The organism is Carboxylicivirga longa, assembly GCF_050589825.1.
In the GTDB taxonomy this organism is placed as follows: Bacteria; Bacteroidota; Bacteroidia; order Bacteroidales; family Marinilabiliaceae; genus Carboxylicivirga; species Carboxylicivirga longa.
The window spans coordinates 57,672-115,342 of record NZ_JBNGOZ010000003.1; the positions used below are offsets into that span (position 1 = coordinate 57,672).

44 protein-coding genes (2 of these 44 cut by a window edge) are annotated in these 57,671 nt (G+C 44.7%); 31 read left to right on the forward strand and 13 right to left on the reverse strand.

From position 1 onward, the window contains the following. The 4 genes from ACRD7A_RS03410 to ACRD7A_RS03425 all read left to right on the forward strand — a co-directional run. On the forward strand, positions 1-603 hold the 3' portion of the coding sequence (locus ACRD7A_RS03410; protein ID WP_430810891.1) for an efflux RND transporter periplasmic adaptor subunit. The gene continues 474 nt to the left of window position 1, outside the view; 603 of the gene's 1,077 nt are visible here — the last part of the coding sequence; its start codon lies off the left edge, out of view; it ends in the stop codon at positions 601-603. 77 nt (positions 604-680) lie between these two features. Beyond that, positions 681-3,767 (forward strand): efflux RND transporter permease subunit, encoded by a 3,087-nt coding sequence (locus ACRD7A_RS03415; protein ID WP_430810892.1) that lies wholly within the window; start codon positions 681-683, stop codon positions 3,765-3,767. Between the two features lie 9 nt (positions 3,768-3,776). Next, positions 3,777-8,492 (forward strand): efflux RND transporter permease subunit, encoded by a 4,716-nt coding sequence (locus ACRD7A_RS03420; protein ID WP_430810893.1) that lies wholly within the window; start codon positions 3,777-3,779, stop codon positions 8,490-8,492. A 32-nt stretch (positions 8,493-8,524) separates the two neighbouring features. Continuing rightward, entirely contained in the window at positions 8,525-9,226 is a 702-nt protein-coding gene (locus tag ACRD7A_RS03425; RefSeq protein ID WP_430817926.1) for a hypothetical protein, read from the forward strand. Between the two features lie 43 nt (positions 9,227-9,269). Here ACRD7A_RS03425 and ACRD7A_RS03430 read toward each other — a convergent pair whose 3' ends face one another. Next, on the reverse strand, positions 9,270-9,539 hold the full coding sequence (locus ACRD7A_RS03430) for a DNA-binding protein (protein ID WP_430810895.1): 270 nt from the start codon (positions 9,537-9,539) through the stop codon (positions 9,270-9,272). Between the two features lie 190 nt (positions 9,540-9,729). Here ACRD7A_RS03430 and ACRD7A_RS03435 point away from each other — a divergent pair, with 190 nt between their 5' ends. Both ACRD7A_RS03435 and ACRD7A_RS03440 read left to right on the forward strand, forming a co-directional pair. After that, on the forward strand, positions 9,730-11,061 hold the full coding sequence (locus tag ACRD7A_RS03435; protein WP_430810896.1) for a DEAD/DEAH box helicase: 1,332 nt from the start codon (positions 9,730-9,732) through the stop codon (positions 11,059-11,061). Between the two features lie 28 nt (positions 11,062-11,089). Next, positions 11,090-12,094: a diacylglycerol/lipid kinase family protein gene (locus ACRD7A_RS03440; RefSeq protein ID WP_430810897.1), complete on the forward strand. Its 1,005-nt coding sequence runs from the start codon at positions 11,090-11,092 to the stop codon at positions 12,092-12,094. A 143-nt stretch (positions 12,095-12,237) separates the two neighbouring features. Here ACRD7A_RS03440 and yidC read toward each other — a convergent pair whose 3' ends face one another. Both yidC and pyrG read right to left on the reverse strand, forming a co-directional pair. Then, positions 12,238-14,082, reverse strand: a complete 1,845-nt coding sequence (gene yidC, locus ACRD7A_RS03445) for a membrane protein insertase YidC (RefSeq protein ID WP_430810898.1) — start codon at positions 14,080-14,082, stop codon at positions 12,238-12,240. 21 nt (positions 14,083-14,103) lie between these two features. After that, a complete protein-coding gene (pyrG, locus tag ACRD7A_RS03450) occupies positions 14,104-15,705 on the reverse strand; it encodes a CTP synthase (protein WP_430810899.1) in 1,602 nt (533 codons plus the stop codon). A gap of 311 nt (positions 15,706-16,016) precedes the next feature. Between pyrG and ACRD7A_RS03455 the strand changes: the two genes are divergently transcribed. Then, positions 16,017-18,584 carry a phosphoenolpyruvate carboxylase gene (locus tag ACRD7A_RS03455; protein WP_430810900.1) on the forward strand — a complete coding sequence of 856 codons (2,568 nt, stop codon included), beginning with the start codon at positions 16,017-16,019 and terminating at the stop codon, positions 18,582-18,584. Positions 18,585-18,681: 97 nt separating this feature from the next. On the opposite strand, the gene ACRD7A_RS03460 is transcribed toward ACRD7A_RS03455, so the two are convergent. From ACRD7A_RS03460 to ACRD7A_RS03480, 5 genes are all read right to left on the reverse strand, one after another. Then, positions 18,682-19,935 (reverse strand): alginate export family protein, encoded by a 1,254-nt coding sequence (locus ACRD7A_RS03460; protein WP_430810901.1) that lies wholly within the window; start codon positions 19,933-19,935, stop codon positions 18,682-18,684. A 10-nt stretch (positions 19,936-19,945) separates the two neighbouring features. Next, positions 19,946-21,460: an ammonia-forming cytochrome c nitrite reductase gene (gene nrfA / locus ACRD7A_RS03465; protein ID WP_430810902.1), complete on the reverse strand. Its 1,515-nt coding sequence runs from the start codon at positions 21,458-21,460 to the stop codon at positions 19,946-19,948. Positions 21,461-21,477: 17 nt separating this feature from the next. Continuing rightward, the gene (nrfH, locus tag ACRD7A_RS03470) at positions 21,478-22,062 is read right to left on the reverse strand and encodes a cytochrome c nitrite reductase small subunit (protein ID WP_430810903.1); all 585 of its coding nucleotides are present in this window, start codon (positions 22,060-22,062) and stop codon (positions 21,478-21,480) included. A 192-nt stretch (positions 22,063-22,254) separates the two neighbouring features. Then, positions 22,255-23,886: a hydroxylamine reductase gene (gene hcp / locus ACRD7A_RS03475; protein ID WP_430810904.1), complete on the reverse strand. Its 1,632-nt coding sequence runs from the start codon at positions 23,884-23,886 to the stop codon at positions 22,255-22,257. A gap of 120 nt (positions 23,887-24,006) precedes the next feature. Beyond that, a complete protein-coding gene (locus tag ACRD7A_RS03480; protein WP_430810905.1) occupies positions 24,007-24,888 on the reverse strand; it encodes an ATP-binding protein in 882 nt (293 codons plus the stop codon). 120 nt (positions 24,889-25,008) lie between these two features. Between ACRD7A_RS03480 and ACRD7A_RS03485 the strand changes: the two genes are divergently transcribed. The 16 genes from ACRD7A_RS03485 to ACRD7A_RS03560 all read left to right on the forward strand — a co-directional run bounded on the left by ACRD7A_RS03485 (position 25,009) and on the right by ACRD7A_RS03560 (position 43,256). Further along, the gene (locus ACRD7A_RS03485) at positions 25,009-25,674 is read left to right on the forward strand and encodes a Crp/Fnr family transcriptional regulator (RefSeq protein ID WP_430810906.1); all 666 of its coding nucleotides are present in this window, start codon (positions 25,009-25,011) and stop codon (positions 25,672-25,674) included. A 1-nt stretch (position 25,675) separates the two neighbouring features. Next, positions 25,676-26,377, forward strand: coding sequence for an N-formylglutamate amidohydrolase (locus ACRD7A_RS03490; RefSeq protein ID WP_430810907.1), 702 nt, complete (start codon positions 25,676-25,678; stop codon positions 26,375-26,377). Between the two features lie 368 nt (positions 26,378-26,745). Then, complete coding sequence (locus ACRD7A_RS03495; RefSeq protein ID WP_430810908.1) at positions 26,746-28,416, forward strand: hypothetical protein; 1,671 nt, start codon at positions 26,746-26,748, stop codon at positions 28,414-28,416. Between the two features lie 149 nt (positions 28,417-28,565). Next, positions 28,566-30,236 carry a sensor histidine kinase gene (locus ACRD7A_RS03500; protein WP_430810909.1) on the forward strand — a complete coding sequence of 557 codons (1,671 nt, stop codon included), beginning with the start codon at positions 28,566-28,568 and terminating at the stop codon, positions 30,234-30,236. A gap of 12 nt (positions 30,237-30,248) precedes the next feature. Next, positions 30,249-31,589, forward strand: coding sequence for a sigma-54-dependent transcriptional regulator (locus ACRD7A_RS03505; protein WP_430810910.1), 1,341 nt, complete (start codon positions 30,249-30,251; stop codon positions 31,587-31,589). A 73-nt stretch (positions 31,590-31,662) separates the two neighbouring features. Next, positions 31,663-32,211, forward strand: a complete 549-nt coding sequence (locus ACRD7A_RS03510) for an archaemetzincin family Zn-dependent metalloprotease (protein WP_430810911.1) — start codon at positions 31,663-31,665, stop codon at positions 32,209-32,211. Between the two features lie 433 nt (positions 32,212-32,644). Next, the gene (locus ACRD7A_RS03515; RefSeq protein WP_430810912.1) at positions 32,645-33,892 is read left to right on the forward strand and encodes a M48 family metallopeptidase; all 1,248 of its coding nucleotides are present in this window, start codon (positions 32,645-32,647) and stop codon (positions 33,890-33,892) included. Positions 33,893-34,054: 162 nt separating this feature from the next. Then, positions 34,055-35,293, forward strand: coding sequence for a competence/damage-inducible protein A (locus ACRD7A_RS03520; RefSeq protein ID WP_430810913.1), 1,239 nt, complete (start codon positions 34,055-34,057; stop codon positions 35,291-35,293). Between the two features lie 247 nt (positions 35,294-35,540). Beyond that, positions 35,541-35,783, forward strand: coding sequence for a 50S ribosomal protein L28 (rpmB, locus tag ACRD7A_RS03525; RefSeq protein ID WP_430810914.1), 243 nt, complete (start codon positions 35,541-35,543; stop codon positions 35,781-35,783). 12 nt (positions 35,784-35,795) lie between these two features. Then, positions 35,796-35,984, forward strand: coding sequence for a 50S ribosomal protein L33 (gene rpmG / locus ACRD7A_RS03530; protein WP_200465062.1), 189 nt, complete (start codon positions 35,796-35,798; stop codon positions 35,982-35,984). Between the two features lie 12 nt (positions 35,985-35,996). Further along, complete coding sequence (locus tag ACRD7A_RS03535; RefSeq protein WP_430810915.1) at positions 35,997-36,149, forward strand: DUF4295 domain-containing protein; 153 nt, start codon at positions 35,997-35,999, stop codon at positions 36,147-36,149. 98 nt (positions 36,150-36,247) lie between these two features. Further along, positions 36,248-37,198 (forward strand): signal recognition particle-docking protein FtsY, encoded by a 951-nt coding sequence (ftsY, locus tag ACRD7A_RS03540; RefSeq protein WP_430810916.1) that lies wholly within the window; start codon positions 36,248-36,250, stop codon positions 37,196-37,198. 155 nt (positions 37,199-37,353) lie between these two features. Continuing rightward, the gene (gene rimO, locus ACRD7A_RS03545; protein ID WP_430810917.1) at positions 37,354-38,667 is read left to right on the forward strand and encodes a 30S ribosomal protein S12 methylthiotransferase RimO; all 1,314 of its coding nucleotides are present in this window, start codon (positions 37,354-37,356) and stop codon (positions 38,665-38,667) included. Positions 38,668-38,897: 230 nt separating this feature from the next. Then, a complete protein-coding gene (locus ACRD7A_RS03550) occupies positions 38,898-39,308 on the forward strand; it encodes a PAS domain-containing protein (RefSeq protein ID WP_430810918.1) in 411 nt (136 codons plus the stop codon). 215 nt (positions 39,309-39,523) lie between these two features. Beyond that, positions 39,524-41,023 (forward strand): methyl-accepting chemotaxis protein, encoded by a 1,500-nt coding sequence (locus ACRD7A_RS03555; protein ID WP_430810919.1) that lies wholly within the window; start codon positions 39,524-39,526, stop codon positions 41,021-41,023. A gap of 316 nt (positions 41,024-41,339) precedes the next feature. Beyond that, positions 41,340-43,256 carry a S9 family peptidase gene (locus ACRD7A_RS03560; RefSeq protein WP_430810920.1) on the forward strand — a complete coding sequence of 639 codons (1,917 nt, stop codon included), beginning with the start codon at positions 41,340-41,342 and terminating at the stop codon, positions 43,254-43,256. Between the two features lie 74 nt (positions 43,257-43,330). Here ACRD7A_RS03560 and ACRD7A_RS03565 read toward each other — a convergent pair whose 3' ends face one another. Beyond that, positions 43,331-43,870, reverse strand: a complete 540-nt coding sequence (locus ACRD7A_RS03565) for a 5-formyltetrahydrofolate cyclo-ligase (protein WP_430810921.1) — start codon at positions 43,868-43,870, stop codon at positions 43,331-43,333. Positions 43,871-43,905: 35 nt separating this feature from the next. Further along, the gene (gene gldB, locus ACRD7A_RS03570) at positions 43,906-44,910 is read right to left on the reverse strand and encodes a gliding motility lipoprotein GldB (protein WP_430810922.1); all 1,005 of its coding nucleotides are present in this window, start codon (positions 44,908-44,910) and stop codon (positions 43,906-43,908) included. A 127-nt stretch (positions 44,911-45,037) separates the two neighbouring features. On the opposite strand from gldB, the gene ACRD7A_RS03575 reads away from it, so the two are divergent. From ACRD7A_RS03575 to ACRD7A_RS03585, 3 genes are all read left to right on the forward strand, one after another. Continuing rightward, a complete protein-coding gene (locus ACRD7A_RS03575) occupies positions 45,038-45,661 on the forward strand; it encodes a porin family protein (protein WP_430810923.1) in 624 nt (207 codons plus the stop codon). 36 nt (positions 45,662-45,697) lie between these two features. Further along, positions 45,698-47,347 carry an NAD+ synthase gene (locus ACRD7A_RS03580; protein WP_430810924.1) on the forward strand — a complete coding sequence of 550 codons (1,650 nt, stop codon included), beginning with the start codon at positions 45,698-45,700 and terminating at the stop codon, positions 47,345-47,347. A gap of 94 nt (positions 47,348-47,441) precedes the next feature. After that, positions 47,442-48,149, forward strand: a complete 708-nt coding sequence (locus ACRD7A_RS03585; RefSeq protein ID WP_430810925.1) for a Crp/Fnr family transcriptional regulator — start codon at positions 47,442-47,444, stop codon at positions 48,147-48,149. A gap of 262 nt (positions 48,150-48,411) precedes the next feature. Here the strand turns inward: ACRD7A_RS03585 and fdxA are convergent, their stop codons facing one another. After that, entirely contained in the window at positions 48,412-48,579 is a 168-nt protein-coding gene (gene fdxA / locus ACRD7A_RS03590) for a 4Fe-4S ferredoxin (RefSeq protein ID WP_430810926.1), read from the reverse strand. A gap of 162 nt (positions 48,580-48,741) precedes the next feature. After that, positions 48,742-49,941 (reverse strand): M20 metallopeptidase family protein, encoded by a 1,200-nt coding sequence (locus tag ACRD7A_RS03595; RefSeq protein WP_430810927.1) that lies wholly within the window; start codon positions 49,939-49,941, stop codon positions 48,742-48,744. Positions 49,942-50,184: 243 nt separating this feature from the next. Here ACRD7A_RS03595 and ACRD7A_RS03600 point away from each other — a divergent pair, with 243 nt between their 5' ends. The 5 genes from ACRD7A_RS03600 to lpdA all read left to right on the forward strand — a co-directional run bounded on the left by ACRD7A_RS03600 (position 50,185) and on the right by lpdA (position 56,451). Next, positions 50,185-51,270: a DUF1573 domain-containing protein gene (locus tag ACRD7A_RS03600; protein WP_430810928.1), complete on the forward strand. Its 1,086-nt coding sequence runs from the start codon at positions 50,185-50,187 to the stop codon at positions 51,268-51,270. 77 nt (positions 51,271-51,347) lie between these two features. Further along, a complete protein-coding gene (meaB, locus tag ACRD7A_RS03605) occupies positions 51,348-52,460 on the forward strand; it encodes a methylmalonyl Co-A mutase-associated GTPase MeaB (protein WP_430810929.1) in 1,113 nt (370 codons plus the stop codon). A gap of 40 nt (positions 52,461-52,500) precedes the next feature. Further along, on the forward strand, positions 52,501-53,601 hold the full coding sequence (locus ACRD7A_RS03610; protein ID WP_430810930.1) for a redoxin domain-containing protein: 1,101 nt from the start codon (positions 52,501-52,503) through the stop codon (positions 53,599-53,601). Between the two features lie 160 nt (positions 53,602-53,761). Further along, positions 53,762-54,859 (forward strand): redoxin domain-containing protein, encoded by a 1,098-nt coding sequence (locus ACRD7A_RS03615; protein WP_430810931.1) that lies wholly within the window; start codon positions 53,762-53,764, stop codon positions 54,857-54,859. A 200-nt stretch (positions 54,860-55,059) separates the two neighbouring features. Next, positions 55,060-56,451: a dihydrolipoyl dehydrogenase gene (gene lpdA / locus ACRD7A_RS03620; protein ID WP_430810932.1), complete on the forward strand. Its 1,392-nt coding sequence runs from the start codon at positions 55,060-55,062 to the stop codon at positions 56,449-56,451. 145 nt (positions 56,452-56,596) lie between these two features. Here the strand turns inward: lpdA and ACRD7A_RS03625 are convergent, their stop codons facing one another. Continuing rightward, positions 56,597-57,671: the 3' portion of an ATP-binding protein gene (locus tag ACRD7A_RS03625; RefSeq protein ID WP_430810933.1), read on the reverse strand. The gene runs 365 nt beyond the window's last position; only the last 1,075 of its 1,440 coding nucleotides appear in the window; its start codon lies off the right edge, out of view — the gene reads right to left on this strand; the stop codon is at positions 56,597-56,599.

The window sequence follows — 57,671 nt, forward strand, 5'->3', positions numbered from 1 at the left end:
GCCTATGAAAATGCAGCCCTTAGTATTGAAAAACTTAGCATTCGTGCACCTTTTAGCGGTGTCATCACCGATTTACCCTATTTCTCGCCGGGTATCAGGGTGGATAATGGACAAGCAGTACTTAGCCTGATGAATTATACGAGTATGATGATGGATTTGAGTATGCCGGAAAATCTGCTGGGGCAAGTAGAAATTAATCAGGAGGCCAATATCATGAATTATGCCTTGCCCAACGATACGTTGAAGGGGCGCATCACCGAGCTGTCACCGGCTATTGATATCGAAGCACGTACATTCAAAGGACGTCTGAGAGTAGATAACGACCAAGAGTTACTGAAGCCCGGTATGTTTGTTAAGGCTGAGATTGTGGTAGACCAGCGCGATAGTGCTCTGGTGATTCCCAAGGAGGTAATTATTACAGAAGGGAATCGCAAAGTGGTGTTTGTGGCAAAGAATTCGGCTGCCCAAAAGCGTTATATCCGCACCGGTATCGAAACAATGAGTGAGGTGGAAGTGCTGGAAGGGATAGAGGTGAATGAACGCCTCATAATAAAAGGTTTTGAAACCCTGAAGGACCGTTCCAAGGTGAAGGTGGTAAAATAATTTTGATGATTTGCCACTGTGATAAAATCTCACATACCAATATCATTCATTATCCTTAATAACTCATAACTCAAAATATGAAAGCAATCTCACGCTTTTCAGTTAATTATCCGGTTACGGTACTCATGTTGGTGCTGGGTATTATCCTGCTGGGTATCATTTCCTTGTCACGCCTAGGAACCGATCTATTCCCCGACCTTCAGAACCCACGTATCTATGCCGAGATTGTATCGGGTGAGCGCTCGCCGGAGGAGATAGAAAAACGTTTTGTGGAGCAGGTGGAAGCACTGGCAGTGCGTCAGAGTGGTGTGCTCAACGTGTCGTCGGTGAGCCGTATTGGCTCGGCTGTTGTTACGGTGGAATACGACTGGGGAAAAGACATTGACGAGGCCTTTCTGGATTTGCAAAAGGCACTAACGCCGGTCAGCCAGGACGAGGATGTGGAGGAGTTAAACGTTACTCGCTTCGACCCCAATGCAACTGCGGTAATTAAGGCGGCATTCAGCAATGATGAGATAAGCGATATGAACAGCCTGCGCAAGGTGGCTGAAAACTATATCCGTAACGAATTAATTCGCATCGAAGGGGTGGCCGATATACGCATTTCGGGGGAAGAAAAAGCCGAAGTAATGGTGGTGGCCGACCCGCAGCTGCTAAGGGCTAACGGCTTAAGTACATCATCCTTATTAAATACCATCACTAACTTTAATCAAAATGTGTCGGGTGGTTCCATCGAAGAAATGGGACAGCGTTACATTATTAAAGGGCTGAGTGCCTTAAGTGCCTTGCACGATGTTGAAAATCTGGTGGTAAAACTGAATCAGACCCGTGTTTCCGAAAGTGCTTCATCAGCTAATACTCAGGAGTCATCGCCGGTATTACTTAAAGATGTGGCCAAAGTTGAATTAGCCAACCGCGAGCCCGAAAGCATTGTTCGACTCAATGGTCAACGTTGTCTGGGGATTTCCATCTACAAAGAGACCCGCTATAATACGGTGGCCGCTGTTGAAAAGCTGGAAGAAGCCTTTGTGGAAATTCAGCAGCGTTTGCCAGGTTATAAGTTGCAGGTGGTGAATAACCAGGGCGCTTTTATACAAAGTGCCATTGGCGAAGTGGAGGAGAGTGCTTTGTATGGTATTATCCTGGCTGTTTTTGTCCTCTTTATTTTCTTGCGACGCTTTGGGGTTACTCTGGTTGTGAGCCTGGCCATTCCGGTATCTATTATTGCCACTTTTAATCTGATGTATTTCAATGGGCTGACCTTGAATATCATGACGTTGGGTGGTCTGGCCCTGGGGGCAGGTATGTTAGTGGACAATGCCATTGTGGTGGTCGAAAATATCGTGCGCAAGATAGAAGAAGGTATTCCGGTAAAGCAAGCGGCCATTGAAGGAACCGCTGAAGTGGGCGGGGCTTTAACGGCTTCCACCCTGACTACCATTGTGGTGTTTTTACCCATCGTTTATTTACACGGCGCATCGGGCGAGCTGTTTAAAGATCAGGCTTGGACGGTGGCGTTTTCATTACTGTCATCTTTGCTGGTTGCCTTGTTGGTGATACCGGTGATGAGTAAGTATGTATTTAAAAATGCTAAAAAACAAAGCGCTCAACCCAAAGAAACAGGATTTAAAACATACCATATTTTCTTGAATTATGTACTTGAGAAAAGAACCTGGGTGTTGATGAGTGCTGCACTTGTAATTGCTCTAACGGCTTTAATTATTCCCCGCGTGGGCAGTGAATTTATGCCCGAAGTGCAGTCTAACGAAGTAACCATTGAAACGGTGTTTCCGGCAGGCACCTCTCTGCGCCGCACAGATGCTACCTTAAGACAAATGGAGCAGATGGTGATGGATGCCTGGGGCGATAAACTAAAATGGATTTATACCCATGCAGGCCCCGAATCATCGGGCGAGACCGTATCTACTGCAGAACAAGGTGAAAATACCGGGTACATCAAGTTGGTGTTGAATGATGAGGTGAATGCTTCTTTTACCCAAATGGTGGAGGCACTGAACATTTTATATGGAGGTGTGAAAGGCCTGGAGATGCGTTTTGTGCAGGAGCAATCGGCCATACAAACACTTTTGGGAACCAACGAAGCCCCTTTGGTAATTGAAATTGAGGATAACAACGTTCAAAAGCTGGAAGAGTCGGCGCTTGTATTAACGGAAGCCATCCGTCGTAATAAGGAGATATATAATGTGAAAAGCTCCTTTGAAGATGGAGCACCGGAAGTTAATGTGGTTATTGACCGTGTCAGAGCGGGTATCTTCAACCTTGATGTATCCACTATCATGAATAACTTGTCGGCTTACTTGTTGGAAAAAGAGGGGGGCAGCATGGAGCTGAATGGCGAGCTAACTGACATTAAACTGGAAACACCTGATGTACAACTGGAAGAGCTGGCCTATTTAAAAATATCGCAAGGCGAGAAGGATGTACTCTTATCGGAGGTAGCCAGCATTGAGATAGGTCGGGCACCACGTGAGGTGTTACGCAACAATCAAAAACGAGTGATTCGTCTTAGTGCCATGGTGGCCGATGAGCGACCCTTTGATCATTTTGTGGCCGACCTGGAGCAAAGTATTGCTCAATTGGATATTCACCCGACATCGAAGGTGACTATTTTAGGGGAAGAGGAAAAGCGTAAAGATGCCTTTGGCAACCTGCAATTTGCCTTGCTGTTGTCCATTATCCTGGTTTACATGGTAATGGCTTCGCAATTTGAATCTTTGCTACATCCCTTCACCATATTGCTAACCATCCCATTGGCAGGGGTGGGTGCCGTGTGGGCATTTTTTGTGCTGGGACATACCTTTAACATCATGGCTTACATCGGTGTTGTGATGCTGGCGGGTATAGCGGTTAACGATTCCATCATTTTAGTGGATGCCATTAACCAATACAAAAAGGCCGGTTTAAAACTCAGAGAAGCCATTGTAGCAGCCGGTCAACAGCGTGTTCGTCCTATCTTAATGACGAGCCTGACAACTATTCTGGCGCTGCTGCCGCTCACCTTTGGCTTTGGCGATAGCGCCTCCTTGCGTGCGCCCATGGCCATTGCAGTTATCGGTGGTTTAATAACCTCCACTCTGTTAACCCTGGTCGTGATTCCTTGTGTGTATTACGTGTTCGACCGTCTGTTTCAATCAACCCAATAGCATAGGTATATGAAAGAATTAATCAACCGAAAGGTGCTTGTCAGTATGCTGTTTCTAGCCTTAACCATGTTAGGGGTGATTTCGTACAGGCAGTTGTCCTTTGAGCTTATTCCCAATACTGAATATCCGCTCCTTTTTGTGAGTGTGCAGGCCAATACCGAGTTAGACCCAAGGCACATGGAGCAGGAGGGAGCCATACCGGTGGAAGGCCTGGTGAGTACATTGGAAGGTATTGAAAAGATAGAAACGCGTGTGGGACCTGGTCGTGCCATGATTTTTGTGTACCTCAGCCGCAGTGTGGATGTCAAATACAGTTACCTGAAGCTGGTGGAGAAGGTAGAAGGAGCCTCCAATGTGCTGCCGGATAATATGATGGCACAGGTTTTTAAAGCCGATGTGGAGCAGATGACCAGCCAGTTTATGACCTTGCAAATGCGGGGTGAAGGAGGCGTTGACCGCGTTCGTAATATTTTTGAGCAGGAGATTAAGTCTAAATTGGAAAGTGTGGATGGAGTATCCTCCATTCAGGTGTCAGGAGGGCGTCAGAAGTCCGTGGAAATCATTCTCCGACAAGATGTGTTGGATAGCTACGGCCTTACATCTGGTAGTATTCGTCAGCTGATAGCATCGGGCCAAAATGAGAAGATGTTTGCTGGTAGCGTTATTAAGGGACAAAAGGAGTATTATGTAACAGCGGAGGCCGATTATAAACGCATCAGCGATATAGAAAATATTGTGGTGAAGGCTGAGGGTCCTGTTCTGTTGAAGGATGTGGCACAGGTTAACTTTAGTGTTAAGGAAGAAGATTCCTACAGCCGGGTGAATGGTATGGAGTCGGTTGCTATTACCGTAGCCAAAGATGCGCAGGTTAACATGATTGAGTTATCGGATAATATCATCGATCTAATCAACGAGATAAACGACGAATACAAAGCCAAGGCGATAGAATTGACGGTGATCACCAATCAGGCTGAAACCATGGAAAGCAACCTTGATTCGATTATTGAGCTGGCTTTTATCGGCGGTATCCTGGCGCTCTTTGTTTTGTGGATATTCCTCAACAATATTCCGCTGGTGGGCATGGTCATGCTGTCGGTGCCCCTTTCGGTATATGGTGCTTTTAATTTCTTTTTTGCCACAGATATCTCCATTAATATGCTTACGCTGGTGGGCTTGGCCCTGGCCATAGGAATGTTGCTCGATAACAGTGTTGTGGTGATGGAGAACATTTATCGGGTGGCCTCAATACAGCGCCATGCCGGTGAAGAAAGTGTAGTGCGGGGAACCAAAGAAGTGTGGCGTTCGGTAATTGCGGCTACATTAACCACCATCTCGGTCTTTTTGCCCTTTGTTTTTTCCGAAGAGCTCTTGCTGCGCGAAGTAGCCAAGCACATCAGTGTGTCCATTGTGTCTACCCTGGTGGTCTCTCTGCTGGTGGCCTTGATTCTGATCCCCATGTTATCGCATTTGTTTCTTTCAGGCATTGTGCGTCATCGCATACAAGCGCTGGAAAAACTGGATTTGCATAACCGGATGGTACAATATTATATGTTGCTGCTGAAAGCGACTTTGCGGCGCCCGGCGACAACCGTAATAGGTATTTTGCTGGTCTTTTTTGTGGTGCTAATCCTTAGCCTGGGAGTGAGCCTATCCTCACAGGAAGAAGTGGAGACAAGTGAGTTTAATATTGGTGTTGAGATGTCGTCGGGTTCCATGCTGACCAATACCGATAAGGTAGTTCGGGAGATTGAGAGCCGCCTGGAAAGCCTGGAGGAGAAGAAAGATGTGGTGGTGCATGTGTTTGACGATGAAGCATCGGTATCGGTTATTTTAAAAGAGAACTATAAAACAATTGCCAGTCGCACTATTCCAGAGATACGTGCCGATATACAGGAGCGCATCAGCGAAGTGGAAGGTGGCGAGATAAGCCTTACGCAGAGCTCTACAAGGGTAATGGGCGGTGGTGGCGGTTTTGGCTCCAACCCGGGACTGGGTATGATGGCCATGCTGGGGCTGGGCGACCAGGAAGAAAAGGTGGTGATTAAGGGCGAGGACTATGATCAGATGCTGATGGTGGCCAATGATATTAAATACTACCTGGAAAATAACATTGAAAATCTGGAGCGGGCACGTATTTCAGTGGCCGGTAAGCGTCCTGAAATCCATTTGGGGATGGATGCCTACCTCATGGGCCTGTTGAATATTTCACCGTCTAATGTGGTGTCTGAGTTATTTACCTTTCGCTCGGAGGTGAGTTCGGGCGGTCAGCTTAAAATAGATAACGAAACCTACGACATCATTATGAAAACGGTAGATGACAACCAAGCCGATGAGATACCTCCCAAGACTATGGAGGACTTACAAGAGCTGAATGTCACCAACAGTAGTGGCGCCATTGTACCCTTGCGGGATTTCTCGGAAATCAGCTACGCCTCGGGACGAACCGAGATTAACCGCGTTGACCAGGAGAAGCAGATAGAGGTAAGCTATCGTTTTTCAGATGAGGTGAATAATTCAAAGAGGCTGCTGGAAGATGCACGCACGCAAGTGGATGAGTTGGTGGCATCGGTGCCCGTATCGTCCCGGGTATCTATGAAGGTAGTACATGAGGAAAATAATTTTCTGGATGAGTTTAAATTTTTGGGCTTGATCGGCTTATTGCTGGTGTTTATGATTCTGGCCGCTGTATTTGAATCACTAACGGCTCCCGTGGTAATGCTCTTCTCGGTGCCCTTGGCCGCTATCGGTTCTTTATTGGCACTGGTGCTTACGGGTAATTCTCTGTTGAGCTTCAATACATTTATCGGATTTCTTATCCTGCTGGGCGTGGTGGTGAATAATGGTATTCTATTGATTGATTATTCACGTCAGCTGCAACGCGAGGGATATCGGCCGGCAAGAGCGCTTATTTATGCCGGTATTTCGCGTATTCGACCTATCACCATTACGGCTATTACTACCATTATTGCTATGTTGCCGCTGGCCATGGGCAAATCGGAATATGTGGGTGCCCTGGGCGCTCCCTTTGCCATTACCGTTGTGGGTGGTTTAAGCTTTAGCACTTTGCTGACACTGGTGTTTATGCCAACCTTTGCCTTTGGTATGAACAGCTCACTCAACTGGATACGAGAATTGAATATTGCACTGAAACTATTGATCTATGCCCTGTGGGCAGGCGGACTGGCTTTGGTGTATTTTTACAGCGATACGTCCTTTGCCTGGCAATTATTGTACGGTGTGCTCATTATCAGTGGAGTGCCCGCCGTAATCTATTTTATAAAGTCATCGCTTCGAACGGCGAAAACAAGCCTGGTAGCACAGGATGAAGAAGTGAATATTACCATTCGTAACCTGGTGAAAGTATATGACCGGGATAACCGTTTTGTGCGCGAATATAAGGCACGTGTAAATAAGCAAAAAACGATAGAACGCAAGCGGCAGTTCTCGCAAAAAGCATTTATCAAACACTTGGTGTGGCAATTGCCATTGCTGGCTTTCGCAGTGTATTTTACCTGGTGGTATTTAGATGCTGAGTTGTGGGGCATGTTGTTTACTATTTTCAACTATTTCTTACTCTTGCGCCTTTATGATGACTGGTTTTTACTCAGAGCCAAGAATGATGATGCTAAAAACAGACGCGTCCTTCAGTTACGGCGAATCATCCGCTTGACTTATCCGATGCTGAGTATGGTGGTATTTGTTTTTCGCTGGGAGGAGTTGCCGCTGGCCATCATAGTGGGTGTTTTATGGTACTTGTTTTTGGTGCTCAGTCAATCTGGCAAAAAGCTAAAAGAAGAAGCGTTGAATATTGAACGTATAAGCGGTCGCTTTGCCACTTGGCGACGTTCTTACTATCGTTTGCTGCGCAGTATTCCGGTCATCGGCAAGCAAAAAACACCTTTTAAAGCACTCAAGGGTGTCTCGTTGGAGTTTAAAACAGGTATGATTGGACTCCTGGGACCCAATGGTGCCGGAAAGACCACACTGATGCGCATCATCTGCGGCATTTTGGAGCAGAGTTACGGCAAGGTTTATATCAATGGTTTTGATACCCAGCAAAAGCGCGAAGAGCTGCAGGGCATTATTGGTTATCTGCCCCAGGAGTTTGGTACCTATGAAAATATGACGGCCTATGAGTTCCTCGATTATCAGGCTATCGTGCGGGGCATCAGTGAGGATTCCACCCGAAAGGAACGATTGGAATATGTGCTGAAATCGGTGCATATGTGGGAGCGGAAAGATAGTAAAATTGCTTCCTTCTCAGGGGGTATGAAGCAACGCATCGGTATTGCCATGATATTGCTTCACCTGCCTAAGATTTTGGTGGTTGATGAACCTACAGCAGGCCTTGACCCGCGTGAGCGCATCCGCTTCAGAAATCTGCTGGTAGAACTGAGTCGTGAGCGAATCGTATTATTTTCAACGCATATTATTGAGGATATTTCCAGTTCGTGCAACCAGGTGGCAGTGATGCAAAAAGGAGAGTTGAAGTATTGGGGTACACCAAGTAATATGGTGGGCATTGCCAATAACCGTGTGTGGCAATTTGAGATTAGGGCTGAAGAGTTTGAGAAAGTTAATAAAGAGCGCCTGATTGTGCACCATATGAGCGAAGGAGACCGAATTAGGGTGCGCTGCATAGCTGATGAGAAGCCCGATGCAAGAGCGGAGAGTGTAGGAGCCGTGCTGGAAGATGCTTATATCTGCCTACTGAAAACTAAATAAGAAGCAAGATGCAAAAACAAAGTAATAGATTGATGGCAAAATCACGCCTGACCCTTCAGTTTATCCGTTATAATCTTAAAATCGTATTCGGAAATAGGTTTGTGTACTTCTTAGGTGCTTCACTTATTTTCTATTTGTTAGTTACATCCATTAATTTTTTTACTTCCGACACGGTAAGTATCGAAGGGGTATATTTTCATTTAATGTTCCCCGCTTTTCTGCTTATCTTTTTCCCCACAAGTTATGGTATTCAGAATGATGAAGATGCACGAATCCTTGAAATACTGTTTGGCATACCTAACTATCGTTACAAAATATGGTTGGTGCGTCTGGTAATGGCTTTTTTCATGGTGTTCTGGTTTATCTTTTTAATGGCTAACCTGAGTAGTATTTTATTGATCAAGGTGCCGGTTTGGGAAATAACGCTCCGCTTAATGGTGCCTGTATTGCTCTTCGGAATGCTGGGTTTCTTTTTTAGTACTGTTGTAAAAAATGGTAATGGTACCGCTGTTATTGTGGTTATCATTGGCTTATTGGTTTGGATGTTCTCGGGATTTTTAGAAACAAGTGCCTGGAATATCTTTTTAAATCCTTTTGTATTACCCTCGGGTATGAGCGAAAGTGTTTGGGCAAACGTTATTGCCAAACATGTGCGCACGTGGCTGATTGTAGCTGCTGTGGCAGCTCTATGGGGCTTACTCAACTTGCAGAGCCGCGAGAAGTTTATTAAATAAAAAAAGCGCCATCAGGCGCTTTTTTTTATACTGGTTGTAAACATTAACTTTGTGCAAGCGGCTTTTCGCCTTCAATAATTTTGCGGGCCATTTCCAGGATCGTTGTGTCATCTAATTCTACAATACCGCCGTCGGGTCCTTGTTCAAGATGTATCCCTACACTCTTACCTCGATCATAGTTGGCACCGCCAAAGTAATTTCTTACCGTTTCTACGTCGAGGTTTAACTCTTCAGCAATTGTGTGAATGCTTCCATCAGGCAGACTATCTTTAATCTTCCTGAGCTGATTAAATGTGATTGTTGTTGTACTCATATTAAAAAGGTTTAATAGTAAATATAAGTCTGTACTAAAATTAGAAAATTTATTTGAATTTAAAAACTAAGCCGCACTTAATTATTTGTTTAGCTGCGTCTTTATTACTTAATTCACGAAGCTTTTATACACCGGATAATAGTTTTACCAATAAAGCCATTATTTTTGCAGTACTAAAACGCATGATATTTTGAAATTTTCTGAGTTAAATATTAATACAGTGCTGCTGAATGCACTTGATGATCTGGGTTTTGAAACGGCAACACCCATACAAAAGGAAGCCTTTCCGGTAATTATGTCGGGCCGCGATGTGGTGGGCATTGCTCAAACCGGAACAGGTAAGACCTTTGCCTACATATTGCCCATTCTTCGGCAGCTGAAATTCTCACAACAGCGTCATCCGCGTATATTGGTGTTGGTGCCTACGCGCGAGTTGGTCGAACAGGTGGTGGGTGAGTTTCGAAAGCTAACAGAATACATGAGTGTGCGCATTGGCGGTGTTTATGGTGGTACCAATATCAACACGCAAAAAGAACTGGTTTATGCCGGTTTAGATGTGTTAGTGGCCACTCCGGGGCGCCTTATCGATTTAAGTCTGACCGGTGTATTGCGCCTTAAAAATATTCAGAAACTCGTGATTGATGAGGTGGATGAGATGCTGAATCTGGGTTTCCGGACTCAGTTAGAGCAGATACAAGAATTATTGCCCGATCGGCGTCAGAACCTGATGTTTTCAGCCACCGTAACACCGGATGTGGAAATGCTGATCAAGCAATGGTTTTACGACCCGCTAAGGGTAGAAGTGGCTGCCACGGGCACTCCTCTCGATAAGATCTTTCAGAGCGCTTACCTGGTGCCTAACTTCTATACAAAGCGTAATTTTCTACTTCATCTCCTGAATAATAATGCTGACATGGATAAGGTGCTTGTGTTTGTGCAGAGCAAAAGCATGGCCGATCTATTGTGCGATGAGCTGGGCAAGGAGCTGGGGGATGCTGTGGGAGTTATCCATTCCAATAAATCACAGAATTATCGTTTTCGGATGGTGGAGGAGTTTCTTAATGGTCAGCGACGTGTGCTGATTGCCACCGATCTGATTGCACGGGGTATGGACATCAGCCATGTGAGCCATGTGATTAACTATGACATGCCCGAAACCGCTGAATCGTACATACACCGTATTGGACGTACCGGACGAGCCGATGCAGAGGGTATGGCACTGGCCTTTGTGGAGGAAAAGGACGAAGCCATCTGGTCGTCTATTCAGAAGCTGATGAAGAAAACGGTGCAGCTATCGCCTCTGCCCGATGAGGTGAAGGTAAGCGAGCGTTTGCTGGAGTCGGAGAAAGAGGTAATGGCCGGCATGTTGGTTGTGAAAACACCCAAGGTGGCAGCACAGCGCGGTGCCGCCTATCATGAGAAGAAGGATAAAAATAAAAAGACCAATCAGGGAGGTTCTTACCGTCGCAAATTAGCTGCGAAATATAAAAAACCCAAAACACGAGGTCAAAAGCGTAAGTAATTATCAGGTTATTTCATAATAATTGGCCATGAATAAGCATCGCGTACTCTTCATTATCAACCCCATATCGGGCATTGGGAAGCAACGCACGGTTGAGAAAGCGGTAGAAGGAGAGATCGACCATCAGCGCATTGATTTTGATATTGCCTACACCGATTATGCCGGTCATGCCCGTGAGCTGTCTAAGGCAGCCATTGGACAATATGATGTAGTGGTGGCTGTGGGGGGTGATGGTACAGTAAACGAAGTGGGTTCAGCGCTGGTGAATACCACTACGGCCATGGCCATTATACCCACCGGATCGGGTAATGGTTTGGCGCGTTACCTGGATATTCCCCTTCGTGTCAACAGGGCTTTACAGGTGATTAACCGCATGGAGATGAGGGATATTGACACCTTGCGCGTGAATAATCAGATATCTTTAAACGTAGCCGGTATTGGTTTTGATGGCCATATCAGCCATGAGTTTGCGAAGCAAAAACACCGCGGCCCCGCTACCTATGTCAAATTAATAACAAAGGAATACGCTAAGTATAAATCCGCTGTTTACCGGATTAGTATAGATGGCACCACCTACGAGTTACCGGCTTTTATGATTACCCTGGCTAACTCATCGCAGTGGGGTAATAATATTCATATAGCACCACAGGCCAAAATAGATGACGGCTTAATTGATGTTTGTATCATCAAGGAGTTTCCGATTTATGATGGTCCCTCCCTGCTGATTAGTATACTTGACCAGAGTGTTGATCAGCGACGCTACGATGTGGTCACCAAGGCACGTCAGATCATTATTGAAGGCGATCAAGCTCTTGTGGGTCATGTTGATGGGGAGCCTGCCGATTTGGGTAAGCGAGCCGTGGTGGAGATTCACCCTTTGTCTTTACGCGTGATTGTGCCCCCCAAAGATTTTCGCAAGAACCTCTTGGAACCGCTTAAAGAGCTCAAGGAGTTATTGCCCCCTATGCCCACACTTGGCGGACTACCCGTATTGCCCAAAGGCTTTTTGCCGGGTAGCAGCAAAAATGAATGATATCGTTGAAACAAGCAAGGCAGAGAAATCGGGCACAATATCTTTGACAAAATACTGTGACCATAAAATATTCAATAAAAAAACGGGCGACCTCCATGTGGTCGCCCGTTTCTATATCAATTAATCTAACAAGTTATAATGTATTATTTACGCTTGCCTTTCTTTGCTGCTAGTGCCTGCTGACGTTGCATATCTTCTAAACGCTGTTGAAACTTCGACTTCTTCGATGGCTTCTTTTTGTTGGCATTTAATTTGGCCAGCAAAGCATCCTCGTCCACAAAACGACGGATCAATAATGTTTGTCCGATGGTAATGAGGGTAGAGATAAAGTAGTAATAACTCAAACCGGATGCATAGTTGTTAAAGAAGAACAGGAACATCACCGGCATCATATACATCATACCTTTCATGCCCGGCATCTGTTGACTGCTTTGTGTCATCTCCTGGTTTATCTTGGTATAAACAATATTGGTGATGGCCATTAACAAACAGAAAAGACTTACGTGATCACCATAGAAAGGTATATCAAAAGGCAATTGGAAGATGGAGTCGTACGATGACAAGTCATCGGCCCATAAGAAGGCTTCGCCGCGCAACTCGATGGATGCGGGGAAGAACTGGAACATGGCAAAAAGAATAGGCATTTGCAATACCATGGGTAAACATCCGCCCATGGGATTAACACCCGCTTTGCGATACAGCGCCATGGTGGCTTGCTGACGTTCCATCGCCTTCTCTTTCGGTATCTTATTGTTAATCTCTTCAATCTGTGGCTTCAGCACTTTCATCTTGGCCGTTGAAACATACGATTTGTATGTCAGCGGGAACAGGATTAGTTTAATAAGTATGGTTAACAGCAGAATGATGATACCATAATTACTGATAAAGCCTTCGAAGAAGTGGAATACCTCAATCACACCCAGGTTGATGTAGCGCAGGAACCCCCATCCCAGATACACTAACTCGCGCAGCTGATAGTCTTCCTCATAGGGCTTAAGGGTTTTAAAATCGTTGGGTCCAAAATAGAATTGGAAGGCCAGGTTATCGCTGCCGGTAAAGGGCACATTCACCTGGGCACTGGCATTCATAATCAGTCGCTCGTTCTTATCGTCCGGCCCTTCGGTGGCTACCTCGCCACTCATGAAGTTATCTTTGGCTATAAATACCGAGGAGAAAAACTGATCTTTAAAGGCTACCCATTTTACTTTGGTGCTTAGCTTCTCTGAGTCGGAGCTGTGGGCATTGATATGATCCACATCTTCCTGGTCGAATTTAAAATACACACCGGCGCGCTGACGCTCAAAGTCAGGTGCTTTCTCCTGAGCATCCATGCGCATGTTCCACTCAATACCCAAGGAACCCGTTGGGGTGGACATGAGGCTGCTCATGTTGCGTGTGGTAATATTAAAGTCGGCCATGTAGCTGTTGTCGGGCAGGGTATAGGAGAACATCATTTCTCCCTCATCAGCTTTGATCAGCAGATCGGCTTTGGAGCTGTTGGCTTTCGCCACATCAAAGAATAAATCGTTGGTGTGGAAGTTACGGTTGTTGTGCGTAAAGTAAAAGCCAAAGCGGTTTTGGTCGCCATTCATCAGTACGAGGGGCTGGCCATCATGTGTTTTATACTCTTTTAACTCTACCGAATAGATGCGGGCACCTTTGGTGGAGATAATCATTTTCACCAGGTTGTTTTCCAGGGTAACAAAGGACTGCTCGCCCTGTGCTGCCCCGGCAAATAAGCCATAGCGATTGCTAAGTGCCTGTGCCACGGCTGCTGAGTCTTTTTCAACTTCCGCTTCTTTGCTTTCCTGTTCTTGGGCAATGGCAGCTTTGGCTTCTTCAGCCAGTCGCGCCTGCTCTACCATGGCTATGGAGTCGCGTCGGCGCTGTTGTTCAGCCAGCTGTTCTTCGGTGGGCTTGTTGAGCCACCAGAAAAAACCCAGGATAATGGTAATGAGTACAATTCCGGTTATCGAATTTCTATCCATTGTATTAGTTTGTGTGTTAAGTTACTCTTCTATAGCGGCCTTTATAAAGGCCATGAAAATAGGGTGGGGGTTTAGTACCGTACTGCTGTATTCGGGGTGATACTGCACACCGGTAAACCATTTGTGCTTAGGAATCTCCATGATTTCCACCAGTCCTGTATCAGGGTTGAATCCCGCAGGTACCATGCCGGCTTTTTCAAAGGCCTCCAGGTATTCGTTGTTAAATTCATAGCGGTGACGGTGGCGCTCTTTTATATCAGTTTTGCCGTAGGCCTTGTAGGCATTGCTTCCCTCGCTTAGCTCGCAGTCGTAGGCACCCAATCGCATGGTTCCACCCATATCGGTTACGTTCTTTTGATCTTCCATCAGGTCAATCACGGCATGGTTTGTGCGGTTGTCCATCTCGCGTGAGTTGGCATCGCTCAACTTCAGTACGTTACGCGCATATTCAATAACAGCACATTGCATACCCAAACAGATACCCAGAAAAGGAATATTATTTTCGCGCACATATTTAATGGCCGACAGCTTACCTTCAATGCCACGATGTCCGAAGCCCGGAGCCACCAGCACTCCATCGAGTCCTTTCAGCATCTCTGCTGCATTGGTGTCGTTCAGATCCTCCGAATGAATCAGTTCAACCTTGGCCTTACGGTTATTGTAAGTAGCGGCGTGATGCAGCGCTTCAATAATTGATTTATAGGCATCAGCCAGCTCAACGTATTTACCTACCAAACCGATTCTAACAGTTTGCTTTGCGTTGTACAATTTATTTAAGAAACCTTTCCAGTCCTTAAGAGCCGGTTTTTCAGTGATGGGCAGATTAAGTTTCTTAAGCACAATCTCGTCAAGACCCTCCTCCTGCATTTTTACAGGTACCTCGTAGATGGTTTTTACATCGATGGACTGAATAACGGCTTTGCTGTCCAAATTGCAGAACAGGGCTACCTTGCGACGTATGTCTTGCGATAATTCATGCTCGGTACGCAGCACCAACACATCGGGTTGAATTCCGTTTTCCAGGAGTTGCTTTACCGAGTGTTGTGTGGGTTTGGTCTTTAGCTCTCCCGATGCGTTAAGGAAAGGCACCAGCGTTAGGTGTACCACGGCGGCATGATCGCCCAGTTCCCATTTCAACTGACGCACTGCTTCTACATAGGGCAATGACTCAATGTCGCCCACGGTACCCCCTATCTCGGTAATTACAAAGTCATATTTGTGTTTGGTACCCAGTAGCTTAATGTTACGCTTTATTTCATCGGTAATATGAGGGATAATTTGAACCGTTTTGCCAAGGTAATCGCCCTTCCGCTCTTTATTAATCACATTTTGGTAGATGCGGCCGGTGGTTACGTTATTGGCCTGCGAGGTGGGAACGTTCAGAAAACGCTCGTAATGTCCCAGATCGAGGTCTGTTTCGGCACCGTCCTCAGTAACGTAACACTCACCGTGTTCATAAGGATTTAAAGTTCCGGGGTCAACGTTCAAATATGGATCAAGCTTTTGAATGGTTACTCGGTAACCTCTTGATTGTAATAATTTTGCTAAAGAAGCTGATATAATTCCTTTTCCCAACGAGGAGGCTACACCTCCGGTTACAAATACATATCTTGTTTCCGGCACAACTATAGTTTTATAAGTTCTTCAATTGCTCTTACGAGCGAAAATTTCAAGCTACAAAGGTAGAAAAATACCGATAATATCGCTTAACTTCTATTCAAATAATGGGTCGGCTTGTAACAAGGGAGTAGGTAAACATGCCTCATGCGTCTTTAAAGGTTTAAAAAAAGGAAATGCAGAGATGTTTGATAGTATTACTTTTATCAAAACATCGTATCTTTGCATTTATTATTTTTGACGGCTATTTTGCTTATTAATTATCAAAAATTGACCGTTGATTTAATTATATCAATATACTTTATTAAAATATTAGAATGGATCAAATTGAAAAGTCTTATCGGGAGTTGGTGGAGCTGAAGTATCAGCTCTTTAACAGCCTGTTCCTTACTTTGCCGCTGGATGCGGTGCAGCAAACAGGCTTGCTTCTGCCATTGCTGAACAAGGCTTGTGCCAAAGGCCTGGAGGATGGCGAGTCGCCCAATACGATTATCAATAACTTTTTTAAAGAACATAAGCCCGAACTGAGTGACAGGGAGCGTATTTCGTTTCTGTTTAAAATTATTCAGTACGTTGAGCGTCAGATCGTCTTGATTGATGCACTGGAGGAGGCCGCTTATAAAAAGATACACCGAATCAGTGATTCTGACAGCTGGGGACGCATTAAGCAAAAGGTGGAAAACCGTAAGCTGGAAGAGCAGATGGATGAGTTGTTGGATAGCTTTGGTATTCGTGCCGTTTTAACGGCACACCCCACACAGTTTTATCCCGGGCGTGTACTGGCCATATCAACCGACCTCACCCAGGCCATTGTTAACGATGAAGTGGGCTATGCACGTGATTTGTTGCAGCAACTGGGTAAAACCGCTTTTTATCGCAAGCAAAAGCCTACCGCTTATGATGAAGCGCTGGCTTTAACCTGGTATCTGGGTAATGTTTTTTACCCTGCCGTGGGAGAGCTGATGGATCGTATCGACGAATTTTTCCCCGGTAAGATAGATCATAACAAGGAGTTGATTACCATGGGTTTCTGGCCCGGAGGAGACCGCGATGGCAATCCTTTCGTAAATGTGGATACCACACTGAAAGTGGCACGTAAGCTGCGTTTTACACTTTCTACCTGTTATCATAAAGAGCTAAAAGCCATAAAACGTCGTTTAAGCTTCGATGGAGTGTATGACATCCTCGATGAGTTGGATAATATGTTTACGGCTGAGCTGACTAATGTTTCGGGTGAGAATAATATTGAGCTTAACTACCTAATGAGTCAGCTCGATAAAGTAGAGAAGTTACTGAAAGAAGAGCACCAAAGTTTGTTTATTGAAAGAGTGCAGTCCTTCAAGCGTAAGATTAAGCAGTTTGGCTTTTTCTTCGCCAGTATCGATGTGCGACAGGATAGTCGCATTATAGGTAAAGCCTTTGAGGAGGTGATGCGTGTAAACCCAGAGTTATTCCCGGCCGATTTGTGGCAACTATCGGAAGAGGAACAGCTTAATAAGCTCCTGAAAGTGAAAGGACGCATCGATACTTCTGTGTTTGAAGATGAGCTGGTGCGCGATACCCTAGAGTCGATGAAAGCCATCCGTAGCATTCAGAAGGAGAACGGAGAACGAGCCGCCCATCGATATATCATTAGTAACTGCCGGGGCACCATCGATATTGCCAAAGTAGTAGCATTGGCGCGCTTGTGCAGCTGGGGCGATGAGCCTTTAACGCTGGATATTGTGCCTTTATTTGAAACAGTGGACGATCTGAAGGGTGCCGGTAATGCCATGAAGGTGCTATATAACCACCCACGATATAAAACACACCTGGCCAATCGTAATAACCGTCAAACAGTGATGCTGGGATTCTCCGATGGCACCAAGGATGGAGGTTATCTTATGGCCAACTGGGGTATTTATCGTGCCAAGGAAGATATTTCGCTCATATCGCGTGAGAGCGATGTGGAAGTGGTCTTTTTTGATGGCCGCGGCGGACCGCCGGCTCGTGGAGGTGGTAATACACATCTATTTTACTCGGCATTGGGTAAAACCATTGATAGCCATCAGATTCAGCTTACGATACAGGGGCAGACCATCAGTTCACACTATGGTATTAAGGAAGCTGCGGCTCACAACCTGGGGCACTTGCTTACCGCTGGATTTGAGAATAATCTATTCAACCGCACTGCCTCTGATTTGAGCGCTGCCCAGCGTAATCTTATCGAGCAGATGTCGCAAAGTGGCTATGATAAATATGCCGCGCTGAAAGCACATCCTTTGTTTATGCCGTTCCTGGAGGAGCGCAGTACCCTAAAATATTATGGATTGGCTAACATTGGTAGTCGTCCATCTAAGCGGGGATCGAAAGATAAGCTGGTATTTGATGATTTGCGCGCCATTCCTTTTGTGGGTGCATGGAGCCAGTTGAAGCAGAATGTACCAGGTTTCTATGGTCTTGGCACGGCTCTGAAAGAGCAGGAAGAAGCCGGTAACCTGGCTGCCTGTAAGGAGTTGTACAACACTTCTATCTTCTTCAAGGCCTTGATCTCAAATAGCATGCAGAGTATGAGTAAGGCTAACTTTGCGCTTACCAAGTACATGGAAAACGATGCTAAGTTCGGTGAGTTCTGGTCTATTATACATAACGAATACCTACTGACGCGCGAAATGGTACTGAAAGTGTCGGGTGATAGTGAATTGCTGCAAGACAATGCACGGAGTCGTAACAGTATTCGCCTGCGCGAAAATGTGGTATTGCCTTTGCTGGCCATTCAGCAGCATGCATTAATAGAGATACAGAAGCTGCAGGACGAGCCTAATGATGAGCATCTGGCACTGTATGAGCGCATGGTAGTGCGTTCCTTGTTTGGCAATATCAATGCCAGCAGAAACTCTGTTTGATGTAATACAATTTTAAGACTGTTTTTTTAATACAATTACACCAATTCCAAAGCGCCGCCTTCAATTTGAAAGCGGCGCTTTAATATATTCAAAAAAGTTAGTCCTTTTTAGTTTCGAATAGGGTAGGTTTAAAGGTTAGCATCACCCAGGCCCAATTATTGGCAGCATCGTTATTCTCAACGCCTTTCACCTCGTACAGTCCGTCGCCGGCGAACATATGCGAGTAGCCAAAATCGAGTTGTACCCTCCCTTTGTGCGAGTAGCCACAGAAAATATCAAGCTCGGTGCCCAATCCCTGATTGCCTGAAACCATATCGCCATGCGCACTGAAGAAATGAAGAGCGGCATTGAATTTTACTTTCCCGGGCTTGGCATCGGCTTTCAAATAAATATCATGCAGCCCCACGTTATTGATGTGGTTTTTCACGAAGAAATAATCCATCAGGCCATTGAATTTGTGATTTGTTCCAAAAAACGGATTGAAGGAATTGTTCTTATCCGCCCCCTCCTGATCGGTTCCGGAAAGTAACTCATAGCCTCCACCCACATTAAAAATATCGTTAAGAGCCGTTGTGGCATCCACCGATACATTAAAGGCAGATATATCAGTTTCATTAATGGCGGGGTTTTTTCCAAACTGATAGTAGAAGTTACCGGCCAGCTGAACTTCCCCTAAGGAGGTTTTTAGGTGGGTACCAATGGTGGTTGTCTGGGTGGTCTCCTGATCCAGCTGCTCCGCATCGACCCAGTAGGGGCGTGCCAGGTTCATAAGCAGGAAGCTGGCGGCATAACTGTCGCCTATTCGATTCACCCACAGGTACTGCATAGCTTTGTAGGCATCGGGCCCCCGGTAGATATTACTGTTGAGCGACGAGTTGTTATAGGCAAGGCCCAGGTGAGCATTGAAGAGGCCGCTGTATTTGAATACGGCCACATCATGCGAGCGTCCCTGCTGTGCCCAGCCTACACTGCCCAGCATACGATGATCGTCGTACACCAGCTGCTGGCGACCGGCTTTTAAAGAAAACTGAGGGTCGATAAACCACTCGGCCCAAGCCTCATGGAGCCATAAGTCACGATTAGCATTGTCGGTGAGCTGTTGCTCCGCGCCCCAGTTACGCACATCCTGCATCACTATGCCAATGGCAAAATCTTCATTTTTAAAATCCAGGTTTAGGCGCGTGCGCTGGCTGGTGATGAAAGAACCCTTTGTGTCGTCTGTAGCCGGTGTTTTCAGGCCATGGCTGTATTCGCTACGCGGACGCAGTTCTGCCGATAGCTTAAACTGAGCATAGCCAGTACTATAGCTCAATAGTATAATTGTTACGCAAATTATATTCTTGATTTTCATACGCTATGGTTTATTTCATTGAGGTGATATAACCGGCTTCTCTATTTTTGGCTTCTTCCTTCCATTTCGGTACAATGGTATTGAGGAACTCCTTTTTCTCATCCTTCAGCTTCTTCATGGGTAACCCTATGTAGGCCTGTGCCTTGGCTTTGGTTGTGATATCGGGATAGGGCACGGGCTCGTTGTGTCCCAGATCGGCCAGTACGCGGGCCAGTTTAATGCGTCCTTCCTGAGCGACGGTGATACCGGTGGCAATTACGCGACTTGTTTCCACAGGCGAGTGGAATGAACCACCATGACTGGCTGCTGCGTAATCCCAGCGCCACTGCGCATGTCTGATGTCCATCAGGATGTCTTTCATTTGTGCTTCGTTGGCACCCAGGTCCCATGCTTTCTTGGCTTCCACATGCATGTGTACGATTAGCTCTTCCAGCTTATCGCGGTTTTCGATAATGCGGTCTTGCCGTTCATATACATCAGCCACCAGGCTGGTGGTCTCCTCACGGTGACACACTTGACATGAGTTGGCCACATTGTTCAGTGGACTTTGTATATGATGATCAGTAAACTTAATACCGCCTTCGCTCTTATAGGGCATGTGGCAGTCGGCACAGGAAACGCCGCGCTTGGCATGCACGCCTGTGAGGTAAACTTCGTAGCCGGGGTGCTGCGCTTTAAGCATGGGGGCACGACTTAGCTGATGCGTCCAGTCCGAGAACTCTATATTATCATAATACTCCTCCATGGCCTCAACCGACATGCCCTTGTCCCAGGGAAGTGTCAGGTAAGGCACGCCGGGGTGTGTTTTCTTGTTGAAATAATACTCCACGTGGCACTGTGCGCAGACTAAAGAGCGCATTTCCTGATGTGAGGCATCATTGATATCCTTGCCGGTGCGCTCAAAGGCTTCCACCAGTGCAGGACGTGTGATTTTCAGATTCATGGTCTCCGAGTCATGGCAGTCGGCACAGCCAATGTTATTCATCACCTCGGCACCTTTCTCATCCCAGCTTCCTTTGTAAAATTCTGCAGGTCCCATTTCGGCCATTAGGCGGGGCACATCGGGGCTTTTGCAGGTCCAGCAGGTATTGGGCATGGGACTCTTACTATCGGCGGAAGGAGCTCCGGTACGCAGGGTTCTCTGAATATCGTCAATGGCATGCATGTGCCCGCGACCCTGATTATAGTCTTTGGCAAAACCATAGCCGGCCCACAGCACCACCAGGCGCGGATCTACCTCCAGCATGTCTATCATGGCACTACCGTTGTATTTACTGGCAAAAGTGGTGTCTTTGGTTTTTATATAAGATTGATATTCCTTGGGGAAGTTCTGTCCCCACACTTCGTTGCGCGGTTCGGTAGGTGCATGCTTAACCTTGGGTGTATAGGCAAATACGGCTTCGGCACGGCGTTCCATAACGGATGAAGCCAGCAGTCCCAGTAAAAAGACAACTACAACGGTTAGTATAAAAAGCGCCCAGCCTAACCAGGGTTTTTCTTGTATTTGTTCACGAATAGGTTTCATAGATCATTTGATTTAGGTTATTTCTGATTTAATTTTTTTAGCCAGTCGGGCAGGGGGCTTTCGGGTACCGGTACCCTTGCGTGCGGAACGCTGGAGAGACTGTTCACACGCCCGTGAGGTGTCTCGCGGTGGCACTCCCAGCAATAACGGTCGTCGATGTTTTGGTGCATATCGGGTACTTGCGCCAGTAACTTGTCATCGGTAATGAGATACTCGTGGCAGCGCACACAGTTTTGTTGTACTACCTTTTGTCCTTCTTCCTTAATAAAGATGACCTGTGGCTCGGCGCGCATGGTAAATACACTGGCATGCCGCATCCCGTCCTTGGCTTTAAAGTAATAGGTGTTAAAAACATTGTTGTGCGGTACATGGCAGTCGTTGCAAGTGGCTACCTCACGGTGGGCACTGTGGCTCCAGGTGGCGTACTGGGGTGCCATAATGTGGCAATTCACGCAAGTAGTGGGCTCATCCGACAGGTAGGAGTGGGCTCTTGAAACATAGAACACATAGCAGCCCAGTCCAACTAAAATGCCGGCCGTTAGTAAAACGGGCATGCGCCAATGTTCGGGGGGCTTCAGGAAATCAAAGAATTTTTTGGGCATAAACGTTTGATTTAGATTAGCAATCAGTAAGATAGCTTACTTATGGTCTTGAATCAAATAAAAGGGTAGTTAATAGCTTATCAATATTTAGTCTAAATAGCTATTCTTCAATCCTTTACCAAGCACAAAGCCTGTGCATCACACAGGATGCACAGGCTTTGCAGTTGATTTTGTTATAATCTCGTCTCTTAATTAGTTGATCCAGTTCTCAACATCTTCCTTTGCCGTGCTGATGCTGCCTATGCCAAAGGTTTCAATTAATATGTTAGCCACATTGGGCGACAGGAAAGCAGGCAGGGTAGGGCCCAAGTGAATGTTCTTAACGCCCAGGTGTAGCAAGGCTAGTAACACAATCACCGCTTTTTGCTCGTACCAGGCAATGTTATAAACGATGGGCAGGTCGTTAATATCATCCAGACCAAATACCTCTTTCAGTTTAAGAGCAGTAACAGCCAGGCTGTATGAGTCGTTGCACTGCCCTGCATCCAGCACTCGGGGGATGCCACCGATATCGCCTAATGGCAACTTATTATAGCGATATTTAGCACATCCGGCGGTAAGTATCACCGTATCCTGCGGTAGTTCGCTGGCAAACTCAGTATAATAATCACGGTCCTTCATGCGGCCGTCGCAGCCCGCCATCACCACAAATTTCTTAATGGCACCGCCTTTTACGGCTTCTACTACCTTATCGGCCAGTTGAAGCACCTGATTGTGCGCAAAACCACCTACAATAGTGCCGGTTTCAATCTCGGTAGGAGGCGAACATTTTTTCGCGTGCTCAATGATGGCCGAGAAGTCTTTCGGCTGCCCGTTGACGCGATCGGGGAAATGCACGCAGCCGTCAAAGCCCGAGGATCCGGTGGTGTAAACACGGTCTTTGTACGAGGCTTTGGGCGGTACAATACAGTTAGTGGTGAAAAGGATGGGGCCGTTGAATGATTCAAATTCAGTGGTTTGCTTCCACCAGGCACTGCCGTAGTTACCCACAAAATTATCGTATTTCTTAAACTTAGGGTAGTAATGAGCGGGCAGCATCTCGCTGTGTGTGTAAACATCAATGCCTGTGCCCTGGGTTTGCTCCAGCAGATCCTCTAGGTCTTTAAGGTCGTGGCCGCTGATGAGGATGCCCGGATTATTGCCCACGCCAATATTAACCGAAGTGATTTCAGGATTACCATAGGATTCAGTGTTGGCTTTGTCCAACAGAGCCATTACTTCCACACCAAACTTACCACACTCCAGTACCAGTGGAACCAATTCATCAGCAGCGATGCTATCTGAGAGGGTAGCTACAAGGGCTTTCTTGGCGAATTGATAGATGGCTTCGTCTTCGTAACCCAGGTTCCAGGCATGCTCGCCATAGGCCGCCATTCCTTTCAGGCCGTAGGTAAGCAGCTCTTTCAAAGAACGGATGTCTTCGTTTTCGATGGACAGGATACCGATTAACAGGGCTTTTGACTCCATGTCGTTTTCATTAGCTCCCCGGTAAACGGCGCAGTCATGCAATTCGGCGGGCGGCTCAATTTGAGCCTTTATCTCATCCTGAACGGCATACCCTTCCTTTATTTTGGCCACAATTTTATTGCGGTCGAAGTTGGCATTGGTAATGGTTACAAACAGGGCATCGATGATGTACTTATTGGCCCTGTCCTGCGCCACCCCTTGTTGGTCGGCCAGCTGACTGAGCAGCGCTACACCTTTGGTTGTGTACACCAGCAGATCCTGAAGGTTGGCCACATCGGAGGTTTTTCCACATACTCCTTTGATTTCGCAACCCGTTCCTTTGGCTGCTTCCTGACATTGATAGCAAAACATACTCATGATGATCGGTATTTAAGTTATTGATTATGGTTTAAACTTTTTTGAGTCACAATGTATTCTCCTTAAGTTAAGGAATTAATAATTAATAGTTTCATTCATGGATGAATGAGTAGGGAGGTATTACACCCACTCTTCTTTGATTATTTCACCTTCAATGGATACCATGGCCAGTTTTAGCGGTATTTTACGCGAGGCGCGCTCCACTGCCATCTTAGCCTGTTGCAACAATCCGCCGCAGCAGGGTACCTGCATAATGGCCACCGTTAGGGTATTAATTTTAGCCTGGTCAATCATCTGAATCAGCTTATCTACATATATTTCCTGATTGCTATCGAGCTTGGGGCAGGCAATGCCTAAGCTTCTGCCCTTTAGAAATTTACTATGGAAGTTTCCCATGGCAAAGGCCACACAGTCGGCTGCCAGCACCATGTCTGAATCTCTGAAGTAAGGTGCCATTGGGTTGACCAAGTGCATTTGAACCGGCCATTGGCGGAGCTCTGATGAGGCTTCACCTGTAGGGTTCGATGGAGCTGAAGCTGCTGGGCGCTCTATTGAACGGGCTGCAGCTCCCGGGCAACCTCCTCCCGAATGTACTTGTTGCATCACCGACACCTGCGGTTTGTGTACTTGGCGGATTACATCATCAACGCGAAAGCTGAGGCTGTTTTCATTCTCTTTTAACCAGCTAACCGCTTGTTTTAGAAAAGTAATTTCGTTGTGTTCTTTCAGGTGCTTTAAATGGGCAACTACGGTATTGATGCCTTTTTCCACCATGATGGCAATTACCTTTAACTCATCATAAGGCTCAGCTTCGCGCTTTTCAATGGTCATGGCATCCTGCGGGCAATGATTTAAGCACGCACCCAATCCATCGCACATCAGGTCGCTTATAAGGCGCGCCTTGCCATCTATTATCTGCAAAGCACCTTCATGGCACGAGGGTATGCAAACACCGCATCCGTTACATTTATCCTCATCGATTTTTACTACGTCTCTTATCATTGTACTGCTTTTTTTGATCATTTTTACAGTAGCAAATGTAAGGCGGTGGCAGCACGATGTCTGTAACAAATGTTACAAAATCGGAATTAATTTATAATTTGGTACAAAATTACTGAATTCATGAAGATACTATTAAACTGTCCTTTATTTAAAGGCATCACTTATGGTGATATGGTACATATTCTGGATGAAATACCTTATCAGATAAAGAAATACGGCAAGGGGCAGATGATTGCACAAAGCGGTGATGAATGTCGCTCGTTGATGATTATGCTCAAGGGCAGTGTCAAAGGGGAGATGATTGACTATTCGGGTAAGGCCATTAAAATTGAAGATATTGAGCCACCCAAACCCCTGGCCATCGCTTTTTTGTTTGGTGAGAATAACCGCTGTCCGGTGAATGTGGTGGCCAATAATGAGGCCGAGTTGCTACTCTTGCCCAAAACATCGGTCATCTCTCTTATGCAACGGAGCGATATCTTTCTGAGTAATTTCATGAATATCATCTCCAGCAAAACGCAGTTTCTATCCGATAAAATTCGTTTTCTGTCATTTCAGACCATACGTGGCAAAATTGCCCATTACCTCTTGCAGCTTTCCGGATCGGTAGATGGTGAATTGATACTGCCGAAAAGTCAGGAGGAGCTGGCCAATATGTTTGGGGTGGCCCGTCCTTCGCTGGGGCGTGCCCTTCGTGACTTGCACAATGAAAATATTATAGAGGCAAGGGGAAAGAGCGTGAAAATTATGAATCGGGAAGCCTTGATTCAACAGCTGAAAAAATGATATGAGCGCAACAAAAAAAGTGGTGGTGTTAAGTTGCGAGCATGGTGGCAATGCGGTGCCCGATTCTTACAAAACCTTGTTTGAAGGAGCGGAAGAAGTGCTGAAGACTCATCGTGGATATGATTTGGGAGCACTTGATTTGTTTTGTGCTATAAAAAGTAATGATATTTTTCATAGTCAGGCTGCTACGATTAGTCGTTTACTTGTGGATGTGAATCGTTCGCACCATAGGCGTACGCTATTTTCTGAGTTTACCAAGGCTTTATCATGCGAGGAGAAAAAGCGCATCCTGAGTGATTACTACGATGCCTACCGGCAGCCTTTTGCAAAGAAGGTTTTTGATTTATGGTCACAAAATAAAACAGTGTTGCATCTGTCTGTTCATTCCTTTACACCTGAATTGAATGGCCATGTGCGACAAACTGATTTTGGTATTCTGTATCATCCCGGGCGCATCGAGGAGAAGCAATTTGCCTTGCTCTGGAAAAAACAACTTAAGAACAGACTGCCACATTGTCGTGTTCGTTTCAACTATCCATTTTGTGGCAAGCCCGATGGTTTCGTGCGCTATTTTCGCGATCGGGAGGAAGAAAAGTACCTGGGCATCGAATTTGAGATGAATCAGAAATATGCCGGTAATCAGGAGGTTTACAAGCATGTTGTTTCTGCTTTTAATGCGGCCTTGTATGCCTGGAGGAAGTGATGAGTTGGAGAACAACAAACCCGCTTTGAAAAGAATGCCATTCTATGGTAGCTATCCTGTTTCTACAAATTGCTAATGCTGTTGATTGTGCTGAGGATATTGAGCGCATTAATTCGTTCACTGTTTAAAAATTCAACAGTGTTGAATTTTTAAACAATAAATATAACAAACTGATTGACAGGTGACTATATTGCATTTCAACTAGGAGTGTTGAGAAATTCTACAATTCAACGCTGACAATCCGTTTCGGGCACACTGTTAATTGTCTGGTTACATGCGTGTTATGTGGTTTAGGTATTATTATTGGGTAGTCTTATAATAATGAGGATCTATTATATAATAAATAATAATGCTAAAACCCTAATGTCATGAACTACAGATTGTACCTTATCGGCGTTGTATTCTGCTTTTTTAGCTTTACGACCCTATGTGCGACCAGTCCGGCTGTTGGAATGGCGCAAGAAGAAGAGGCTCTGGAGGTCCGTTACTCATCTGATTTGTATCATTTAGTGATGGACTGGATTGTTGAATATCAGGCCTTAACACCCACTGCTATCCAAGCAAATGAATTAACCGATGCTTTTGCTTCTGATAATAAGCACCTTAGTTTTGTGTCTGACGAGACCATAAATTCCCTTGCACAAGGCTCGCATTGGAAAGTAGTAGTGGGCCATGATGCCATTGTGCCGATCATTAACTCTAACAATCCATTGCTTCAGGAGATAGGTGTTCAGGGGCTAACTGCTGAAAAATTAGCTTTGCTTTTTAAGGAGTCAGCCGAGCAAAACTGGGCAACCTTACTGGATGATGTTCCAAACCACCCGCTCCATTTTTACCTATGCGATGATGGATCGATTGTTCAACGACTTGGTAATTTCATCCACTCAGAACCAGATCTGATAAATGCCAGGCGTGTGTTAAGCTCAGAGGAGCTGATTGCCGCTGTACAAAAAGATAAGTATGCTATTGGATTCTGTCGATTGAACGAAATCCGTCAGGTTGATGCAAACGAGTGGATTGAAAACATTTCATTGGCACCCATTGACAAAAATGGCAACCGGCGCATTGATAATTTTGAGGATGTTTACAGTACTCCTTCAGCCTTGGCCAGAGGGGTTTGGATTGGGAAATATCCATCAGCGCTAAGCGGAAATATCTATGCTGTTACGGCGCAAAAGCCAGTTGATGAAAGTACTGTGCAGTTTCTTACTTGGGTGCTTTCAGAAGGAGGGCAGTTGTTGAGTGAGTACGGATATAGTGATTTAGCCTCAGCTGAGAAACGTGCGTATATTGATTTAGTAGTGCAACCAGAACATATGTTGGCTCAAACAGTAGCGCAAGAGACATCTAATAAATGGTGGGTTGTATTACTTGGATTGCTCGCTGGTGCCATCGTCTTGATTTATCTGTTGGCTCAGCTTGTTATGCCACGCTCCACTTCGGCTGGCGCAGATATTCATAGTTCATCTGTTTTAAACGAAAACACCATTGTGGCGCCTAAAGGGTTGTATTTTGATAAAACCCATACCTGGTCGTTTATTGAGAAAAATGGTTTAGTTCGAATTGGTATCGATGATTTTATGCAGCACATCACAGGAGAAATCACTCGTGTAATGCTAAAGCGTCCCGGCGAAAAAGTGGAAAAAGGGGAAAAGCTACTCACCATAAGTTGTGTGGGTAAGCAACTAACCATTTATTCACCCATTACAGGAGTTATCAAGCAGGAGAACCAACAGCTTCTGAGCCATTCGACACTAATCAATAGTTCGCCCTACAACGAAGGATGGGTGTACCTGATTGAGCCTTTAAACTGGTTTAGAGAGATACAGTGTATGTTAATGGCAGATAGCTATAAGGCCTGGTTGAAAGCAGAGTTTATGCGTTTGAAAACATTCTTATCCTATGCCGCCCGTTCAAATACTGCAGTCTATCAACACATAATTTTGCAAGATGGAGGTGAGCTACACGACCATGTTTTGGCCGATTTAGATCCTGAGGTATGGGAGGAATTTCAAACCAAATTCATTGATAAAGTCTGAAGACCCGGATGCAAGAAAAAAGAATTACCGTGTATATAAATTGTGTAACTGTTTTATAACATATAATTGATGCATGTAACTTTGGTTATTTATCAGCATTTTACAATGATGTAAATAACCATTGTATAATCAACCACTCTAAGCAGGGCATGAAAAGGCTCAAAAATATTTTATTTAACAGAAAATCTGTCAAGCGGGTTTTAAAGCCGCATGTAAAGTTCCATTCTTCCATTTATGGAAGAGTGGTCTTTTTTATTTTTATTTCAGTCGTCTTTTTATTTGTTTCTTTTTGGGTCATATTCAGATCTTTAAACGAACAGTACTTTGAATCCGTGCTGCACGATAAGGGTATGAATATCGGTTCATTAGTAGAGGGCGCACTGTATCGGTCAATGCTCGAAAATGATCGTCAGTCGCTTCAGAATACGCTCGATATTATTGATACTATGTCGGGTATTGACGATGTTAACATGTACGATACCAATAACAACCTTGTTTACACTTCTATTTCCAGAGATTCATTGCACCATAGCGATCCGGATTGTAAAAGCTGCCATATAGATTTCGCATCCATGTTTGAAGAGAAAGAGAAATCTTACCGAGTTATTGATGTGGAAACGGAATGCAGCATGAATCAGAACCCATTTAACAGCCGACACCTGTTAATTAAATCACCGATTTTAAATTCTCCCAGTTGCTCAACCACTGACTGTCATGCCCATTCCCAAGAGGAAGAAGTGCTCGGTTCCTTACTGATTAAGCTACCGATGAAGGATCTGGATGATGCCCTGTCGGCTTCCACAAAAGATTACATCATTTTGGCGGCCATCATGTCTTCGCTGCTGTTTATCTTTCTTATTTTGTTTACCTATAAACAAATCGAAAACCCATTGAATGCCATCATCAGAGCCAGCCAGGCTGTCACTAAAGGAGATAAGAGCACCCGACTGGAGATTAAGACCCGGCAATTGTCAGATATCAGAACTGTTTCCCTTGCATTTAATAACATGTTAGATAATTTGCAGGCCGCCAATAAGGAATTGCAAAACTGGTCGAAACAGCTGGAGTATAAGGTGCAAAAAAAGAGCGAGGAGTTAGGTCAGGTTCAAAACGAACTTATTAATATAGAGCGCATTGCTTCGCTGGGTAAATTATCTCTTTCCGTAGCTCATGAGATAAATAATCCGTTATCTGGCATTTTGGTTTATGCCAAGTTAATTCAAAAGCAGTTGCAAAAGGTTTTAGCGGATGAAGACAAAAAAGAGCCCTTATTAAAGAACCTCAAACTCATTGAAAGCGAAACCAAGCGCTGTGGCGATATCGTGAAAGGCTTATTGGATTTTTCCCGCAAAGATCAGAATGACTTTGAAGCCAAGCATATACACGATGTACTCCACGAAACCTACGAATTGATGGCCCATTCGATGAAAGTAGCAGGGATTGATTTTGTGGTTGATTTTGGCGCGAGAAATGACTTAATTCACTGTAGTCCTAATCAAATCAAACAGATTTGTATTGCTATTTTGGTGAATGCGTCGGAAGCTGTTTCCGAAAATGGGGAGATCATCTTCCGAACCTCTAATCCCAACGATGAAAGTATCCGTATTGAGGTGATTGATAATGGTGTTGGAATTCCGGAGGCAAATATTCAGCGTGTTTTTGAGCCATTCTTCTCAACCAAAGAAAAGACCAGTGGCATTGGTTTGGGGCTGGCCATTGTGCATGGCATCGTTCAAAATCATAATGGTAAAACAGATATTGTTTCAGACAAAGGAAAAGGTACATCTATCATTATAACCTTACCTTTAGCTAATACATAATGAGAAATGACTATGGCTACTAAAATATCAATATTAATTGTTGACGATGAAGCATCGGTGAGAGATTCGCTGTATCAATGGTTTATTGAAGACGGGTATCGGGTTGAGTGTGCGGTAAGTGCTAAAGAGGCCTTGGCTAAACTGGAGGCCGAAGTTTTTGATATTGTGTTGGCCGATATCAAAATGCCGGGCATGGATGGGCTGGAAATGCTCCGCCGCATTAAATCAATGGAAACGAGCCCCATTGTTATTGTTATGACTGCTTTTGCTACCGTGGATACGGCTGTTCAGGCGCTTAAAGATGGTGCTTACGACTATATTACCAAACCCTTCGATCCGGATGAACTTTCTCATTTAATCAGGAATGCCTGTAAACAAATTACTTTGGAGGCCGAAAATGAAATGCTTAAAGAAAAGGTGGTTTCGTTGGAAAATGTGGAGGATTTGATTGGCGATAGCGAAGTCATGCGTCAGCTGATGCAGGAAATTGGCAGCGTTGCACAGTCGAATGCTTCAGTGATTATAACGGGCGAAAGTGGTACGGGCAAGGAGCTGATTGCACGCGCTATTCATGCCAATTCACCGCGTAAATATTTTCCTTTGGTCATCGTCCATTGTGGAGCCCTGACAGAGAGCTTGCTCGAAAGCGAACTGTTCGGGCATGAGAAAGGCGCATTTACAGGGGCCGTTTATAATCGCAAGGGCCGTTTTGAAATGGCTGATTGCGGAACGATTTTTTTGGATGAAATAGCCACCATCCCACCTAAAATGCAAATTGAACTGCTGCGGGTTTTGGAAACCAAAAGTTTCGTAAGGGTAGGAGGTAATAAGGATATTTGTTCAGATTTCAGAGTGATTTGTGCCACCAACAGGGATTTGAAAAGCATGGTCGATAAAGGCCTCTTTCGCGAGGATTTATATTACCGGCTGAATGTGATCAATATTAATGTGCCTTCGTTGCGCGATCGAACAGAGGATATTCCTTTGTTGGTTGATTACTTCATAAAGAAATATTGTCTTTCAATGAATAAGCCGCTTATCACTGTGGAGCCATCCGCACTGAATCGGCTGGAAGAATTTCCTTTTCCAGGCAATATTCGCGAATTGGAAAACATGATTGAACGGGCCATTGTTATTGGCGACGGAAAAAAAATTCGCCTTAAAGACTTGCCTATTGGTAAGGAGTTGGTCAGTAGTTCATTCGAAAGTCTGGAGGACATTGAAAAGGATCATATCCTCTCCATTTTAAACAAGTATAGCTGGAATATTACAGCTGCTGCCAAGGCCCTGAAGGTAGACCGGGTAACCCTTTATAATAAAATCAAAAAATACCAGTTGAGTCCCGAAAAGTAATCGTCTGGCAACAATTAGTACCAACGGGCTTGTTAAATACACGCAGCCGCCTCGAACACAAAGCTCCTGAGTAATGAATCCTGACAAAATCACTTTAATAGCTTTTGGCCAAATAGAGAAAGGTTTTCTTGAAACGATTGCCAGAGATGTGGAGCAGGAATTTCTGATGAAGGTAACAATTACAGATGGCTATTTGGATTTAAGTAAGTACTTTGACTCGGCACGCAGGCAGTATAATGCCAATCGCTTAATTGAAACCATAGAAAAGGATTATGCTGCTGATACAAGCAAGACAGTTGGCTTGTTTACAGTGGATTTGTACATTGATATTCTCACATTCATCTACGGACAGGCTTATTTAAATGGTCGATCTGGTATTGCATCCATGTTTCGCTTGCGTAACGAACGTTATGGGCTGAGCCGTAACGATGCATTGATGTTGCAACGTTTTACAACCGAAATTATTCATGAACTGGGACATACTTTTGGCTTAATTCACTGCCATGTTCCCGGCTGTGTAATGCAGGCCAGTACTTATGTCGAGGATATCGATCAGAAAGAACATCAGTTTTGCTACCATTGTAAAAGCCTGTTAAACCATCGGCTTAACAGCCGCCTGTAGTCCTAAAAATTGCAGATGCCTTTCGATTAAGTTCGTCGTGAACCTTAAGTTAGCTCGAATTGCTATTTTTGAGCATTACAGAACTGAGCAAGAAAGAGCAGGAAATAGCATAACAAAGCTATCTTTGTTTTTATTTTATTGCTTTTATGTAGGCTAGACGGATTAACCCCACTCAGAAATTTCTGATTCGCTGGGTAGTTTGCATCGACAGAGCCATGATATGTGTTAGTATTATACCATTGCGGATGATTGGTTTTGTATGCCTCCAATTGTGCAAGAAAAGGCACTGGACGAGAAGTTTATGGGATTGTGAGAGGCGCAGGTATGGAATGCATCAGCCCCAATCCGCTGATAGAGCTTTTGTAAAGGATGATAAACTGCGTAAAAATATAAGAAATTAATAAAAAGAACATAGCGAGAATATTACAACATTATGAATTCCGAACAGATTTTTTACATCATAATTGCCATTGTTAGTGGGCAATTTATTTTTGAGCAATGGCTAGATTTTCTAAACCATAAACATGTCACTTCTGTAATTCCCAAAGAACTGGAAGGCATTTACGATGAGGAGCAGTACAAAAAACAGCAGAATTACAAAAAAGCCAATTACAGTTTTGGTTTACTGAGCGATTTAATAAGTTTCCTGATAATGGTGGCTATGCTGGCGTTAGGCGGTTTTGCCTTAATTCATCAATGGGTAATAGCCTTAAGCGGCAGTGTAATTGTGCAATCGTTGCTATTTTTCGGAATAATTGGATTAGGCTCATCCATCATCAGTTTGCCATTTAGTATCTACGGAACTTTTGTGATTGAGGAGCGCTTTGGTTTTAATAAAACCTCGGCAAAAACCTTCGTCTTGGATATGTTAAAGTCCATGTTGCTTTCGGTGGCGATTGGCGGACCAATTATGGCACTAGTTATTTGGTTGTATACTATTGCAGGAGGCTATTTTTGGTTGTATGCCTGGCTGGTCATCAGTGGGTTTACCATATTTATGACCATGTTTTACACCTCTGTTATTTTGCCTTTATTCAATAAACAAACGCCTTTGGAAGAAGGGGAATTACGCTCAGCCATCGAAGCTTTCTCACATCAGGCCGGCTTTAAGCTCGATAATGTGTTTGTGATGGATGGTTCAAAGCGAAGCACCAAGGCCAATGCTTTTTTTAGTGGACTGGGAAGTCGTAAACGCATTGTACTGTACGATACCCTGATAAAGGATTTGAGTACCGAAGAGATTGTGGCAGTTTTGGCGCATGAGATAGGGCATTATAAGCTGAAACACACCTTATCGGGAACTATTATTGGGGTTATTCAAATGGGTATTATCCTGTTTTTATTCGGATTGGTGGTTAGTAATCCTTTGTTGTCAGAAGCTTTGGGTGTTAAGGAGCCTAATTTCCACATAGGATTGTTGGTATTTGGTATTATGTATTCACCTGTATCATTTATTACGGGTATTTTCATGACGATAATGTCTCGCAAAAATGAATATGCGGCCGATGCTTATGCCAATGGCTTTGGATTGGGTGAGGCGCTGATAAGCGGCTTAAAAACCATTTCGTCCAATGCTTTAAGTAACCTGACGCCGCACCCTTTGTATGTCTTTTTTCATTATTCGCACCCGCCATTGCTGCAGCGAATTAAAGCGATAAAAGGAAAACAAGAAAGTGCTTAGTTGTCAATGATTATTCAGCTATAATATGAGCATCTCAAATGAACAGTTTACCGGTTTGCCAGTTTTTCAGTTGATCAGTTTTTTGATTAACCAGATTAACCAGTTCCCCAGTTTCTCAATTTTTCATTTCACCAGTTTTTCAACTCATAAACTCATCAAAAAATGCATGTAGAAATAATCACCATAGGCAACGAATTATTAATCGGTCAGGTGGTGGATACCAACTCGGCCTGGATGGGGCAGCAACTTAACGATGCCGGCTTTGATGTGTTGCGTATCACCTCCATACAAGATACGGCAGCGGCCATTGAAAGGGCGCTTAATGAAGCCTTGGAACGTGTGGATATTGTGCTACTGACCGGTGGTTTAGGTCCCACCAAAGATGACATCACCAAGCAGACGCTGGCCCGCATATTTGATTCGCCTTTGGTGTTTCATCAGGGCGCGTACGATAACATGGCCACCTATTTGAAGGGACGGGTGAAAGGCATTAATAAGCTGAATGAAGGACAGGCCTATGTGCCGGCCTGTTGCGAGGTAATCAATAATCCGGTAGGTACTGCTCCGGTGATGTGGTTTAATCGTCCCGGTAAAGTGGTCGTATCTATGCCGGGTGTGCCCATTGAAATGAAGACAGCCATGCGTGAGGCGGTGTTGCCACGGCTTAAAAAGAGCTATCACACGGGGCATATCATCCATAAAACCATACAAGTGTTTAATGTGCCCGAAGCGGTGCTGGCCGAGCAGCTGGCGGATTGGGAGGAGAGCATACCCGATTATATTTCACTGGCTTATTTGCCCAATCCGGGTAAAATAAGGTTGCGGTTGAGTGCCAAAACTCATGATCGTGAGCTGGCGCTACGCGATTTGGATAAGCTCACGGCATCCTTGCATGCCCTTGTGGGGCAACATATCTATGCAGAGGAGGACAAGCCGGTGCATGAGTTACTGGGCACATTGCTAAAAGAAAAGGGTCAAAGCATTGCGGTGGCCGAAAGTTGTACGGGGGGTAATATGGCACACCTGATCACTATGGTTGCTGGTAGCTCGGCTTATTTTAAGGGCGGCGTGGTGGCCTACGACAATTCGATTAAAGAAAAGGTTTTAGGTGTTCAACCAGATGTGCTGGAAAAGTACGGAGCCGTGAGTCAGGAAGTGGTAAGGCAGATGGCTGAAGGTGGTCGGCGTTTAATGAATACCGATTACGCCATTGCCACCTCGGGCATCGCCGGGCCGGATGGGGGTACAAAGGAGAAGCCTGTGGGCACCGTATGGATTGCCATCGCGGGCGATTTTGGGGTGCGCAGCCAATGCTTTAATTTCGGCAAAATGCGCGCGCGCAACATACAGCGAGCTTCGGAGGCGGGTATGATCATGTTGCTGCAGGAGTTGAAGGTTTAGTGCCCGAAAGTAACGATTCTCTCTTTACAAGCTGCTCATAAAGACACGTTCCCTTTACCGCAGCTAAGTTATTTTTACTTAACTTTGAGTGCAATAATGGAGAATTCATTTTTAGGGAGTTTACAATAATTTAAAAGAAAAATGAAAAAACACGTTAATTATCCTGTTAGGTATTTGTAAAATCCGATAAAAATGCCGTATTTTGCGCTCTGTTTGAAAAATGTATCCGAAAAAAAACTGTTGAGCGATGTCAAGAGTATGTCAAATAACTGGTAAGTCATTCATGGTGGGAAACAATGTTTCTCACTCAAAGAGAAGAACCAAGAAAAGATTCGATATTAATCTTTTCAAAAAGAAATTCTATTTGCCCGAGGAAGATCGTTGGGTAAACCTAAGAGTATCAGCTGCAGGATTGCGTATGATCAACAAAGTTGGTCTTTTGGGCGCCCTGAAGCAGGCAAAAGAAAAAGGATTTATTGCTAACTATTAATAAGGAGTAGAAATGGCAAAGAAAGCAAAAGGTAATCGCGTTCAGGTTATTTTGGAGTGTACTGAGCACAAAGAAAGCGGACAACCAGGAACTAGCCGATACATTACCGTAAAAAACAGAAAAAATACTCCTGATCGCATGGAGTTGAAAAAGTATAATCCGATTTTGAAGCGTGTTACTTTACACCGCGAAATCAAATAAAACTGATTAACCATGGCAAAGAAAGCAGTAGCATCCTTGCAAAAAGGTGAAGGTAAAGGTCACACTAAAGTGATCAAGATGGTAAAGTCGCCTAAGACCGGTGCGTATTCGTTCCGCGAGGAGATTGTAACCAACGATATGACAAAAGAATTTTTCAAGAAATAATTTTTTGAAAAAATACTTATAAGAAAAGCTTCCTTGTTCTCAAGGAGGCTTTTTTATTGAAGTATTTTATATCTTTAGCGCTTAAATGTAAATGTAATATGGGTTTATTCGGGAGCTTTACAAAAGCCAAGAAGGAAAGTCTGGATAAAGGACTGGCCAAAACAAAGGAGAGTGTACTTAAAAAGCTGACCAGGGCCGTTGTAGGTAAAACAAAGGTAGATGATGATGTGCTGGATGAATTGGAAGAGGTGCTGATCACTTCCGATGTGGGGGTGGATACCACCTTAAAAATTATCGAGCGCATTGAGTCACGGGTGGCCAAAGATAAGTTTTTAAGTACCTCAGAGCTTAATGATATTCTTCGTGAAGAAATCGCACAGTTATTGGCCGAGAATCAATCGGACGATGTGAGCCAGTTTGAGTTACCCAAGAATGAGTATCCCTATGTAATTATGGTGGTGGGTGTTAACGGTGTTGGCAAAACAACCACCATTGGTAAGTTGGCCAATAAGTTTAAGCAAGCAGGCAAAAAAGTGGTGCTGGGTGCCGCCGATACCTTTCGGGCGGCTGCCATCGATCAGTTGGTAGTTTGGGCCGATCGTGTGGATGTGCCCATCGTAAAGCAGAGCATGGGCTCTGATCCTGCATCAGTGGCTTTCGATACCCTGGAATCGGCTAAGCGACAGGGTGCCGACGTGGTCATTATTGATACGGCCGGTCGTTTGCACAATAAAGTAAACCTGATGAGTGAGCTTACCAAGGTGAAGCGTGTGATGCAAAAAATTGTACCGGATGCCCCCAATGAGGTGCTGTTGGTGCTGGATGGCTCCACCGGGCAGAATGCCTTTGAGCAGGCTAAGCAGTTTACCAAGGCCACTGAAGTGTCCGCACTGGCCATTACCAAGCTCGATGGTACCGCTAAAGGTGGCGTGGTTATCGGTGTATCCGATCAGTTTAGTATACCCGTTAAATACATTGGTATTGGCGAGGGAATTGATGACTTACAGGTCTTCGACCGCAATGAGTTTGTAGATTCACTGTTTAAATAATCATCGTGCCTGATTTGAACATTGTGTTCATTCAGCGCTTTTAATAGAGGATGCCACCTTTACGTGCTGAGGGCTGTGGAGGTGGCTTGTTTATGTTGTAGCTATATTAACCCGTAATGCTTCAACCAATTACGAATTAATGTAAGAAATAAAATATGTCAGTGCGCAAAGGAAAGAAAGTGGATGTGGTAACCCTTGGTTGCTCAAAGAATTTGGTGGATAGTGAGTTTTTAATCCGTCAGTTTAAGGCCAATGGGATAGCGGTAGCACACGACCCTGAAACGCCCGAAGGAGAGGTGGCCATTATCAATACCTGTGGTTTTATAGCCGATGCCAAAGAAGAGTCCATCGATACCATCCTGGCTTTTGCAGAAGCTAAAAAGCGGGGCGACATCAAGCAGCTCTATGTGATGGGCTGTCTGTCGGAACGCTATCCGGGTCAGCTAAAGAGTGAACTGCCTGAAGTGGATAAGTTTTATGGTAAGTTCGACTGGAAAGACATTGTGAGCGAGATCGGTGCCACCTATCGCCGCGATTTAATGAATGAGCGCTCGCTGACAACACCTAATCACTATGCTTATCTGAAAATATCGGAAGGCTGTAATCGAACCTGTAGCTACTGTGCCATTCCCATTATTACGGGTAAGCATGTAAGCCGCCCCATGGATGATTTGTTGGACGAGGCGCGCCGTTTGCGCGATACCGGTGTGAAGGAGTTACAGGTAATTGCCCAGGATTTGTCTTTCTATGGTTACGATTTGTATAAGCGCTATAAATTGCCGCATCTGGTAGATGAGCTGGCAAAGATCGATGGTATCGATTGGATACGCTTGCATTATGCCTATCCGGCGGGTTTTCCCATGGATGTGCTGAAAGTAATGAACGATAATCCTAAGGTTTGTAACTACTTGGATATTGCCTTGCAGCACATAAGCGATCCGATGCTGGAACGCATGCGACGAGGGGTACGTAAAAATCAGACCTATCGTCTGATAGAAGAAATGCGCAAGCAGGTGCCCGATATTCATTTGCGTACCACTTTCATTACGGGTCATCCGGGCGAAACAGAGCAGGATTTCTCAGAGTTAGAGCAATTTGTGCGCGATGCCCGGTTTGAGCGTTTGGGTGTCTTTCCTTATTCACACGAAGACGACACCTATGCTCATAAGAAATACCAGGATGATGTGCCGGATGAACTTAAGCAGGAACGTGCTGAGCGAATCATGGAAATTCAAAATAGTATAGCCAAGGAAATAAATGCCGAAAAAGTTGGGAAAACCCTCAAGGTAATGATTGATAGGGAAGAAGGTGATTATTTTATTGGCCGCACTGAGTACGACTCACCGGAAGTAGATCAGGAGGTGTTGTTGCATAAGGATGAAAATGAAGCTTTAACTCCGGGTGACTTTTATCCGGTTGAAATTACGGGGTCGGAAGATTATGATTTATTTGGTATAGCCCGTAAGTAAGGCTTGCAATAATATATATAAACGCCAATCAGGTTCCATTTACAGGTGCAAGATTGGCGTTTTTTCGTTCGTGGAATGTAGTTTTTATGTGTTTAACTTTATTTTGCAAATATTAAACAAATGTAGTCTGCTTTAATCCGCAAACGTGTTATATTCGCTTCTGTAAGAATTATACGATGCATAGCTAAAGGTTTATTTTTCAACATTTAATGCTTAAAAAATAAAAATGTATGGGACGAATCAATGTCTTAATGACTAAAAAAATTAAAGAGGCCATTGAGGAAGAGCCGACGAGGGCTCAGGAAATTATTGATGCAGAAGTAAATTTGGGGATTTGTGTGACCGATGAGAAAGGTGATTACACCTATGTAAATCAGCGATATAACGAAATTTATGGCTATGCCGAGGGCGAGCTTGAGGGACAAAGTTTTATGTTGGTTGTTCCACCCGAGAACCACGCTCAGCTCAAAACCGCTCACGATATGTTTATTAAAAATGAATACGAGATTGTTCGTTACTGGGAAGTTGTAAAAAAGGGTGGAGAGCGCATTCAGGTGCAGGCTGCAGCAGCTTTTTTTAATAATATATTCGGCAGTAACGGAAAGGGTAGAAAAGTTACTTTTGTTTATTACGATGCTTAGGTTTCATTTATAACGGAAATCATCGTTTAAAAGCATTTGCATAATAAGAGGCACGTGAAGATTTTTCGCGTGCTTTTGTTTTTTTAGTCCAGCCCTTCACCTGCCTAAAAAGGCTGCGATTAACGATTTTTCAATTCATTCGTGTAACCCTTCATTACAGGGTGCGTAGGCGTTTGAGATTGGATTATACTATTACTAATTTAGGAAAATATAGGATGAAGTTGAGCTTTAAAAGCCGCCTGTTGCTATTGGTGGTAACCAGTGTGGGTGTGCTAATGGTTATGATGGTGTTGAGTATCAATAGTCTGATGCGTTTAGATACGGATTTCCAGACCATGAAAGATACGCAGATAAATGGTAACGTTGCAGTGCTGAAGATTACGGCCAACATGAATTATATCAGTCGTTTATCTCGCAATATGATGCTGGGCAGCGATTACGATAGTGATTATCAGAAGCTGGAAGATCGTATTAAGCAGATTGAAGAGGGCTTTATGACCCTGGAAGCTTCACTATCCGGAAAGGAAGAAACTGCCTTGTTTGATGACGCAAAAACGGCAGCATTAGCCTTTGTTTATGGGGCGCGCGATATTGCCGATCAGCTAAAAGCGTTGCCGCCGGCGGACAGATATTCCTTCTACACACAATATACCGAGCAGACTACAGATCTAGCCAATGCCTCGCGTCAACACTTTAATGCCCTAAGTCGCCTGATAGAAGAAAGTTTTAAAACGGGCATGGCAGCCTATGCCCACCGTATTACCCTGATGAAGCGGGTGCTTTTTATCGTTTCACTGGTGGCGGCTGCGTTTTTAATTGTGTTTGGTATTTTCTTTTCGCGTTCTATGCTCCGCTTGTTGGGTATTGATCCCTATGAACTATCGGCCATTGCCGGTAGCATATCTCAGGGTGATTTAAGGAGGCAAAAACAGGATAAAATAGTGAGCAACAGTGTGCAGGATTTCATTATTACCATGCAAGATCGATTGAACAAGGTAATTCAAAAAATTGTTGACTCTGCCAATAACGTTCATCAGGGTAGTCAGAATGTTAATGGCTCATCGCAAGATTTGAATGAAGGAGCCAACGAACAGGCTGCCGCCGCCGAAGAGATTTCATCGTCTATTGAGGAGATGTTGGCCAATATTGAGCAAAATACAGCAAACGCTAAGCTCGTAGAGGCAGCTACAAAAGAAGTGGAGCAGGGGATAATTGCCGTGAAAGAGAAAACTGTGAAGACCACCGAAGCAAATAGGTTGATCGTGGATAAAATAGCCATTATTAATGATATTGCCATGCAAACAAATATATTGGCCCTGAATGCATCGGTAGAGGCAGCCCGTGCCGGCGAACATGGTAAGGGCTTTGCTGTAGTAGCCGGCGAAGTGCGTAAGCTGGCCGAGGTAAGTAAGGAGTCGGCCGACGAGATTACTCAATTGAGTAATGACAGTCTGGAGCAGGCTGAGGAGGCAGTTAGTCAAATAGAAATGATACTGCCGGGTGTGAACGAAACTACCAATATGGCCATGGAGATTGCGGCAGCCAGCAGTGAGCAAATGCATGAAGCTAACCAGGTGAGTACTGCCATTACGCAGATGAATGCCGTGGCGCAACAAAATGCAGCAGCCAGCGAGGAATTGGCTTCTCATGCGGATGACTTGGCCGGTCAGGCTGACGAATTGAATCAGGTGGTGGCTCAGTTTATCCTTGATTAAGCGTGAGCTTAGGCCTGATTCTGTGAATGCTTCTTGAATAAAATAGGAGGCGCTGAATGATCATGTCGATCGTTTATGAGCTAATGTGTCCTATTAACTTATCCTCTTCGAGGATGCGATCTTCATATGGGTGAAAGTTAAAAATAACAGGGTTCAGCTCAATTTGAGTTGGACCCTTTTTCTTGCTATCCATCCTATGCCTGGCGTAATTTCAGCTAAATACCTGATCCTTCCGTAATTATTAATTTATTGCATTGCAATAAATTATAATTATTCGTATTTTTCGGTAACAAGAATACTTTAAATTCTATTTTCCATGAAAAAATTCCCTTTGTTAATTGCTGTTACCATGGCAGTATTGCTGGTTGCAGGCTGCACATTACCTTCAAAACAAGAAAAACAAGCTCCCCGTATTGCGCTCGAGGACTTTTTTAAGAACCCTGAGAAAGCTGGTTTTCAGATCTCTCCTGATGGGAAACACTTTTCCTACAGGGCACCCTATGAGAAAAGGATGAACATTTATGTTAAGGCGATTGGTGCTGATAGTGCTACTCAAATTACCTTTGAAACTGACCGTGATATTGCCGGATATTTCTGGGCTAACGAAAATCGTATTCTATATCTGAAAGACGATGGCGGCAATGAAAATTATAAGCTTTATGGTGTAAACATAGATGGAACAGAGGCGGTTTGTTTTACCGATTTTGAAAATGTACGTACCGGCATTATTGATGATTTGCGTGATATTCCTGAGGAAGTAATTATTAGCATGAATAAACGTAACCCGCAGGCCTTTGATCCTTACCGCCTGAATATCATAAGCGGTGAAATGGAGATGCTATACGAAAATCCGGGCAATATTACCGGGTGGATCACTGATCATAATGGAAAACTCAGGGCTGCCCTGGCTATTACCGATATGGTGAATCAGAGCTTGCTGTATCGTGAGAAAGAGTCTGATGAATTTAAAAACATATTAACCACTTCGTTTAAAGAATCACTTACCCCGTTCTTTTTTACTTTTGATAATAAAATGCTTTATGCCGCCTCGAATATTGGTCGTGACAAGGCAGAAATCGTAATTTTCGATCCTGTCACTGCTGAAGAGAAAGAAGTGCTTTTCGGGCATCCCGATGTGGATGTAAGTAGTTTAAGTTATTCGCGCAAGCGCAAAGTGCTTACAACCGCAAATTATACCACGGATATGCGCGAGCGCCACTTCTTTGATGAGAAATCGAAGGAATTGTATGAAAGGGTAGAGAAGGAACTTCCCGGTTACGAAGTGTTTTTTGTTAGCACCAACAAAAACGAAGATAAATTTCTGGTGCGCACCTATAGCGATCGTTCTTTAGGGGCTTATTATTTTTTGGATACTCAAACCGACAAATTAACCCACCTTACTGATATCAGTCCCTGGTTAAATGAAGATCAAATGGCTAAGATGAAGCCGATCAAATACACTTCGCGTGATGGTATGACCATACATGGCTATCTTACTTTACCGCTGGGAGTGGAAGCAAAAAACCTACCGCTGGTGGTTAACCCGCATGGTGGACCATGGGCGCGCGATCAATGGGGCTTTAATCCGGAAGTACAGTTTTTGGCTAACCGCGGATATGCTGTGTTGCAGATGAATTTCAGGGGATCAACCGGTTATGGCCGTGCTTTTTGGGAGTCGTCTTTCAAACAATGGGGACGTAGCATGCAAAACGATATTACCGATGGTGTCAATTGGATGATCGACCAGGGTATTGCAGACAAAGATCGCATAGCTATTTATGGCGGTAGTTACGGGGGATATGCAACCCTTGCCGGGCTGGCTTTTACGCCTGATTTATATAAGTGCGGGGTTGATTATGTTGGGGTTAGTAATCTGTTTACCTTTATGAATACGATTCCCCCATATTGGGAGCCTTATAAACAGATGCTGTACGAAATGGTGGGGCATCCGGTAAAGGATAGTTTGATGCTTGCCGAAGCCTCGCCGGTTTTTCATGCGGATAAAATAACAGCTGCCTTGTTTGTTGCCCAGGGAGCCAACGATCCGCGTGTAAAGAAAGACGAATCGGATCAGATGGTAGCTGCCATGAAAGAACGCGGTGTGGAGGTCAAATACATGGTGAAAGACAATGAGGGGCATGGTTTCCGAAATGAAGAAAACCGTTTTGATTTTTACAATGCAATGGAGAAATTCCTGGCCAAACAACTGGATAATCAAGCTGAGGAAGAATAAACATTTAATGATCGGATCTTTATCTGCGGACTTTAGATAAAGATCCGATCAATGAATGCATTCTTATATATCTTTTAGCCGCTTATAATCTGATCCATCGCTATGTCGTGGGGCTCAACAGGCAGCTGCTCGACCATCTGAAAATCAAAGGCCAGGCCTATCTTCAGGGCCGAGGGCAGACGCTTTAGAATCCGGTCGTAATAGCCGGCACCGCGTCCCATGCGGTTGTTATGCGCATCAAAGGCCACACCGGGTACCACCACTATCTCAATAATTGATTCGTCGATTAGTGCCGGGCCATTGGGTTCCGGTATGCCGTATTTAGCACCGGCCACCAGTTTATCTTCGCCCAGGTACTGTACTATTTTTAAATCCTGTCCGTCAATCACCGGCAGATAGATGGCTTTCTTTTTATACCACCTATTTATAAAGGCTTGTGTGGGTACTTCGTCGGCCATGGCCCAGTAGAGTAAAAGGGTCTTGGCAGTCTCAAAAAAGGGGCTGTCTTCCAGTTGCCTGAAGATGGCTTCCGTCTGTTTTAAACGATCGGTTTCACTAAGCTGTCGCTTGAGGGTGCTTATCTGTCGGCGCAGGGCTTTCTTTTGTTCTATCATAGTTGGATTTTTTAATGTTGGGTGCAGGTCCGCACTTATGGTCGATAGCGTGCCTCTAACAGTATTGCATGTGCATCGCGCTGCTCAATTAAATCGGAGAGTGTCAGTTCAGGATGCTCATGAAGATAAGCTTCAATGATTTTATAGGCTATAAATACAGCGGCTCTACCCGGTGATTCCTGTCCCAGGTGATAGGTAAAAGGGCTGTCGCCCACATATTTCTGAATAAGCATGCGTTCGGTATTATACAGGTGCTTTTGCTCAACCATGCTGGCCCAAATGGCGGCCTCATTTTTCCTGCACCAACGCAGTTCATCAGGGCTGTAATCAAACAGTAGGGTATCGTTAATAGTGGGTATCATCTGCTTGATGAAATACAATACTTTTGCCTGTGAAAGCATATTACTGATCAGGTCCTCATTTTTCATGGCAAAAGAGAAGTTGCCCAGTGCCATGGCCTTCATCACATCAGGTACCATTTTTTCAGGACTCATCTTTCGGCGCAGGTATTTGGGGACGGCCAGCCACTCATAAAAAATACAGTCGGCACCCAGGTATTTCTCCACACTTACCGACAGCCAGCTTGAATCCATGGCGATGGATTGGTTGAAGTAGGAAGTATGCAGGTAAACGGTGGGTATAGTTGCCTCGGGGAAGTAGTATTTATAGTGACGAAAAGCCTCTTCCAAATCGTCTTGCAAAGTGGCTGTGTTGCCATACTGTGCCTTACAGGCTGCGTACACCTCCCGATTTTCTTCGTAATTCAAAAAATGTTTCAGGCGCTCGGGGTATTGTGGGTGATTGGGGCTTCCAATGTTTATAATTTGCTGACTATAAGCATCCAGGTAGCTGCCGTATTGAGCTGACAGGGAGTCGATGTCGCTTGCCAAATGGGTTTCATCTATCTCAAACAGATCGATGAAAAAAGCTTGTGGCTGAACCCTTAGCTCAACATGATTTACATCGGGGCTCGAGGTACCAAATTTACAGCCCGTGAGTGTTATACCCATCAGACCAATAAAAAGAATAAATTTCTTCATCTTAAAGTTCAATTTTGCTGTAAAAATACGAAAGCTGCTAAAATAATCAGTTCGGGCAAAAAAAAGGTGGATGAAAACCATGATTTAGCTATGTTTGTAATGTTTTTTAACCTAAATGCATATTTCGATGAGACACATTGCCTCACTCATTACATTTTTAATTTTATTTAGTAACGCCCTCAATGCACAGGACGGTAAGCGCACGCGCCTGTCTTTTGTGCTCAGCCCCCAAATATCGTGGTTAAACTCCGATGAAGCCACTGTTGATGGCAATGGAAATTTATTTGGCTATAATTTCGGACTGGTGATGGATCGTTTCTTCGCACCTAACTATGCTTTCACTACCGGTTTAACCGTGAATACTACGGGAGGTAAGCTCGAATACACAGCCAGTGAAGTAGTGCCGGCAACCCATAATACTACCTACCGTCTTAAATATCTCGAGGTACCCCTGGCCCTCAAGCTACTCACCAACGAGTTTCATCGTTCGCGATACTACGGACAGTTTGGCCTCTCTACCCAATATAATATTAAAACCAACGATGGTGACGGTAACAGCATTAATAGCGAGGTGAAATTTTTTGATATGGGCTACCAGATAGGAGGTGGCATGGAGTATTCGCTGGGCGGTTCTACCTACATGATGTTAGGCCTTATTTACAATGGCGGTTTCATGGATGTGACCGATCATAAGGTAGACGACAAAGCTACGCTGAATCGATTAATCATACAGTTTGGCATTATTTTTTAGCATAAACAACATTAGGAAGTAACAATATACGAACCCATGAAGATTGTAGTAGCGCAGTTGAACTATCACATTGGCAATTTCAAAGCCAATACCGGTAAAATAATTGAAAGTATTACCGCCGCCAAGGGTCAGGGAGCTGATTTAGTGGTTTTTTCCGAGTTGGCCGTGTGCGGCTATCCGCCCTATGATTTATTGGAGCGTCAAAATTTTGTAAAAAGCTGTCGCGATGCCATTGAGCAGATTGCACAGGCTTGTGTGGGGGTTGCTGCCATTGTAGGTGGTCCAGAGCTTAATCCGGCACCACAAGGTAAAAATCTGTTCAATGCAGCATATGTGCTGGAGGAGGGCAGCGTAAAACAGATTATTCGCAAAACGCTGTTGCCCAATTATGATGTGTTTGATGAGTACCGTTATTTTCAACCTAACGATAGCTTTGCACTGGTGCAGTTGAAAGGGAAAAAGATTGCCCTGACCATTTGTGAAGATATATGGGATGATCAGCCCGTGGCCAACACTTTTGCCCGCGATAAGCTCTATACGCTATCGCCCATGGATAAGCTGATGCAACAGCAACCCGATATGGCCATTAATATAGCCGCATCACCTTTTTCGCACGCACAAGTGGATATCCGCCGTGATATTGTGTGCCACAAGGCGAAGGAGTATAATATTCCATTTGTCTATGTCAACCAGGTAGGGGCTAATACCGATCTTATCTTTGATGGTAACAGCATGGTGGTGAATCGACGAGGTGATATCGTACAGCAGGCTGCAGCCTTTGATGAGGCGCAGCTGTGTATCGATATGAACAGTGTTGATCAGGCACCCGTTGTGATGCCGGAAAGTAAACCTGCGGTTGCCTTGATTTATGATGCGCTGGTGTGTGGTGTACGCGACTATTTCGGAAAGATGGGCTTTCGCCAGGCTACCCTGGGACTGTCGGGCGGTATCGATTCGGCGGTTACCGTGGCCATTGCCACTGAGGCGCTGGGTAAGGAGAATGTACGTGTACTGTTGTTGCCCTCGCAGTATTCATCAGATCACTCCATTAAGGATGCAGTTGATCTGGCCGAGAACCTTGGCATACAATACAATATTGTACCCATAAAAGAGATTTTTAACAGTTGTAATTTCCTGATGAGCCCGGTTTTTAACGGGAAAGAAGCAGATGTGACCGAGGAAAATATACAGGCGCGCATACGAGGTACGCTGCTAATGGCGCTATCCAATAAGTTTGGCCATATTTTGCTCAATACTTCCAATAAAAGTGAGGCGGCGGTGGGCTATGGCACCCTTTATGGCGATATGAACGGCGGTTTATCGGTATTGGGCGATGTTTATAAGACCGATGTTTTTAAGTTGGCACGTTACATCAATCGTAGCCACGAAATCATACCTGAAAACACCATTGTGAAACCACCATCAGCCGAGCTGCGACCCGATCAGAAAGACTCTGATTCGCTGCCCGATTATGAGGTACTCGATGCTATTTTATTGCGCTATATCGAGAAAAATCAGTCGCCTGAAGATATTATTGAAGAAGGTTATGATGCGGATATAGTACATCGCACCGTTCGTTTGGTCAATATGAATGAGTATAAACGTTATCAGACAGCGCCCACTTTGCGTGTTTCGGCTAAGGCCTTTGGAAGCGGTCGTCGCCTGCCGTTGGTAGCTAAATATTAAGTTTAACTGCACTTGTTTGCCCTTAAAGGCATGCAAAGTCAGCTTTTTTTTTAAATTTGCATGTTATATAACATAGTTTTATAACACCCTTGAGATGCCTGCAAAAAACAATACTACCCTTGAAGCGCCCACAATAAAGGATATTTCAAAGTTATATGATATCCTGAGCGATGATGAGAAAGCATACTTGTTGAATAACCATACCACGGCTTATTACAAGAAGAATGACATTATTTATCAGGAAGGCGAGAAGCCAACTGGCCTCTTGTGTCTCGGTAAAGGGAAGGTAAAGATATTTAAGGAGGGTGTAAGCCGTCGCGATCAAATTATACGCATGGCTACGGCGCCTGATTTTATTGGTTACCGTGCTTTATTTGCCGAAGAAATGCACATTGCCAGCTCTGAAGTGATCGAGCCCAGCACCATTTTCCATGTTCCTAAAAAGGTGATATATAATCTAATGAAGACCAATCCGGCACTGTCCATGGCTTTTATCAAGTCTTTTGCCAGCGAGTTGGGATTTGCCCGTTACCGCACGGTTACCCTCACACAGAAACATATACGTGGCCGTTTGGCCGAAAGCTTATGCGTGCTGAAGGATATCTATGGTTTTGAGGAGGACGAACAGACGCTTGCGGTTTATTTATCGCGCGAAGATCTGGCGAATTTCTCAAACATGACAACATCTAACGCTATTAGAACGCTGAGTGCTTTTGTTAACGAAAAGGTATTGGCAGTCAATGGCCGGGTGATTAAAATACTGGATGCAGAAACCCTGCAGCGAATTTCCCGCCTCGGATAAAAGCCAGTCTTTGCCAGTCATCAGGCAGGGCAGAGACAGGCTTCACCTGATGGGAGTTTAATTGTCTGAGCTTGGCTTTGCCATGGTAAGAATGAGAGTCTGTAAATATTAACATATGCATTTTTAAACCTGAAGGCTTTTATTATTTCTCTTTCTGCCAATGAGTACTGTTGTATCTTAAAATTTTGCTTACCTACCTTTTCAGTAAAACAAAAGCCCCACCAATTGGTGAGGCTTAGTTATTTGTTCGCTGCTGCATTGCTTATGCAGGGTGAATTGCCTCAGTAGGGCATACATCAGCACAAGTACCACAATCTGTACAAGCATCAGCATCAATTTTATAAATATCTCCTTCTGAGATAGCATCTACCGGACATTCATCAACACAAGTACCGCAGGCGATGCAGTCATCATTAATTACGTAAGCCATTTTTTTTTCTTTATTGGTTATTATTACTCAAGCAAAATTATTGGCTTTTTTAATTAAAAAAAAGATTTCCTTTCTAAAGTGTTTTATTTTGAAAGGTTATAAATAAGGTTTAAAGGTCTTTTATTATTCAAGCAACTGTGTTATAGTTATTTTTACGAGCGTTTAGACCGTTTCTAATTTATCTTCATTCATAAACTCATAAGCCATGTAGGCAAGTAGTCCCGCGGCTGTCTCCAGTGAATCTTCATTTAAGTTAAACTGGGGGGTATGCAGACTGCCTGTTTCGCCTTGATTTTGCGCTACCCCAAAGCGGTAGAAAGTGCAGGGATATTTCAGCGTGTAATAGCCGAAATCCTCAGCTGTCATGCGGATGTCCATTATTTCAGTGGCCTCCATACCCAGATAGGCCTGCGAGTAGGCAATGGCTTTTTGGGTAATGGCAGTGTTGTTGTGTACTACCGGATAACCATCTTTAATATCAATTTCGCATTGGGCACCCATGGCTTGTGCTGTACCCTTGGCTATATCATGTATTTTTTCCTTGATGATGGCGCGCCACTTCTCATCCATAGTACGCAAAGTACCGGCAAGTTCTACCTGTTCGGGTATTATATTGGTGGCACCATCGGCCTTAATCTTTCCAAAGGATAATACGGTGGGTATTTGTGCCGGTACAATGCGGCTAACAACTTGCTGCAGCGCCACAACAATATGGGAAGCTACCAGCACGGTGTCAGTGAGGGCATGGGGCATAGCCGCATGGCCACCCTTGCCCTTTACCGTTATATATACTTCGTCGCCCGAGGCCATATACATGCCACTTTTAAAGCCGGCATGTCCTGTATCCATGGTGGGTAGAACGTGTTGTCCCAAAATTACTTCGGGCTCATGTTCTGCAAAGCATCCCTCTTCCATCATTAGTTTAGCACCACCGGGAAATACCTCCTCAGCAGGTTGAAACAATAGCAGGATGGTGCCCTCCCAGTGCTCACGAAGATCTTTTAATACCATGGCAGCACCCAGCAAGGCAGCGGTATGTGCATCGTGCCCACAGGCGTGCATAATGCCTTCGTTGCGCGAGCTAAAGCTCAGCTCGTTACTCTCCTGAATGGGCAAGGCATCCATATCGGCACGAAGAGCAATGGTGCGCTTTTCGGGGTTCTTGCCGCGCAGGTATCCTACAATGCCTGTTTTAACAAAACCTGCCTTAAACGGGATTTCCATTTTTGCCAGCTCATCCTGTATAAATGCCGAAGTGTGGTGCTCCTCAAAAGATAACTCGGGGTGGGCATGCAAATGCCGGCGTATGTCAATGATCCGTTTTAAATATTGATTAGTAAGCTGTTTAATTTTCGTTTGCATGATTCACCCTCTATTTGTTAATATCTTAAACTTTCGTTACAAAGATAACAAACCTTTTTAATCTATGCCGAAGTATTAAATGCGTGTTAAATTCGCTCAATTACCTTTTATCCTAAGTAAATATTTATAGTTTTGTGTGGCTCAACTACAACGCAGCAAGGCCTGACGAAGCATAGCAGACCTGTGGTAGCGAGAAGTGTGAGTCGTTTTGAACAGTAACTTAATATTAAACTCAATAATAAGATGAAGCAGTTAGTCCTATTTTCCTTATTGGCAATTAGCGGTTTTTTTGTGGCCAAAGCCCAGCATGCGAAACCCAATTTGGCATTCGATAAAGTAATACACAACTTTGGCGAGGTGAAAGAAGATGGGGGAACCACAAGCTATGAGTTTACCTTTAAAAACACAGGGGGACAACCTCTGGTACTGCACAATGTAAAGGCCTCGTGTGGTTGTACTACGCCCCAATGGACACGTACTCCCATACCTCCCGGAGGCACCGGTTTTGTTAAAGCTATATTCGACCCGCGTAATCGTCCGGGTAATTTTAATAAGACCATTACGGTGATGTCTAATGCGCAAAACGCCACGGTGATTCTTCGCATCAATGGTAAAGTGTTGCCACGCGAACAGACCATGGAGGATATTTATCCGCGTAACATGGATGCAATACGCCTGGAGACCTCGCACCTGGCGTTTACCAAAATGGCGCCAAATCAGGTAAAAGAGGAACATATTAAAATTATTAGCACTAGTGAACAGCCCGTGAAGCTGGGCTTTGTGAATGTACCGAAACACATTACCATTAAAAGTGTACCTGAGGTGCTGCAGCCCGGTAAAGCCGGTATGATAACGGCCACCTATGATGCCAAAGCCAAGAATGACTGGGGATTTGTAACTGATAATATCTTTATCATATTTAATGATGAGCGAAGTTACAGTAACCGATTAACCGTAAGCGCTTCTATTCAGGAAGATTTTTCTACATGGGATGCTCAGAAACTGGCCAACGCTCCCGTGGCTGCTATTGCCGAGAAAAACTGGAATTTTGGGGAGATAAAACAGGGCGATGTAGTGAAGCACGAGTTTGAGGTGAAAAATACCGGTAAAAGTGAGTTGATTATCCGTAAGGTAAAAGCCAGCTGTGGCTGTACAGCCATTAAGCCGGCTAAAACCATATTGGCTCCCGGTGAGACGACTCTGATCGCTGCTGAATTTAATTCACGAGGAAAAAGCGGTCGTCAGACCAAAACGGTACGCATCGTGTCCAATGATCCTAAGCATACTACCATCACCTTGATGATTACCGGTAATGTAACCATCAACTAAAACCGATTAAGCGATTTATGAAACTGGAGGGTGAGCAAAAGCTTCGCTCTCCATTTCTGTATAAAATATAATAAGCTATGGCAACGAAAGACGATCATCATCATATCGAAAACGATCCCGGATACAAGGGCTTAAAAGTAAACAAAGGCGTGAAGGATGCGCCCACGATCAATCCAAACCTTAACAAACAACTGGTAAAGCGCAAAAAGCAGTTGTCGGTGGATGAGTATGTAAATGGCATACGCGAGGGCAATGTCACCATCTTAAGCAGAGCGGTCACCATGGTTGAGAGCGCCCTGCCCGAGCACCAAAAGTTGGCCCAGCAGATTATTGAGAGATGTCTGCCTTATGCTGGCAACAGCATACGTTTGGGTATTACAGGCGTGCCCGGAGCCGGTAAAAGTACCTTTATCGAGTCCATGGGTATGCACATTATACGGCAAGGAGGTAAGCTGGCCGTGTTGGCCATTGACCCTTCCAGTGAGCGTTCAAAGGGTAGTATCCTGGGCGATAAAACGCGCATGGAGAAATTGTCGGGCGAAGACAATGCCTATATTCGTCCTTCACCATCGGCCGGATCATTGGGAGGTGTGGCACGCAAAACGCGCGAGACCATTATCTTGTGCGAGGCGGCCGGTTTCGACACTATTTTTATTGAAACGGTGGGCGTGGGGCAGTCGGAGACAGCCGTTCATTCCATGGTCGACTTCTTTCTGCTAATTATGCTGGCCGGTGCCGGTGATGAGCTGCAAGGCATCAAGCGGGGTATAATGGAAATGGCCGACGCCATCACCATTAACAAGGCCGACGGGCAAAATGTGGAGCGTGCCAAGCTGGCACAGGCTGAGTATCGCAGTGCCCTGCACCTGTTTCCACCCACCAAATCGGGCTGGGTGCCGGAAGTAAAAACCTGTTCGTCGCTCTTCCACAAGGATGTGGATAAAATTTGGGACATGGTACTGGAGTATGTTAGTATGACCCGAAAAAATGGCTACTTTGAAGGACACCGTCGTTCGCAGGCCAAATACTGGATGTATGAAAGTATTAATGAGCAGCTGCGTAATAATTTTTATCATCACCCGTTGATAAAGGCAGCCTTGCCCGATAATGAGCAGATGGTGCTAAACGACGAGAAAAGCTCGTTTATGGCGGCCAAGGATTTGCTGGATAGTTATTTTAAAAACATTTAATTCAATTTACATAGCCGTTAAGGCATTAATTTTACAACACATGAAAAATTTTTTGTTAGCCATCTTTGGTGTTGCCCTTTTGGCAAGTTGTCAGCCAAAATCTTATGAAGTAACCGGCACACTGGAAGGTGCAACATCTGAACGGGTGATTTTAAAGAAAATAAGAAAAGGACAGCCCGTTGATGTGGACACAGCACAGATGGTGAATGGTACTTTTACCTTTACCGGTAGCGTAGATGCTCCCGAATTCTATATTCTAATGGTAGATGGTAAACAGCAGCCTGCCGTATTCTTTGTATCCAACGATAAAATCAGTATCAGCGGTAATGTTGATGAGTTATCAAAAGCCGAAGTATCAGGATCTCCATTAACTGAACTCTTTACTAAATTTAACGATGAAGTACCGGGGCAGGAGCGTAGCCGTGAGTTGCAGCAGGAGTATCAGATGGCCTATATGAGCAAGGATGTGGATAAGCAGAAGATGCTGCAGGAAGAGATGCAGAGCTTAATGGAAGAAACACGTGCTTATTTCAAAACCTTTGTAAACGAAAACACCGATAACGAATGTGGGTTATTCTTAGCATTGAATATGGCACCTTCATTGGATTTGGAAGAGCTGCGTGAGCTGATTGCTCAGTTTGAGTCAAGCATGGGCGAGCATGTTTATTTAGCCGAGATGAAAGAGTTATTGGCACCGCTTGAAGAGTTTGAGCAGGCGCAGGCGGCCACGGCCGAAGGTGCACAGGCCCCTGATTTTACACTGCCAACAGCCGAAGGTGGCGAAGCAACGTTGAGCAGCTTCAAAGGGAAGTACGTGCTCATCGATTTCTGGGCCAGCTGGTGTCAGCCTTGTCGTCAGGAAAATCCCAATGTGGTGAAGGCCTATAACGCCTATAATGCTAAGGGGTTTGAGGTTATCAGCGTATCGGTAGATAACAATCAGGATGCCTGGAAGAAAGCCATTGAAGAGGATGGATTAAGTTGGACACAGGTGATTGCCGATGAGGAATCAGGCATTGCCCAGGCTTACGCTATTCAGAGCATTCCCAGCACTTTCCTTTTGGATAAAGAGGGTAAGATTATCGCTAAGAACCTGAGAGGCGCTGCCCTGGAGGAAAAATTAGCAGAGCTGCTGAACTAATACAGGAGCCCTGTATCACAATGCAAAAAGTTACTTCTCCGGAGGTGGCTTTTTTTATGCGCCTGTTTTGATATGTACATCTGTGCATGTATATTTATGGCCGTATAAATAACAATCCCGATGCTTGCATATCAGACAAGCGTCAAAAAAACATTTTTCAATGAAAAATCTATTATTTCTTGCCACAGCGGCAATGCTTTTCTTGGCGGCCTGTCAGCCACAGAAAGCAAGCTTTACCATCAGCGGTACCTTGGAAGGGGCGACCGATAAAGTGGTTGTTATCAGTGTGTATGATAAGAGCGGTGTGAATGTAAAAGACACCTTAAATATTGTGGATGGCGTACTCGATTACGCAACGGAACTGAGTGAGCCTGTATTTGTTATTCTGGGCGAAGCCGGAGGTCGTAAAACCTTAAATTTCTTTGCCGATAATGCGGATTATACCATCAATGGTTCTCTGGACGCTATTAACGAGGCAAGTATTACGGGCGGTGCTGTTTTTGAAACTTATAAGTCAATCAGCGATGCTTCAAAGGTAATTAATGCCAAAAATGAAGAATTGAAAAAAGCCTATGGCGAGGCTGGTCAGGCCGGCGATACAGCCAAGCAAAAAGCCATTATTGAAGAGTATGATGCCAACAATGCCGAGATGGAGGCTGTGCAGCTTGAGGTGGTGAAGGCCAACCCTAAGTCACCCGTTTCGGCTTTTGTGGTTTCCAATATTTACGGACACCGCTCCATCGAGGAAATGAAAGAAGGTTTGGCGCTGCTGGATGCTTCTTTGTCGGAATCTACCTATTATCAAAAGCTAAGTGAGAAAATTACAAAGCTTGAAGCTGTGGCCGTAGGTGAGATGGCACCCGATTTCACCATGAATGATACGGAGGGCAACCCGGTTTCTCTGTCGTCGTTCAAAGGAAAATATATGCTGCTTGACTTCTGGGCCAGCTGGTGTGGTCCTTGCCGTCGCGAAAACCCCAACGTGGTGAAGCTGTATGACGAATTTAAAGACAAAGGATTCGATATCCTGGGCATTTCATTGGATCAGAAAAAAGATGCCTGGCTAAAGGCTATTGAAGACGATCAATTAACCTGGAACCATGTGTCAGACCTTAAAGGATGGCAAAATGAGGTGGCTAAAATGTATGCCGTATCGGGCATTCCTCATACCATTTTGCTGGATAAAGAGGGACGCATCATCGCCAAAAACCTGCGTGGTGATGATCTGCATGCTAAAGTGGCAGAACTATTAAATTAATGGATACTATAGCGTAGTAACTTGATTGTAAATTAAAAAAAGGAGGCCGTGGGTCTCCTTTTTTTGTGCCAATACTTGATATTTATCGTTTTATTTCAAACTCTCTGCCATTAATTTTGTTTATGTAGTTGATGTGCCCTTGTGCATATCATATCAAGATGAAATTCTTTTTTGTCAAATAAGAAATAAAATAGCATACAATGAATTACGATTTATTAGTTATTGGTAGTGGGCCGGGCGGATACGTGGCGGCCATTCGTGCATCACAGTTAGGCCTGAAGGTGGCAGTTGTTGAACGCTCCGAGCTGGGAGGTATCTGCCTCAATTGGGGTTGTATCCCCACCAAATCGCTGCTGAAGAGTGCCAGTGTATTTGAATACCTTCAGCATGCTGCCGATTATGGTATTAATATTAAAGGCGAAGCCAGTGCCGACTTCGAGGCCATGGTAAAGCGCAGTCGTGGAGTAGCCGATGGCATGAGTAAAGGCATTCAGTACTTGCTTAAAAAGAATAAGATAGAGGTGATACAAGGAGCCGGTAAGCTCCTGGGCAATAAACAGGTGGAAGTAAGCAGTGAGTCCGGCGATAAAACAGTTTACAGTGCCAATCACATCTTGCTTGCCACGGGAGCACGCAGTCGTCAGCTACCCAACCTACCGCAGGATGGCGAGAAGGTGATTGGTTACCGCAAGGCACTCACCCTCGATAAGCAGCCCAAATCGATGATTGTGGTAGGATCGGGAGCCATTGGCAGTGAGTTTGCCTATTTCTATAACGCCATTGGTACCAAGGTAACATTGGTGGAATATATGCCTACTATTGTGCCTGTTGAAGATGAAGAGGTGTCCAAGCAATTGGGGCGCTCCTTTAAAAAGGCCGGCATCAAAGTCATGACAGCCGCCGAGGTAACACAGGTAGATACCTCAGGTGATAAGGTAAAAGTGGTGATCAAAACCAAGAAAGGGGAAGAAGAGCATGAGGCCGATATTGTGCTTTCGGCAGTAGGCATTAGTCCTAATGTTGAAAATCTGGGGCTGGAAGAGGCCGGTGTGGAGCTCGAAAATGGTCGCGTGAAGGTAGATGAATACTACCGCACAAGTGCTGAAGGTATCTATGCCATTGGTGATCTTGTGCCGGGGCAGGCCTTGGCTCACGTGGCATCGGCCGAGGGAATTATCTGTGTTGAGAAAATAGCAGGTCATAAGCCCGAGGCTTTGGATTATGGCAACATACCCGGATGTACCTATACATCGCCTGAAGTAGCTTCGGTGGGTATGACAGAGAAGGCTGCTAAAGAGGCTGGTTACGAGCTAAAAGTGGGTAAGTTTCCCTTCTCGGCCTCCGGCAAGGCCAGTGCAGCGGGTCATAAGGATGGCTTTGTAAAGCTTATTTTTGATGCTAAATACGGCGAATTACTGGGGGCACACCTCATAGGCGCTAATGTAACAGAGATGATTGCCGAGTTGGTAACAGCGCGTAAGTTGGAGACTACGGGGCACGAGATCATCAAGGCAGTGCATCCGCACCCCACCATGTCGGAGGCGGTGATGGAAGCTGCCGCTGCTGCCTACGATGAAGTGATTCACATCTGATAAGTTTAAAGGATTTTTTTTCAAGGCTGTTGTCGGCAAATAGATTAGCCAGTGCAACAGCCTTTTTCTATTGAGCGGGTTTAGACTTGTGCTTTTGTGTTATCGTGTGGCCGTGAAATGAATAAAAAGGTACCCGCTGATAGTTTTAATTTGCCGGAAGGGTGAAGATAAATGTGGAGCCTTCACCTTTTTTACTGTATACATGGATTTGTCCGCCGTTTCTCATCACAAATTCCTTGCAGAGTATTAGTCCCAAACCGGTGCCTTTTTCATTACCGGTGCCCGGTGTAGAAATAGCTTTGCTGTATTCAAAAAGTAGCGGTAGCCGTTCGGAATCAATTCCAACGCCTTGGTCTTTAATGGCTACTTTTATATATCCATCTTGCTGCCACAGTTGAATGGTAATTTCTCCCTGCTCGTACGAAAACTTAATGGCATTAACAATCAGGTTACGGAGAATCGTTTGTACCATGTTAATATCGGCTTTAACGCATCCCTGGTTTTTGCTATTATCCTGTATAGTGACAGTAATCGACTTCTGTGCAGCCATATCTTGGTAGGCGCCGGTTATTTTACGGATCACCGGTGTAAGATTAAGTGGCTGCGGTTGGTAGCTAAGGCGTGCGCTTTGCGATCGAGCCCATTGAAGGAGGTTGTTGAGCAGGTCGTTACCTGTATCAGCCGAGCGCAGAATAACTTTTAGTCCGTCGCTGAGATCTTCTTTGGAATAGTTATCGATGTCGGTAAGTAATAGCTGCGCAATGGATTTTTGAACCGTAAACGGATTGCGCAGGTCGTGCCCGATGATGGAGAAGAGCCTGTCTTTGGTTTGGTTGAGCTGCTGGAGTTCTTCATTCTGTTGTGAAATTTTCTCTTTTTGATCAGCCAGTTTCTTTGTGACCTCTTTTTCTGCATCCAGTCTTTGCAGCGCCATCTTTTTTTTCTGTTTTTCCAGTGCCAGATCAAGATCTGCCTTGTTTTTTTCTGACAGTATTTTGGCTTGCTTAGCGACCAGGCGATCAATCATGGCGGGTATGTTTAATGTAAAATAACCAAGTAGGCCCATGTAGATGCTGCGGTAGAAGTGACCGGCCGGATCGGCGGATACGACACTGCCTATTAGCTGTGAATCGATGGCGGACAAGCGCAGGTAATAAATCAGGTTATAGCAGAATAGGGTCAATAGGGTGGCGTAGATAACGAGGCGTCGATCGTACCGA

Excerpts from the sequence above, each read along its gene's own strand:
- ACRD7A_RS03415 (WP_430810892.1), top strand. The coding sequence starts at position 681 with ATGAAAGCAATCTCACGCTTTTCAGTTAATTATCCGGTTACGGTACTC.
- ACRD7A_RS03420 (WP_430810893.1), top strand. The coding sequence starts at position 3,777 with ATGAAAGAATTAATCAACCGAAAGGTGCTTGTCAGTATGCTGTTTCTA.
- ACRD7A_RS03425 (WP_430817926.1), top strand. The coding sequence starts at position 8,525 with ATGGCAAAATCACGCCTGACCCTTCAGTTTATCCGTTATAATCTTAAA.
- ACRD7A_RS03430 (WP_430810895.1), bottom strand. The coding sequence starts at position 9,539 with ATGAGTACAACAACAATCACATTTAATCAGCTCAGGAAGATTAAAGAT.
- ACRD7A_RS03440 (WP_430810897.1), top strand. The coding sequence starts at position 11,090 with ATGAATAAGCATCGCGTACTCTTCATTATCAACCCCATATCGGGCATT.
- yidC (WP_430810898.1), bottom strand. The coding sequence starts at position 14,082 with ATGGATAGAAATTCGATAACCGGAATTGTACTCATTACCATTATCCTG.
- ACRD7A_RS03455 (WP_430810900.1), top strand. The coding sequence starts at position 16,017 with ATGGATCAAATTGAAAAGTCTTATCGGGAGTTGGTGGAGCTGAAGTAT.
- ACRD7A_RS03460 (WP_430810901.1), bottom strand. The coding sequence starts at position 19,935 with ATGAAAATCAAGAATATAATTTGCGTAACAATTATACTATTGAGCTAT.
- nrfA (WP_430810902.1), bottom strand. The coding sequence starts at position 21,460 with ATGAAACCTATTCGTGAACAAATACAAGAAAAACCCTGGTTAGGCTGG.
- nrfH (WP_430810903.1), bottom strand. The coding sequence starts at position 22,062 with ATGCCCAAAAAATTCTTTGATTTCCTGAAGCCCCCCGAACATTGGCGC.
- hcp (WP_430810904.1), bottom strand. The coding sequence starts at position 23,886 with ATGAGTATGTTTTGCTATCAATGTCAGGAAGCAGCCAAAGGAACGGGT.
- ACRD7A_RS03480 (WP_430810905.1), bottom strand. The coding sequence starts at position 24,888 with ATGATAAGAGACGTAGTAAAAATCGATGAGGATAAATGTAACGGATGC.
- ACRD7A_RS03485 (WP_430810906.1), top strand. The coding sequence starts at position 25,009 with ATGAAGATACTATTAAACTGTCCTTTATTTAAAGGCATCACTTATGGT.
- ACRD7A_RS03490 (WP_430810907.1), top strand. The coding sequence starts at position 25,676 with ATGAGCGCAACAAAAAAAGTGGTGGTGTTAAGTTGCGAGCATGGTGGC.
- ACRD7A_RS03495 (WP_430810908.1), top strand. The coding sequence starts at position 26,746 with ATGAACTACAGATTGTACCTTATCGGCGTTGTATTCTGCTTTTTTAGC.
- ACRD7A_RS03500 (WP_430810909.1), top strand. The coding sequence starts at position 28,566 with ATGAAAAGGCTCAAAAATATTTTATTTAACAGAAAATCTGTCAAGCGG.
- ACRD7A_RS03505 (WP_430810910.1), top strand. The coding sequence starts at position 30,249 with ATGGCTACTAAAATATCAATATTAATTGTTGACGATGAAGCATCGGTG.
- ACRD7A_RS03510 (WP_430810911.1), top strand. The coding sequence starts at position 31,663 with ATGAATCCTGACAAAATCACTTTAATAGCTTTTGGCCAAATAGAGAAA.
- ACRD7A_RS03515 (WP_430810912.1), top strand. The coding sequence starts at position 32,645 with ATGAATTCCGAACAGATTTTTTACATCATAATTGCCATTGTTAGTGGG.
- ACRD7A_RS03520 (WP_430810913.1), top strand. The coding sequence starts at position 34,055 with ATGCATGTAGAAATAATCACCATAGGCAACGAATTATTAATCGGTCAG.
- rpmB (WP_430810914.1), top strand. The coding sequence starts at position 35,541 with ATGTCAAGAGTATGTCAAATAACTGGTAAGTCATTCATGGTGGGAAAC.
- rpmG (WP_200465062.1), top strand. The coding sequence starts at position 35,796 with ATGGCAAAGAAAGCAAAAGGTAATCGCGTTCAGGTTATTTTGGAGTGT.
- ACRD7A_RS03535 (WP_430810915.1), top strand. The coding sequence starts at position 35,997 with ATGGCAAAGAAAGCAGTAGCATCCTTGCAAAAAGGTGAAGGTAAAGGT.
- ftsY (WP_430810916.1), top strand. The coding sequence starts at position 36,248 with ATGGGTTTATTCGGGAGCTTTACAAAAGCCAAGAAGGAAAGTCTGGAT.
- rimO (WP_430810917.1), top strand. The coding sequence starts at position 37,354 with ATGTCAGTGCGCAAAGGAAAGAAAGTGGATGTGGTAACCCTTGGTTGC.
- ACRD7A_RS03550 (WP_430810918.1), top strand. The coding sequence starts at position 38,898 with ATGGGACGAATCAATGTCTTAATGACTAAAAAAATTAAAGAGGCCATT.
- ACRD7A_RS03555 (WP_430810919.1), top strand. The coding sequence starts at position 39,524 with ATGAAGTTGAGCTTTAAAAGCCGCCTGTTGCTATTGGTGGTAACCAGT.
- ACRD7A_RS03560 (WP_430810920.1), top strand. The coding sequence starts at position 41,340 with ATGAAAAAATTCCCTTTGTTAATTGCTGTTACCATGGCAGTATTGCTG.
- ACRD7A_RS03565 (WP_430810921.1), bottom strand. The coding sequence starts at position 43,870 with ATGATAGAACAAAAGAAAGCCCTGCGCCGACAGATAAGCACCCTCAAG.
- gldB (WP_430810922.1), bottom strand. The coding sequence starts at position 44,910 with ATGAAGAAATTTATTCTTTTTATTGGTCTGATGGGTATAACACTCACG.
- ACRD7A_RS03575 (WP_430810923.1), top strand. The coding sequence starts at position 45,038 with ATGAGACACATTGCCTCACTCATTACATTTTTAATTTTATTTAGTAAC.
- ACRD7A_RS03580 (WP_430810924.1), top strand. The coding sequence starts at position 45,698 with ATGAAGATTGTAGTAGCGCAGTTGAACTATCACATTGGCAATTTCAAA.
- ACRD7A_RS03585 (WP_430810925.1), top strand. The coding sequence starts at position 47,442 with ATGCCTGCAAAAAACAATACTACCCTTGAAGCGCCCACAATAAAGGAT.
- fdxA (WP_430810926.1), bottom strand. The coding sequence starts at position 48,579 with ATGGCTTACGTAATTAATGATGACTGCATCGCCTGCGGTACTTGTGTT.
- ACRD7A_RS03595 (WP_430810927.1), bottom strand. The coding sequence starts at position 49,941 with ATGCAAACGAAAATTAAACAGCTTACTAATCAATATTTAAAACGGATC.
- ACRD7A_RS03600 (WP_430810928.1), top strand. The coding sequence starts at position 50,185 with ATGAAGCAGTTAGTCCTATTTTCCTTATTGGCAATTAGCGGTTTTTTT.
- meaB (WP_430810929.1), top strand. The coding sequence starts at position 51,348 with ATGGCAACGAAAGACGATCATCATCATATCGAAAACGATCCCGGATAC.
- ACRD7A_RS03610 (WP_430810930.1), top strand. The coding sequence starts at position 52,501 with ATGAAAAATTTTTTGTTAGCCATCTTTGGTGTTGCCCTTTTGGCAAGT.
- ACRD7A_RS03615 (WP_430810931.1), top strand. The coding sequence starts at position 53,762 with ATGAAAAATCTATTATTTCTTGCCACAGCGGCAATGCTTTTCTTGGCG.
- lpdA (WP_430810932.1), top strand. The coding sequence starts at position 55,060 with ATGAATTACGATTTATTAGTTATTGGTAGTGGGCCGGGCGGATACGTG.